Source organism: Spirosoma knui, assembly GCF_054780635.1.
In genome coordinates this window covers 288,358-339,748 of record NZ_BAAGVY010000007.1, presented here as the reverse complement: position 1 = coordinate 339,748, position 51,391 = coordinate 288,358, and the positions used below count along the sequence as shown (strand labels likewise).

At 46.0% G+C, this 51,391-nt stretch carries 45 protein-coding genes and 1 tRNA gene (1 of these 46 cut by a window edge); 14 read left to right on the top strand and 32 right to left on the bottom strand.

Annotated elements, in window-relative coordinates:
* Window positions 1-71 precede the first annotated feature (71 nt).
* The 10 genes from ACYVIY_RS16695 to ACYVIY_RS16650 all read right to left on the bottom strand — a co-directional run bounded on the left by ACYVIY_RS16695 (window position 72) and on the right by ACYVIY_RS16650 (window position 12,662).
* Window positions 72-1,193, bottom strand: a complete 1,122-nt coding sequence (locus ACYVIY_RS16695) for a hypothetical protein (protein ID WP_460977514.1) — start codon at window positions 1,191-1,193, stop codon at window positions 72-74.
* A complete protein-coding gene (locus ACYVIY_RS16690) occupies window positions 1,190-2,368 on the bottom strand; it encodes a site-specific integrase (RefSeq protein ID WP_460977513.1) in 1,179 nt (392 codons plus the stop codon). Before ACYVIY_RS16690 ends, ACYVIY_RS16695 begins: the two co-directional genes overlap by 4 nt.
* A gap of 785 nt (window positions 2,369-3,153) precedes the next feature.
* Window positions 3,154-4,797 (bottom strand): sensor histidine kinase, encoded by a 1,644-nt coding sequence (locus ACYVIY_RS16685; protein WP_460977512.1) that lies wholly within the window; start codon window positions 4,795-4,797, stop codon window positions 3,154-3,156.
* An 89-nt stretch (window positions 4,798-4,886) separates the two neighbouring features.
* Entirely contained in the window at window positions 4,887-5,330 is a 444-nt protein-coding gene (locus tag ACYVIY_RS16680) for a BLUF domain-containing protein (protein ID WP_460977511.1), read from the bottom strand.
* Between the two features lie 698 nt (window positions 5,331-6,028).
* Window positions 6,029-6,568: a T9SS type A sorting domain-containing protein gene (locus ACYVIY_RS16675; protein WP_460977510.1), complete on the bottom strand. Its 540-nt coding sequence runs from the start codon at window positions 6,566-6,568 to the stop codon at window positions 6,029-6,031.
* Window position 6,569: 1 nt separating this feature from the next.
* Window positions 6,570-8,765, bottom strand: a complete 2,196-nt coding sequence (locus ACYVIY_RS16670; RefSeq protein ID WP_460977509.1) for a beta strand repeat-containing protein — start codon at window positions 8,763-8,765, stop codon at window positions 6,570-6,572.
* Window positions 8,766-9,155: 390 nt separating this feature from the next.
* Window positions 9,156-9,974: a metallophosphoesterase family protein gene (locus ACYVIY_RS16665; RefSeq protein WP_460977508.1), complete on the bottom strand. Its 819-nt coding sequence runs from the start codon at window positions 9,972-9,974 to the stop codon at window positions 9,156-9,158.
* Between the two features lie 8 nt (window positions 9,975-9,982).
* Window positions 9,983-10,381, bottom strand: a complete 399-nt coding sequence (locus ACYVIY_RS16660) for a fibronectin type III domain-containing protein (RefSeq protein ID WP_460977507.1) — start codon at window positions 10,379-10,381, stop codon at window positions 9,983-9,985.
* Window positions 10,382-10,563: 182 nt separating this feature from the next.
* Window positions 10,564-11,970: a sensor histidine kinase gene (locus ACYVIY_RS16655; RefSeq protein WP_460977506.1), complete on the bottom strand. Its 1,407-nt coding sequence runs from the start codon at window positions 11,968-11,970 to the stop codon at window positions 10,564-10,566.
* Window positions 11,967-12,662: a response regulator transcription factor gene (locus ACYVIY_RS16650; protein ID WP_460977505.1), complete on the bottom strand. Its 696-nt coding sequence runs from the start codon at window positions 12,660-12,662 to the stop codon at window positions 11,967-11,969. Before ACYVIY_RS16650 ends, ACYVIY_RS16655 begins: the two co-directional genes overlap by 4 nt.
* A 140-nt stretch (window positions 12,663-12,802) precedes the next feature.
* Here ACYVIY_RS16650 and ACYVIY_RS16645 point away from each other — a divergent pair, with 140 nt between their 5' ends.
* Complete coding sequence (locus ACYVIY_RS16645) at window positions 12,803-13,273, top strand: adenine nucleotide alpha hydrolase family protein (protein WP_460977504.1); 471 nt, start codon at window positions 12,803-12,805, stop codon at window positions 13,271-13,273.
* Window positions 13,274-13,284: 11 nt separating this feature from the next.
* Window positions 13,285-14,697 (top strand): SulP family inorganic anion transporter, encoded by a 1,413-nt coding sequence (locus ACYVIY_RS16640; RefSeq protein ID WP_460977503.1) that lies wholly within the window; start codon window positions 13,285-13,287, stop codon window positions 14,695-14,697.
* A 190-nt stretch (window positions 14,698-14,887) separates the two neighbouring features.
* Here ACYVIY_RS16640 and ACYVIY_RS16635 read toward each other — a convergent pair whose 3' ends face one another.
* The 4 genes from ACYVIY_RS16635 to ACYVIY_RS16620 all read right to left on the bottom strand — a co-directional run bounded on the left by ACYVIY_RS16635 (window position 14,888) and on the right by ACYVIY_RS16620 (window position 18,719).
* Complete coding sequence (locus ACYVIY_RS16635) at window positions 14,888-16,195, bottom strand: Gfo/Idh/MocA family protein (protein WP_460977502.1); 1,308 nt, start codon at window positions 16,193-16,195, stop codon at window positions 14,888-14,890.
* Between the two features lie 62 nt (window positions 16,196-16,257).
* Window positions 16,258-17,034, bottom strand: coding sequence for a hypothetical protein (locus ACYVIY_RS16630; protein WP_460977501.1), 777 nt, complete (start codon window positions 17,032-17,034; stop codon window positions 16,258-16,260).
* Window positions 17,035-17,036: 2 nt separating this feature from the next.
* A complete protein-coding gene (locus ACYVIY_RS16625) occupies window positions 17,037-17,468 on the bottom strand; it encodes an ABA4-like family protein (protein ID WP_460977500.1) in 432 nt (143 codons plus the stop codon).
* A gap of 48 nt (window positions 17,469-17,516) precedes the next feature.
* Complete coding sequence (locus ACYVIY_RS16620) at window positions 17,517-18,719, bottom strand: dipeptidase (RefSeq protein WP_460977499.1); 1,203 nt, start codon at window positions 18,717-18,719, stop codon at window positions 17,517-17,519.
* A 218-nt stretch (window positions 18,720-18,937) separates the two neighbouring features.
* Here ACYVIY_RS16620 and ubiE point away from each other — a divergent pair, with 218 nt between their 5' ends.
* From ubiE to ACYVIY_RS16605, 3 genes are all read left to right on the top strand, one after another.
* On the top strand, window positions 18,938-19,669 hold the full coding sequence (gene ubiE, locus ACYVIY_RS16615; protein WP_460977498.1) for a bifunctional demethylmenaquinone methyltransferase/2-methoxy-6-polyprenyl-1,4-benzoquinol methylase UbiE: 732 nt from the start codon (window positions 18,938-18,940) through the stop codon (window positions 19,667-19,669).
* The gene (porT, locus tag ACYVIY_RS16610; protein ID WP_460977497.1) at window positions 19,609-20,391 is read left to right on the top strand and encodes a type IX secretion/gliding motility protein PorT/SprT; all 783 of its coding nucleotides are present in this window, start codon (window positions 19,609-19,611) and stop codon (window positions 20,389-20,391) included. Before ubiE ends, porT begins: the two co-directional genes overlap by 61 nt.
* A 134-nt stretch (window positions 20,392-20,525) precedes the next feature.
* Window positions 20,526-20,603 (top strand) — tRNA-Val (locus ACYVIY_RS16605).
* Between the two features lie 122 nt (window positions 20,604-20,725).
* On the opposite strand, the gene ACYVIY_RS16600 is transcribed toward ACYVIY_RS16605, so the two are convergent.
* From ACYVIY_RS16600 to ACYVIY_RS16585, 4 genes are all read right to left on the bottom strand, one after another.
* Window positions 20,726-21,562: a hypothetical protein gene (locus ACYVIY_RS16600; RefSeq protein WP_460977496.1), complete on the bottom strand. Its 837-nt coding sequence runs from the start codon at window positions 21,560-21,562 to the stop codon at window positions 20,726-20,728.
* 322 nt (window positions 21,563-21,884) lie between these two features.
* The gene (locus ACYVIY_RS16595) at window positions 21,885-22,202 is read right to left on the bottom strand and encodes a hypothetical protein (protein WP_460977495.1); all 318 of its coding nucleotides are present in this window, start codon (window positions 22,200-22,202) and stop codon (window positions 21,885-21,887) included.
* Complete coding sequence (locus tag ACYVIY_RS16590; protein WP_460977494.1) at window positions 22,168-22,632, bottom strand: hypothetical protein; 465 nt, start codon at window positions 22,630-22,632, stop codon at window positions 22,168-22,170. Before ACYVIY_RS16590 ends, ACYVIY_RS16595 begins: the two co-directional genes overlap by 35 nt.
* Before the next feature lie 337 nt (window positions 22,633-22,969).
* A complete protein-coding gene (locus ACYVIY_RS16585; RefSeq protein WP_460977493.1) occupies window positions 22,970-23,254 on the bottom strand; it encodes a hypothetical protein in 285 nt (94 codons plus the stop codon).
* Window positions 23,255-23,370: 116 nt separating this feature from the next.
* On the opposite strand from ACYVIY_RS16585, the gene ACYVIY_RS16580 reads away from it, so the two are divergent.
* The 3 genes from ACYVIY_RS16580 to ACYVIY_RS16570 all read left to right on the top strand — a co-directional run bounded on the left by ACYVIY_RS16580 (window position 23,371) and on the right by ACYVIY_RS16570 (window position 29,706).
* Window positions 23,371-27,189: a class I SAM-dependent DNA methyltransferase gene (locus ACYVIY_RS16580; protein ID WP_460977492.1), complete on the top strand. Its 3,819-nt coding sequence runs from the start codon at window positions 23,371-23,373 to the stop codon at window positions 27,187-27,189.
* 43 nt (window positions 27,190-27,232) lie between these two features.
* Window positions 27,233-28,168, top strand: coding sequence for a hypothetical protein (locus ACYVIY_RS16575; RefSeq protein ID WP_460977491.1), 936 nt, complete (start codon window positions 27,233-27,235; stop codon window positions 28,166-28,168).
* 182 nt (window positions 28,169-28,350) lie between these two features.
* On the top strand, window positions 28,351-29,706 hold the full coding sequence (locus ACYVIY_RS16570; protein WP_460977490.1) for a DUF2971 domain-containing protein: 1,356 nt from the start codon (window positions 28,351-28,353) through the stop codon (window positions 29,704-29,706).
* Between the two features lie 19 nt (window positions 29,707-29,725).
* On the opposite strand, the gene ACYVIY_RS16565 is transcribed toward ACYVIY_RS16570, so the two are convergent.
* The 5 genes from ACYVIY_RS16565 to ACYVIY_RS16545 form a co-directional block, all read right to left on the bottom strand.
* Entirely contained in the window at window positions 29,726-30,925 is a 1,200-nt protein-coding gene (locus ACYVIY_RS16565; protein ID WP_460977489.1) for a DUF6371 domain-containing protein, read from the bottom strand.
* A gap of 111 nt (window positions 30,926-31,036) precedes the next feature.
* On the bottom strand, window positions 31,037-32,527 hold the full coding sequence (locus ACYVIY_RS16560; protein WP_460977488.1) for a DNA primase family protein: 1,491 nt from the start codon (window positions 32,525-32,527) through the stop codon (window positions 31,037-31,039).
* Window positions 32,520-32,807: a helix-turn-helix domain-containing protein gene (locus ACYVIY_RS16555; RefSeq protein WP_460977487.1), complete on the bottom strand. Its 288-nt coding sequence runs from the start codon at window positions 32,805-32,807 to the stop codon at window positions 32,520-32,522. Before ACYVIY_RS16555 ends, ACYVIY_RS16560 begins: the two co-directional genes overlap by 8 nt.
* Before the next feature lie 68 nt (window positions 32,808-32,875).
* Window positions 32,876-34,030 (bottom strand): hypothetical protein, encoded by a 1,155-nt coding sequence (locus tag ACYVIY_RS16550; RefSeq protein ID WP_460977486.1) that lies wholly within the window; start codon window positions 34,028-34,030, stop codon window positions 32,876-32,878.
* A 68-nt stretch (window positions 34,031-34,098) separates the two neighbouring features.
* The gene (locus tag ACYVIY_RS16545; protein WP_460977485.1) at window positions 34,099-35,490 is read right to left on the bottom strand and encodes a site-specific integrase; all 1,392 of its coding nucleotides are present in this window, start codon (window positions 35,488-35,490) and stop codon (window positions 34,099-34,101) included.
* Between the two features lie 358 nt (window positions 35,491-35,848).
* Here ACYVIY_RS16545 and ACYVIY_RS16540 point away from each other — a divergent pair, with 358 nt between their 5' ends.
* Both ACYVIY_RS16540 and ACYVIY_RS16535 read left to right on the top strand, forming a co-directional pair.
* A complete protein-coding gene (locus tag ACYVIY_RS16540) occupies window positions 35,849-36,337 on the top strand; it encodes a hypothetical protein (RefSeq protein ID WP_460977484.1) in 489 nt (162 codons plus the stop codon).
* A gap of 167 nt (window positions 36,338-36,504) precedes the next feature.
* Window positions 36,505-36,954, top strand: coding sequence for a response regulator (locus tag ACYVIY_RS16535; RefSeq protein ID WP_460977483.1), 450 nt, complete (start codon window positions 36,505-36,507; stop codon window positions 36,952-36,954).
* On the opposite strand, the gene ACYVIY_RS16530 is transcribed toward ACYVIY_RS16535, so the two are convergent.
* Window positions 36,923-37,324, bottom strand: a complete 402-nt coding sequence (locus tag ACYVIY_RS16530; protein ID WP_460977482.1) for a hypothetical protein — start codon at window positions 37,322-37,324, stop codon at window positions 36,923-36,925. The genes ACYVIY_RS16535 and ACYVIY_RS16530 overlap by 32 nt on opposite strands.
* Window positions 37,325-37,783: 459 nt before the next feature.
* Between ACYVIY_RS16530 and ACYVIY_RS16525 the strand changes: the two genes are divergently transcribed.
* Together ACYVIY_RS16525 and ACYVIY_RS16520 are read left to right on the top strand one after the other, a co-directional pair.
* On the top strand, window positions 37,784-38,188 hold the full coding sequence (locus ACYVIY_RS16525) for a response regulator (protein WP_460977481.1): 405 nt from the start codon (window positions 37,784-37,786) through the stop codon (window positions 38,186-38,188).
* A gap of 151 nt (window positions 38,189-38,339) precedes the next feature.
* Window positions 38,340-38,771 carry a response regulator gene (locus ACYVIY_RS16520; protein ID WP_460977480.1) on the top strand — a complete coding sequence of 144 codons (432 nt, stop codon included), beginning with the start codon at window positions 38,340-38,342 and terminating at the stop codon, window positions 38,769-38,771.
* Between the two features lie 232 nt (window positions 38,772-39,003).
* Here the strand turns inward: ACYVIY_RS16520 and ACYVIY_RS16515 are convergent, their stop codons facing one another.
* The 7 genes from ACYVIY_RS16515 to ACYVIY_RS16485 form a co-directional block, all read right to left on the bottom strand.
* The gene (locus tag ACYVIY_RS16515; RefSeq protein ID WP_460977479.1) at window positions 39,004-39,855 is read right to left on the bottom strand and encodes a Nif3-like dinuclear metal center hexameric protein; all 852 of its coding nucleotides are present in this window, start codon (window positions 39,853-39,855) and stop codon (window positions 39,004-39,006) included.
* 224 nt (window positions 39,856-40,079) lie between these two features.
* The gene (locus tag ACYVIY_RS16510) at window positions 40,080-42,422 is read right to left on the bottom strand and encodes a mechanosensitive ion channel family protein (RefSeq protein ID WP_460977478.1); all 2,343 of its coding nucleotides are present in this window, start codon (window positions 42,420-42,422) and stop codon (window positions 40,080-40,082) included.
* Between the two features lie 262 nt (window positions 42,423-42,684).
* On the bottom strand, window positions 42,685-43,182 hold the full coding sequence (locus ACYVIY_RS16505; protein ID WP_460977477.1) for a hypothetical protein: 498 nt from the start codon (window positions 43,180-43,182) through the stop codon (window positions 42,685-42,687).
* Between the two features lie 159 nt (window positions 43,183-43,341).
* Window positions 43,342-44,742, bottom strand: a complete 1,401-nt coding sequence (locus tag ACYVIY_RS16500) for an FGGY-family carbohydrate kinase (protein WP_460977475.1) — start codon at window positions 44,740-44,742, stop codon at window positions 43,342-43,344.
* On the bottom strand, window positions 44,739-46,013 hold the full coding sequence (locus tag ACYVIY_RS16495) for a sugar isomerase (RefSeq protein WP_460977474.1): 1,275 nt from the start codon (window positions 46,011-46,013) through the stop codon (window positions 44,739-44,741). The genes ACYVIY_RS16500 and ACYVIY_RS16495 overlap by 4 nt, the downstream gene beginning before the upstream one ends.
* A gap of 11 nt (window positions 46,014-46,024) precedes the next feature.
* Window positions 46,025-46,339, bottom strand: coding sequence for an L-rhamnose mutarotase (gene rhaM, locus ACYVIY_RS16490; protein ID WP_460977473.1), 315 nt, complete (start codon window positions 46,337-46,339; stop codon window positions 46,025-46,027).
* Between the two features lie 2 nt (window positions 46,340-46,341).
* A complete protein-coding gene (locus tag ACYVIY_RS16485; protein WP_460977472.1) occupies window positions 46,342-48,474 on the bottom strand; it encodes a bifunctional aldolase/short-chain dehydrogenase in 2,133 nt (710 codons plus the stop codon).
* Between the two features lie 136 nt (window positions 48,475-48,610).
* On the opposite strand from ACYVIY_RS16485, the gene ACYVIY_RS16480 reads away from it, so the two are divergent.
* Window positions 48,611-49,669: a GntR family transcriptional regulator gene (locus tag ACYVIY_RS16480; protein ID WP_460977471.1), complete on the top strand. Its 1,059-nt coding sequence runs from the start codon at window positions 48,611-48,613 to the stop codon at window positions 49,667-49,669.
* A gap of 50 nt (window positions 49,670-49,719) precedes the next feature.
* On the opposite strand, the gene ACYVIY_RS16475 is transcribed toward ACYVIY_RS16480, so the two are convergent.
* Window positions 49,720-50,727, bottom strand: coding sequence for a YpdA family putative bacillithiol disulfide reductase (locus ACYVIY_RS16475; RefSeq protein WP_460977516.1), 1,008 nt, complete (start codon window positions 50,725-50,727; stop codon window positions 49,720-49,722).
* Window positions 50,728-51,211: 484 nt separating this feature from the next.
* Between ACYVIY_RS16475 and ACYVIY_RS16470 the strand changes: the two genes are divergently transcribed.
* Window positions 51,212-51,391: the 5' portion of a M12 family metallopeptidase gene (locus tag ACYVIY_RS16470; protein WP_460977470.1), read on the top strand. The gene runs 675 nt beyond the window's last position; only the first 180 of its 855 coding nucleotides appear in the window; its start codon is at window positions 51,212-51,214; its stop codon lies off the right edge, out of view.

Here is a 51,391-nt window from a genome sequence, read left to right as displayed (position 1 = left end):
CAGGTCTGTGGGGTACATCTTTGGTCGGATTAACCCATAAGATAGGCTGATTCTGTCTTTTCAGACCCTTGCTAGACCATTTTTAAACAGGTTCTTACTTGCTTTGAAACAGAATAAGGTCCGACCGATTTATGATAATCAGCTAACCAATTTTGCAATCTCGTTAAAATACTTTTATAAAATAGATAGGATTCTTTCTCATTTAACCCTCTTACTATGTTATCCAGATTTGCATAAGTGTCCTTTGACGCGTACCCACGAATCATAACTTTGAAGAACTCTTCTACAAAATCATCATGCTTAGAAAAAGTATTCGTTCCCATTACGCTTCCCGATTGATTATATCTTTTCTTAAGTATTTCTAAGTATCGTAGATAGCAAACAGCGTGAAATATTACAACTTTATTTAAGCCGCTCATAACACCTTCTGTATAGCCAATCATATCAAAATCTCTACCTTCTACGAGTTCTCTAAATTGTTCGATTTTTCTTTTATAGGTGTATGAGCTACGGCTAATTTTTTCTAATTCTTCGTCGGACTTATCATATTGACTTATAACTTTCCTGATCTCTTTGTCAAGTAATATATCCGGGTATAAAGCATTTTTCAAGCGAAAATCAATATCGTTTCTCAAAAAATCATAACTATCCTTGTGCAAACTTTGCGAGCCACTAACAAATAGATATTCTTCGTTAAAAGAGTTAAGTACATAGTCAGTCCAACTTTTTCGCTCTTCTTGGTTTGCGGGTGCTACTGACACAGCATAACTTTCAGCGGAATCTTCAAACGGAAAAATTTTGTCGAAGATGCGTCCATAAAAGTGTTTTTGAAAGTACAATACCTTTTCAACATAATCGTCTATTTCTGATACACTTTCTTTGAATTTTTCAAATTTATTTAAGATATATTCTTTGAGAATTTTTTCCTTATTGGCATCATAGATTTTTTTATCATTCCTACATAAAGCACAATTACAATATATAGAAAATAATTTTTCATCATTCATTGTCTTTACTGAGAGATCACGTTTCTCAAACAGATTGAAATAGCTATCAAAAATTTGAATCTGAGCTTCAAATCCTTCTTTACTTAAGACTTCATGTTTGAATTTTTCTAGATTGAAAGTATCAGAATGTTCGGGTAGTAAGTCTCTGATCAAACGGTTTTGATCATCGTAATGAAAATTCTTCATATGGCCTCGGCTGCATGTTCTCTTTGATTATTCCAATGCATTTTGAGCAACTTGGCGTGTTGCTTGGAATCTACTTTGATGTAGCTGAGAAAGGCTTTTTCTGTTCTATGTCCGGTAATAGCCCGTATTGTGATTGTTGGAACGCCTTGCAAATACAAGTTAGTAGCAAAGCTTCTGCGTTGGGCGTGGGTACTGACCAACTGCCATTTTTGAAAGCATTCAGAAACCCGTTCCGTACCACGTTTGCGGTTTATAATTACGGGACTATCCAGCCGGGCAAGTTTAGCAATATCTTTCAGATACTCGTTAGCTTTCTGATTGCTCAGTACGCGGGGTAATTGACCGTCGTACTTTTTCAGGATGGTTTCTACCATCGGATGAAGCGGTATATACACATCGTCGTACATTTTCTGAGTACGTATCTTGATGTACTTACTACCCTCTTCCTCAATGAAGTGGCCTGATCTTAGTTCGGCCATATCGGAATACCGTAAGCCAACCCAACAGCCAATAACGAACATATCCCGTACTCTGTCCAACTTAGGCTGACTAACCAAGTAGGTATTGTAAATCTGATCTATTTCTGATTCAGTTAAATAGATGTTATCCGCTTCATCATTGAGCGTCTTAAAGCCTTTTTTCTTGAAAGCAAAATTTTGGTGCAAGTCTTTCTCAGCGGCATCATTTAACACGGCCTTCAACGTCCTGATATATTTCCCTACAGTATTATTGAAAAACCCGCAGTCATTCATCAGGTAATTCGTAAAGTCATAGTAGAAGTCAAGATTGATACTTGCAAAATCAACTTTCCTTTTACGGGCTTTTGCGTAAGCCTTTAAATGGTTAAGCGTTGTCCGCTTGACCTTCAAACTGGACTCCTTTTGCAGATTCGTGTATTCCTGAATATAGGTTTCAAAGAACTCAAACAAGGTAGGGTTCTTCTTTTCACCCTTTGGAAACAGGGTTTGTAGAAACCCGTCTCGTACCTGATCGACGGTTGGCCGTTTGAAACCCTCAGCCAATAGATTACTATAAGCCGTTTTAGCCGCTTCTTCAATCTCCGTTAATCGGTCATTAAATTCATTGTAGCCTGGAAACTGCTTAGTTGCCCTTGCCCGTTGATTATTGGGGTTCCAGTAGAGCGGATGAATCTTTTTTTCGGTCGGATAAACCAACCGTTTATTATTGAAACGAACAAGTAAATGAACTTTCGTTTCTTCGTCCGCGTCGGGGTCACGCAGGACAAACGAAGTCGTTGCCATACCACTAAAGGGGTTTGTTTGAGGTATAGCAAATATATCAAAAACTTAATTTTGTTGACGGGTTTGTTGACGGGTTTCTTTAGTTTAGTTTGTTTTTTCTTTGTTTCTCTTATCCTTAGTAAAGCTGTAACATCCTATTTTTCAGCACATTTAAACTAAATCAGTAAAGACTAAACAAATAAGGTGTTGGTCCTGGCTGGCCCACCCTCTTAATTAGCCACTTAACAGAAATGTTGGGTGGCTTTTTTTATGTACTTGCAATACATTTTCAGCACTACCAGGTTAATGTACAAATGCCCTTCTTTCCAGTTTGTTGTTCTTGAATATGTGGAAGGCTTTCCTAATGGTGAGACAAGAACATCTTTACATTCTTCTCAAAACGACTGTATTCAACTAATCAGTCTAATGAGAAGCCACACCCATTGAAGTTGAACGCAGCTTTTGTATGCGGTTTACGGTGCCGGTCAAATCCCCAGGTAAAAACAAAGGGTATGCCTTAAATCATTCACCAACACGCTCATGGCCGCTAAGCAGGCAACCTGGAGATCGCAACGAAACGACTTCGCAGTTACAACGTATCAACGGGTAAATAGTGCCTTTCTGGGTTGACTACCTTCATTCCAATGTCCATTTAACCCCAGCAACAGAAACGTACTATTAGCCAGCCGGTGAGTTGATACCTGTTTCGTCGATTATCCTTAAACAGGCAGATAGACACTAAACGTGGCTCCCTGACCAGGTTGACTGCTGCCCGTTATCGCACCTCCATGATTGGTCACCACCCGCTGGCAGATGGCCAACCCAATGCCCGTACCCGCAAACTCGCTTTGCTTATGCAAGCGTTGAAAAATCTGGAAAATGCGATCGATATATTTGTCATCAAACCCGATTCCGTTGTCGGTTATATCGATACGGTGATACATGGACGTATGACGAGCGGGTTTGATGGTAGATGGGAGCTGCGAATAGCTAAGGTTCGTATTCCGTATGCGTATGTGTGGAATGATAAGTGTTCCATCGGGACCAACGCGACTAAATTTTAACGCGTTAGTCAGCAGATTCTGGAAGAGTTGGCCCAATTGAACAGCATCGCCCCTCACCACTGGTAAGGGGACTTTATCAATAACAGCCTGGGTTTCCCCAATCACCAGTTCCAGGTCGATCAATGTCTGCGATATGATCTCATCTAACGCCACATCTATCGCCACCTGCTGACGAGTAGCGATGCGGGAGTAGGTTAACAAATCCCGAATAAGCTTGGACATACGGCCTGCCGCCGATTGCATTCGCTCCAAGTAGTCAGCCCCATCGCCTAATTGGGCTGCATAGTGACTCTTTAACAGGTCGCCAAACTGCTGAATCTTGCGCAGCGGCTCTTGCAAGTCATGCGAAGCCACGTAAGCAAACTCCTGTAGATTGTCGTTGGAACGTTTCAGATCTTCGTTTGCTTGGGTTAACTCCTGCGTACGTTGTTCTACTCGGAGCTCCAACTCCTCAGATAATAGTCGGTAGCGCTGCTCACTTTCTTGCAAGGAAAGGACTTGAGCCGTCACATCCGTAGCCGTGTTAAGAACACCGTAGATCGTACCGTCCTGAGCATATACCGGATTATAGGCGAAGTTGAACCACGATTCCTGCCACTGACCATCCACCGCTACGCGGGCGGGCGTCTGAGTCCGTTGATAGGATTCACCGGTCTCATAGATCCGTTGTAATAGATTGATTATCGACTCTTCCGCTACGTTGGGCATAACCTGTTGCAAAGGTTGGCCAATCACCGACTCGTCGACCCCCCAAATCTGCAACATAGGCTTATTTGCGGTTTCGATGATGCTATCTGGCCCCACAAAAAGGACAGTAGCCGTTGGCGAGTTGAGCACCAGACTACGAAAACGCGCCTTGCTGATTTCAAGTTGTTGCCTCGTCTCCACCTGCGCTGTTACGTCACGCACTACGCCTGACAAACGATAACTCGCGCCCATAATATCGACGTAGGCACGACCTTGGGCATGAAGCCATCGTACTGAATTACCCTCAGTACCCGCTGTTCGAAACAACGCATCGTAATAGCCGGCAGATGACAGGTCGAGTGCCGTTTGTATGGATTGGTCTACCTGTAGCCGATCCTTTTCATTCACTAGTGCTAAAAACTGCTCATAGCTGACAACAGTGTGTCCGTAGGAATCGTAAAGCTGCTGACAGCGCTCGTCCCACCATACCTGCTGCTGGCCAACGTCCAAGTTCCAAGTGCCTACCTGAGCCGCCTGAATGGCATAACGCAAGCGTTCCTGTTCAGCCTGACGACCGGACCAGAAAGGAAATGAAGTAGATTGTTCTGTCATGAAGTGACTTGGCTCGAGTGCCTAGGCAGTAAACAGACTTGGCGATGCATTTAGTCACTGTCTGACGTTAATGGACCAATGTACGTAATTTAGAGTAGATCTGGATTTACTTTTTGACGGCTATTGAGGTCGAAAAAACCTTTGAGCATGCGTACGACCACGGGCTGATCGGCGTCCCAGGCGGCTTTGTGTTGAGGGTCAATAGGGATGATGTCACTGACCTCCTCGTACTGCTGAGTAGTCAACGTTTCGTAGCCCATGTACCAATCGTTGAATAGTCTCTGGGTAATGGGTTGGTTGATCACGGTACGAACGTCCGTATGGCGTGGATCAGCCTGAATGCTCTCGTACAGACCTTCAACGGCCTGTTGCTGCCCTTCAAGCACTTGTACGATATGCCCGTTTATGTAGAGCAGCACGCCTGTAATACCCAACCGAGCATTTTTCTCCCGACTAAAGCTAACAATCTCAACAACGACTTGCTCGGTAGTTGTCGGGGCAGCCGAACTAAAGTAGGTGATGCAGTAATCCATTTTATCGTTAAAGATTGACCAAAAATTCTCAAGCAAAAATAGGGCGAATTGTGAACTAATTCTGACTGTATGGTCAAAATACTATATTAACAGTGTTTCTCGCTTCGGCTGGAGCGAAGCTGGTTTATGGGTTTGAAAAAATAGGGCACCAAGCCATAGCTTTGCCAAAATTCAAGAGTGAATATTCCGGAGGCAACTGACCCACTTATGACGGAACATGCCAACTCGGGCATTTCGGGGCAAACTCACCCACCCTTTTTTCGGCTAGGAATCGCGTCAGCGTTGTAGTTTTTGAAGTTAATTGACCGCATCGGCGGTACGCCCCGGCTATGGCTAGTAACCAAGTTGCCAGGCCAAATTCTGCTCAAACAGTAGCGTAAATTCATCCGAGACATTGTCCGATCGCTCGCAGCACCATTCGGGGCGGTCTACACCTTTTTCCCCAAACGGATCTGGCTGACCCACAAAATTTAGTATAACGTAGGGCAAATCAGCGCACTGTATGGCTTTTATTGAGTATGTTGACGGGTTATTATGTAGTCTTCAGGGAACACTCCTCGAATAACGTTGGCTTTCTGGAGAATGACAGGAATACTCGACTGTAAAATCATGACCTTTCCAAGCGAAGTATTCCGTGGCTGATTAACTTCCAGTCGTATACCCTCAACGCTGGCCCTCTGCCAGCCCATTAATCACCTCTATTTGAGGATGATACGTTTCGACAGGCGTTCTCCACCTACATCCAGGGTGCATACGTAGGTTCCTGTAGGCAAGTTTCCCGCTCGCCATTCCACCTGATGCTGTCCCGTTTCCTGCTGTTGGTCGACTAGGTTGCTGACTAACCGCCCCTCGGCATCGCTGATAAACAAACGGGTACGCCCTGTTTTAATTAATTGATACGTAATCCGCGTTACGTCGTCAAACGGATTGGGATGGGTGGTTATGCGCATCGACTCAGTCTCCGTTTCCAGCCAAGCCAATCGAGAAACCGCTTCCGGGTACGCGGTGAAAACGGAACCAGGTTTAGCGTCAAACCCAGCCAGAAGAATAACCGTTTTTCCCGCTTTATACACAACAGGTTTAGCTGACGATACGGTGTTACGCGCAACCAGTGTCGTAGTCGCCTGCTCAAGCGATCGGGGTTGGTACTCTTGCGTCAGAACCCGGTCAGCGGCCACCGGCTGAGCCATACATCGTAGGCCCTGAAGTAAGACAGCTAGAAGTAGTAGCTTCTTCATGTTAGTTGCGTTTGTTTGTCATTAACGTCTCGACCTGTTGTTTCAGCACTTGATTTTCTTTCTTCATTTCGATCAGATACAGGGTTAACTCCTCGATCTTCGCCAGCAGTTTAGCATCGGTCTGGTGCAGATCGTTGCCTTTCTCTACCATTTCTTTAGCCGATGGTACGTCTGGCAGATGTTGGTTCGCTTTAATATATTGCTCAACCTCCTCTAGTGGACGTAACGAATAGGTAGGTGCAAACACTTTATCCGACCAATCATCCGTGTTCTTGACGGCGACCTTAACTCGTTCGGTCAGAATACCTTTGCTCACAAACAGATTGTACTCCGAAGGCGTAGTCGTTACCCCCTGACCGATAATGACCGCTTCGCCCTGTGTACTTTCCAGATAAGGGCCTTTACGTTGCCAGAGCGATTCGGTGGCAGCAGAACGACCAGCTCCATTGATACTGCCTAGTACTACGTCGCCCTGAGCATTCACCGTTAAGAATTTGGTTTGATTAAGAGCTGATGCCGTCGAGCCAGCAGTAAGGTTGGTTAGCCGTAATCCTGAGGTACCAGACGTACCTGAAACGACTTCCAGCTTGGCAGCCGGAGCCGACGTACCAATGCCTACGTTCGCATCGCGGCCAAGAATTACCGAATTAGAGGCTGTAGCCTGCGCATTATAGCCCAGAACCGTAACGTTCTGCAGGGCGGAGCCTGTTGGAACACCAGCGCTGTGACCTACGAAGGTGTTATTACTGCCGTCGACGTTTTCCATCCCGGCGTACGATCCAATGCTTACATTATTGGCCCCACGCTGATTTTTACTGCCGGCAGCCGAACCAATGTACACATTGAAGTTGCCTTCCGTATTGGCAAAACCAGCCCCGTTTCCAATGAAATTATTGTTGGCTCCTACAGTATTACCTTCACCCGATGAGCTACCGATAAACGTGTTATAATTGCCTACGGTATTACCGAATCCAGCCCGTTGTCCCAGAAATAGGTTCGCGGTGCCATTATTGTTGTTAAACCCGGCTGTCTGTCCGATAAATACGTTAGCCCCACCGGTCTGGTTATTACGACCCGCCTGATACCCCAGAAACGTATTCTGACTCCCCGTACTGTTGCCATAGCCGGCCTGATGGCCCACAAAGAGGTTGAAGCTGCCCGTCGTATTGAAATGGCCGGCATCAAGGCCGTTTAAGACGTTAAAACTGCCGGTTGTGTTGCTGTAACCAGCGTAGGCTCCCGTAAAGACGTTGAAGCCACCCGTTGTGTTTGAAAAGCCGGTTTTGCTGCCCAGAAAAACGTTGTTCGAAACGGCATTATTGAAACCGGCCGAATCGCCTAGCGCTACGTTGTTGCTACCGGTTTCATTACTGTATCCAGCGTGAACCCCTACATAGGCGTTACTATGCCCCGATTTATTAAACAAACCGGCTCTTTCTCCCAAAAAGGCGTTATAGCTGCCGGTCGTTGTATTAAAGCCCGTCAACCAGCCAACAAACGCATTGTTAACACCGGTCTCGTTTCGACCGCCCGTCTGTGAACCGACAAAAACGTTGTTATAACCCGATCGATTGTTAAAACCAGCCTGATTCCCCACAAATGTATTTTCTCCGCCCGTCAGGTTGTTGTATCCTGTTGAACTTCCCAGAAACGTATTCGAGCCGCCTTCGGTAGTGGAGAAGCCGGACTCGTGGCCAATGAATACATTGAATTGGGCTGTTGTGGCCCCGTACCCCGCGTTGAAGCCGTAGTACGAATTGAAGGCCCCTGATGAGTTTAACGTACCGGCATTGGCACCGGTAAATGTGTTTTTGATGCCGTTGACATTCAAAGCACCGGCACCATTTCCAATAAACGTATTCTCACTTCCTTCAGTGGTACTTGTACCCGCTGAGTTGCCCACAAACGTATTGTAATTCGCACTCGTATTTGAGCGACCAGCCTTGTAACCCATAAATGTATTCAGACTGCCTCCTGTATTACTTCGGCCGGTTTCAAAGCCTACGAATACATTACCCCCTCCAGTTAGGGCCAGGCTAGCCGCCTGAATACCGACCACCGTATTCTCAGAACCCGGTCCCGGAGAACTGGGGCCAGTTACTACATAATTGTTCTGTGCCCAGATGAGATTTGTCGAGCTTAGCAAGAATAGGCCAGCCAGTAGCCGCCGACCGGATAGTACCGTATACGTGTTCATAGATCAGAATGGAAGGATTGAAAGTTTACTACAATGGATGAGAACTCCACCAGAAATTGAGAAGCAATCCGACGAATAGGGATTGCCAAAATGTTGCTGATCAGCCTAATCGGACAGGGTCAGCAGCCGCTCGCTACGTATTACACAAACATACAATGCTACCAACGCCATTTATTAGTTATGTCTCAAATTTGATAGAAAAAGTCCTAAATTCGATAATACTTATCAGTGTTCTTGATACCTTAATAGCTAATAAATAAGATTGACAGAGATCACTTACCGAAACCAGTGGGTACAGTACGTCATACCATCACGGGTGTTGTACCCGAATCAGCTTAGGAATGTCTTAAGGGCTTGGTGCCGAGTTGTCGATTAGCGCACCAGCCAGAATTATGTACGGGCCTTTTTAAGAAGCGTATACTTACCCACGACCTCACCATCGTCACGAATCATTTTAAGCGTAAGCTCCTTAGTCGTGGCATGGACTTTTATCAGGGTGCGGTTTCCTTCCAGCGGTCCTCCACCAATCACGATCGGGTAATTATGGGTAGCATCCGGGTCATACGTACCATAGCGATGCGTATGACCCGAAATCTGAAGATCAATGTTGGCTTTGTTCAACAGCGGTCCAAACACCTGCTGGCAGTGCATTGGGCCGTGCCAATCGCCGGAGTGATACGGCGAGATGTGAATCAGGACGATGCGGAACGGCGCTTTTTTGAAGGCGGCACTCTCTATTTCTTTCTCCAGCCACTTCCGCTGCGTGTCGCGGTAGCGGTCAAAGGCTGATAATCCACCGTACTCAACGTTGTCGTCGGCTTTGTCTTCTCCCGAATCGAGGATGACGAACCGGACGGGCCCGCGGGAGAAGGCGTAGTAATAATTGCCTTCCGGATACGCGTAGTAGTTGGGAATATGCCGGGAAAAACTACCCCGGCACTCGTGGTTGCCCTGGGTTAGGATAAACGGTTTTTCAGAGGCAAAAATATCGACCGCTGGTTTGAGCAGGTGATCAACCATCTGGCTTTCCTGCGTAACCCAGTCAAAGCAGTCCCCGTTGAACACGACGAAGTCATAGTCGGGCTTGTTGCCCGTGTACCCATGTCGGTAAAGCAGTTGAGGAATAATCTGGGGTCGGTCATGAATGTCATTAAACACCACCAGTTTCACCTCCTGCTCATTCTCCGCGGGTGATTTGAAGGCATACATGGGACTGGTTATGGTTCGCCAAACTCAACCTTTGCGCCTTTGTATCCCAGAATTTCGGCGGAAACGATTTTGTATTTATAATCCGTGCCCGGCTTAAGGTCGGTCAACGTGATTTTATTAACTCGGTTATTCGCTTCGATCAGACCGTGGTTGTAGCCCACCTCCCGTTTACTTGTGTACGTACCCGCTCCGTATTCTACCCAGCTAAAACTGTTTTTGTGGGTGATCCACATGATCGTTACCTCATAGCTGCTCATGTTTTGCAAATAGGGTCCGACCACAAAATGATTCTTCTCCTCAATCGAACCCGCGGTTGCGTCATCGGCCAGCGCTGAGGAGCCGGGCAGCAGACTGAGGGCACCAATCTGCGACATTTTTTCAAGAAACGAGCGTCTATCTGAAAGCATACGGGTAAGAGGGCTAGCCGTAACGAGCGTTAACCGGCTGTGCGGTTTAGTCCTGAAAGGCGGCTCATGAACCGCCTGCGAACGGTTGAGCTACCAGTGCTAAAAGTTGACTGATTAACGAATCTAACTACGTCCGTAGCGCTTTCGAATCAGATTGCGGCCGTTAACAGTCGCAATCCCCATTAAGCAGGATTAGGGTTAGGTTTTGCGTACGTAACAGCAGGCCCTATCGAAGGAAATTGAACGCGTACGGTAGTCCCTACATTCAGTCTCGACGATACATGCAGCAGTCCGTTATGCAGCTTAATAATATTTCTGGCCAGGGGTAGCCCGATGCCGTAGCCCTCGTACAACTTCGTGTTAGACGCCCGGAAAAAGGGGTCGTAAATGAACTGTATTTCCTCTTCGGGAATTCCCACGCCCTTGTCCTGAATGATCAGAACCACTTCCTGAGCCGTAACGCCGATGTGAACCGTTACGGGTTTGTTGTTCGAGTATTTACAGGCGTTATTCAGCAAGTTAGTCAGCGCCAGCTGCAGGAGTTGCCGGTTCCCGTTTATTTTAAGCTTCCTGGGATCTTCGGGCAGGTATTGAAAGTCAACCTGAACGTGATTATGCGGATTGAGTTTGTCGAGCAGAGCCTTCACCTCCCAGATCAGTTCATCGATCCGGATTATGTCAAAATTTAGCTTTTTGCCGTTGAATCCGATCTGGGCCAGTGATAATAGCGAACGGGTGATTTCATTCAGCCGCTCGGCCTGCGTCAGAATGTTACGCAGAGCCAGTTGGTACTCGGCGGGTTGGCGTTCTTTTTTCAACGTAACGTCGGCTTCGCCAATAATGGAGGTGAGCGGTGTGGCCAATTCGTGCGAGGCATTCCCAATAAAGTTTTTCTGAATTTCAATCGACGTCTCAATCCGATTAAGCAAGTCATTGAACGTAGTGGTCAGCTCCCCAATCTCGTGGCGGTACTCTTTTTCTTCTAATCGCAGATTGATGTTTTCCGTGCTGATATGCCGAACCCGGTTGGTAATTTGCTTGATGGGTTCGAATACGTGTTTTGAAAAATAAAACGACATGTAAACCGTAACGATGGACGCAAGCAGAATACCCAGTCCCAGTACATTTCTCAGGAACCGCAGGTGGTGGTTCATGTAATAGTTGTTGGCCGACACGACAACAATATGGTTTCGCCCCGATGCGCTAACCTTCACCCCGGCAAAAAACTTGGTACCTTCCTGGGCCGTTGCCCGACCCTTCGTCAGAATCCGCTCGACCAGAGAAACCGGTAACTGATACGTTTCAGCCAGCGTACCGGCCGCAACGCCATCAACAGCCGAGAGTATGTATTCTTTTTCCCCATCCAGCCGTTCGAGGTGCTTTTCGCGGATGGTGCGGTAGCTCTGCGCGTTTCGCTTATCAAGCGTTAAGTTGTAGCGGGCAGAAATCGTAGCCCTTGTCTCCAGGCGCTTGTAAAAATCACCGTACGCATAGTTGTTCTGAAAAAAGTATACACTGAGACCAAACAAGGTCAGGATCGCTAACCCATAGGCAACCAGCAGGAAGGCAAGTCGGGTGCGGGTGTTCATGGCTCTTTCAACACATAACCCATTCCAACTACGGTATGGATGAGCTTAATTGACGCACCCGTGTCCAGCTTTTTGCGGAGGTAGTTGATATACACATCCACCACATTAGTGCCCAGATCGAAACTCAGGTCCCAGGCCGCTTCCAGCAAATCAATGCGCGAAAGTACCCGTCCCTTATTTCTGATCAGGGCAAGCAGCAGCCGGTACTCGGTTGCCGTCAGTTGAATGGGTTCGTTGTTTCGGGTTACGGTTTTAGCCGTGTCATTCACTTTCAGGTCGGCCAGAACGTACTGGGTGATATGCGGACTGGCTTCGGGTTCGCGCGTCCGGCTGGCCCGGCGAAGCAACGCGTTTACCCGCGCACTTAGCTCGATAAACTTAAACGGCTTAACCAGGTAATCATCCGCCCCGCTGTTTAAGCCAACCGCTACGTTCTCAGAGGTGCTCAGGGCCGTCAGGAACATGATCGGTATTTCAATCTGGCTGTTGCGAAGTTCCTGGCAAACAACTAACCCATTCATATCGGGCAGCATAATATCCAGAATAATTAGATCGAACGACGATTCAAGGGCCATCCGGATTCCGGTGGCTCCGTCGAAGGCGACAGATACCGCGTAGTTGTCTTCGGTCAGTCCCCGACGGATAAATTCAACGACGCTTACTTCATCTTCGACCAGCAGGATACGCTTCATTAAGTGGTTTTGCTGTGGGTTAATCAATAAACGCCCCAACTCCGGTAATTCTTATCGTATTCTAATCTTGCTCTTAATGACCTCTAATGCACGGCCGGGACTTTCGTGTCGATAATAATTCAACGCTAATAGTTAGGCAAATGACAATCTTAGTTCCGATCGATTTCCGGGTTGCTTCTCTAAATACACTCCGTTGGGCACTTGAACAGGTAGATGCGCCATCGGTCAACGTAGTGCTGCTGTATTGCGAACGGCTGGACGATTCCATTACTGAACTGCTGTTCTATTCGCCCAAACGGATCGTCAAAGACTTGATGACGCCGGATTTTGAAGATGCCATTAACATTCTGATCAATCATTTCGAGAACAAGATTGGCGAGCTAAAAATAGAGCTCTTTCACGGAAAGGTACAAAGTACGTTCGATACGCTGCTCGACACACTCAAAATAGATAAGATCTACCTGGCCCAGTTTTACCAGTTGCAGCTCCCGAAACAAGCTTTCGATCCGCTGCCGTATATCCGGAAAACCCATATTCCTTACCGGGAGATCGCCTGGATTCCGCAGGAGGTTTTGGTTCATCAGGATAGCCTTGAACACCTTTTCCTATAACCCTTTCGCGTATGCACCAACCCTTCCTACCAACCACGCCCGCGGGCCGGTTGAAGCTCTTCTTCACCTTTCTGGACTCCCGCTGGGAAGACCTGACCAAAGACAATTGGGCCAGGGTCGTGTATCGGGATTTTAGCGCCGGCCTGATTGTGGCCATGACCGCCATTCCAATGGCGATGGGCTTTGCGATGGCGATGGGCATGCGGCCCGAAAACGGTATTATTGCCGGAGCGTTGGCCTGCATCGTCGGTCGAACGTTCGGCGGCTCGAAGTATCAGGTCTACGGCCCTACAGCCGCCTTTATCCCCGTCATTGCAGCTTTATTTGCAAAATACGGTCCGGCCAACGGAGGGGATTTCGCGACGGCGCACAGCTTCCTGGTGCTCGTCTCTATACTAGCCGGTATCAGCCTGATTCTTATGGGCATTTACGGATTCGGGCGATACGCCCGACTGGTACCCAATTCTATTATTGTGGGCTTTACCATTGGCATTGCCGTTTCCATCGCACTCACCAACCTGGAGGATATTCTGGGCATTGAATCGTTCGCCAGCCTGATGGGGCAGGACGAGGACATAAAAGGCGGATTATTGAATAATATGCGCGTGGCTTCCCATAACCTGTATAAAGTTAACGGGTGGTCTATTCTGCTGGGTTTGTTGACGTTCGTGGTAGCCAGGGGGGTGCTACGTATCTCAATTTTTATTCCCGGTCCTTTGATTGCGATGGTGCTGGCTACCGTGGTATCAGCCACGCTGATGACCGACAAAGGGATTGTGCTGGTGCGGGACATCTATGGCTCCATTCCCAACAACTTTTTCATCCTGACGCCCCCGGTCATGCCCAATTTCAGTATGTCGGTGCTCTTTGATATTCTGTACTTTGTTGGGGCGATTGTGTTTGTATCGGGTGTGGAAAGTATCCTGTGCTCGTCTATGGCAGACCGGCTCGCCAACAACCGGGGAACCCCGTTCAACCCCGACAAAGAGTTTTTCGGGCAGGGCCTGGTGCAGATCATCACTCCCCTGGTACAGGGATTTCCCTGCACGGGCGCCCTCGCCCGAACGGCTACCAGCATCAAAGCGGGAGCCGTAACGCCCCTGGCGGGTTATTTCAAGGCGGTGCTGAAACTCGCGCTGGCTTACTTCCTGGCGCGGTACCTGGAGTTGATCCCGATGGCCTGTATTGGTGGAATTCTGGTCTGGGTAGCCAGTAATATGATCAAACCGGCTGAGATTCTCGAAGTAAGCCGCAGCGGAAAATTTCATCTGTCCATGATGCTGTACACGGCGGTCATGGTTCCGCTGACGGACTTCCTGACCGGCGTATTGTCCGCTCTGATTATCTACTTCGTCGTTCAGAGATTTGGGACAAGCCAACGGATCAAGAAGACGGCGGTAGCCCAGGAAACCACGGTGGAGTAAAATTAACCTTGACCGGTAGCGCAAATGACGACCAGCCACCCCAATCGTGAACTGGCTTTCATAGCCGGGCTTACCCGATACGTAACGAAACTGTTCAAGGCTTCATTTCCGTATGTTATCATTCCGGAGCGCTCCGGAATGATAACGTAGAATATACGACAGGTAATTAACGAACGTAACAAAGGCAAAACTAGACCGGATACTGCCATTCGCCCCGGTACGCACGGCCTAGAAGCTTATTAGCCTCTGGATCGTTAGGAATCTGCTGACCATCCCAGGCGACGCTACGTCCGAGTTTCATCGACAACATACCCAGCAGCGCCATATTGGTCGACCGGTGCCCAATTTCAATATCACTGACCGGCGTTTTGTTGGTTTTGATACTGTCCAAAAAGTTGGCCCACAACTGCGCGATATTCTGGTCGTCGGGTTTGTTAAGCTGAGCATCCTGATGAATAACCGGTTTCTTTGGATCGGACGGATAAAAGGTCCAGCCATCGAGCCAGCCCATGTGGAACGTACCCTCGGTTCCGTAGAAGTACACACCTACAGCCTGCTGCGGGTGCGTTTTCTCGGCGGTATTCCCCGCAAACGCCCGCTGCTCCCACAAGGCCGTAAACCCTTCGAACTCATAGGTAGCAACCTGATGGTCGGGCGCGTCAGTGCTGTCCTGCTTGATGGCCCGGCCACCCGTTGAGTAGACTTTGCGCGGGTGTTTTTCTTCCGTCCACCACAGAATCTGATCCAGCCAATGAATGCCCCAGTCGCCGAGCGTACCGTTGGCGTAGTCCAGGTAGTTGCGCCAGCCTCGGGGATGCATCGTCCGGTTATAGGCACGTAGTGGAGCAGGGCCGCACCACATATCCCAGTCCATTTCTTTGGGCGCTTCGGTATCGGGCGTAGGCTGACCGGCCCCGCCCCCATAATACACGAACGCCCGCGCCATACCGATTTTCCCCGCCTTTCCTGATTTCAGGAATTCCATACCCGATACGTTATGGGGCGATACACGCCGGTGCGTACCGACCTGACAGATTCGGCCCATATCGCGGGCGGTTTTTACCATCGCCTTACCCTCATTGATGGTGTGGCCGATGGGTTTTTCAACGTATACATGCGCACCGGCTTTCATGGCGGCAATGGCAATGAGCGGATGCCAATGGTCGGGAGTAGCGACGATAACGATTTCAGGCTTTTCGGCCGTCAGCATCTCGCGATAATCCCGGTAGAGCTTCGGTTTATCGGATGTTAATTTGCCGAGTTCATCGCTGAGGGTTTTAAGCTGGCGGGTATCGACATCGCAAATACCGACAACCTTCGACTCGCCTGCCTGCACGGCGCAACGTAGAATGTTGGTGCCCCACCAGCCCGAGCCAACCAGAGCAGTACGGTACTTCTGAGCGGGTTTACGTGTGATAAAGGCCCGAACCTGCGCAGGATCGGTAATGAGCGTAGCACTGGCTAACGCAGACGTTTTCAAAAATTCGGAACGGTTCATGGGTAATACGATCGTGAGTCGCTAACAAAAGAGCCGAGCCACTTTTCTTTACCCTATGCGCGCTAAGCCCCAAAACTTAACAGCAACGGCCTGCCCGAAAGCGCCTGAACTAACAGACCGGTCACAACCGCTGCGTACAAGCAGGCCGCAATTAGCACCTGACGGGGGCGACGCGCCAGGTAATAGCCGTAGAGCGGTAACAGTTGCAGCGCATGCATGCCGAAGAAATGTGCTACGCGTAAATCGCCGTTTCTGACGCTCCAGTTCGTAACGGGCAGACCCGCTCCGCCGTCCGGCGCACCAACCGTATGCGCCAGTCGGGACGCCATCATGCCTCCCTCAAACGCAAACACGACAAAAAGGAGAATACCCAGACGGATTCCCCACAGGTACGAAGCCGGAACCGCACTCGTTTTCAACGTAAAGAAGAGAACGCCAATATACCCCGTCCACAGCGTGAACGTAGTAATGGCGATGCCCATCGCGGAAAACAATATAGCATCACGTATTGAGCTGATATTAAAGTGCGATAACTTACCCAGAGCGGCCTGGCCAACAATAACCACCATCTCAAACGTAAGCACCAAACCCACCATCCAGGCGTAGATAGTGGCCGTTCTGGGCCGGTTAAGCAAGGGCAGATAAAGGGCCATTGTCCAGCAGAACAGCCAGATCGAGACAAAGAATTTGGTGGGCTTAATGAAAGCGTTGATGCCCATTACCTGTTGGGTTGTCAGCAACACCAGTATGCCACAAATAGCCGCACCAATCAGGCAGATTACCCCAAACCAGTATAAAACGGTATTTCCGGTACGTAACGTTTTAAGCAATGATTTCATAGCTAAGCCGATAATTGACGTGTCCGAACCAAACGGATAATCCAGTAGAGCAACAAGCCAACCGGCCCTATCATGAAGCAGGCCAGTAACGGAATAATAATCAGCCAGTGAGGAATCTGTTTCTCCTGCGCGTCGCGCACCACCACCGATCCAGCCACTAAATCAAACGCCAGATAATGCACCCAACCCGCCAGCATGACGCCATCGCCACCGGTAGCAAATAAATTCTTTACACCCGGCAGCGACCCAAACGCCGAGAAGTCAACCGGGCCGCCACCGAACAGATATATGATATAGATAATCGCCAACACCACTGGAATTAGGTACGATCGCACCAACCACTGCGTTACGTGCCAACGCGGGGCTATAATCATCAGCAACCATTGGGGTAATACCAACGTACTGGCAAACTGAAAAACGGCTTCGGGTGTCATAGGTGTTGGGATAGGAGTATTTGAAATTAGTTGATTGAAATTAATTGATTAAGGTGTCACTTTGGCCTGCCCTAGCACCCGGAGTAGATTTCCGCCCCAGATTTTGGCAATATCGGTTTCGGAGTACTTCCGGCGCATTAATTCAGCGGTCAGGTTTTCAATCTGGCTGACGTCCTCCAGACCGTTAACGCTTCCTCCCCCATCGAAATCACTACCTATGCCTACGTGGTCGATACCGGCGATTTTAACGATATGGTCGATATGATCGACGATGTCGGACAGGCTGGCTCGCTCCGAGGCATACACTTTTGCCACCGAATCGCTCTGAGCGGCTATACGAACTTCCATTTCGGGAGTAGCGACCTTACCTACTCTCGACATGCGAATTTTAGTCTTTGCCGCCCGGTGCTCGTCCGATGGTTTTTTCAGGTAATCGCTCACAAAATTCACCTGTACAACGCCCCCCTTGGCCGCTATAGCCCGGATCATATCGTCGGTCATATTACGTGGGAAATCGCATAAGGCCCGGCAATTCGAGTGCGATGCAATGACGGGCGCTTTCGACAGGGCCAGGGCGTCGTAGAACGTACTGTCTGCTACGTGTGATACGTCGATTAATATTCCCAACCGATTCATTTCGGGCACCACTTTCTTACCAAACTCGCTGAGTCCGCCATACAGTGGCCCATCGGGGTCGGTCGATGAGTCGCCAATCAGGTTATTGGCGAAGTGCGTCAGCGTAATATAACGGCAACCCAGATCGTAATACGTTTTGAGCATATTCAGATCATCGCCCACCGGGTACCCATTTTCCATTCCGATAAACACAGCCCGCTTCCCTGCTTTTTGAATCCGATAGGCATCAGCGGGGGTTAGGGCTAGTTCGGACTGATCGGGATGTTTTTTTAAGGCATCGTGAATCAGCTTAAACTGGTTTAGCGCATTCCGTTTTGCTTCGGCATGACCTTCGGGTGTTCGCGGCCCCTGCGACGTATACACTGCGAAAAACATGGCATCCATTCCGCCCTCTTTCATCCGGGGAAAGTCGATCTGAGATCCGTCGCGTTTGGTATTGTGCGCCACGCCCACATCGAAGCCCGGCGTTTGCATCATAATCGGCGCATCGGCATGTGTATCCAGCGTTAATATATGCTGGTGAAGCTGGTGTACTTTCTTGGGGTCAGGGTCTTCCGGCAGCGGAGAAAGAAACGTAAAAAAGAATGGCAGGAACGGAAAAAATGCGTAACTCATGAGAAACAGAATAAGTTTAACCAGCTATTTACTGTGTCAAACTACGTAAAGCCGGGGCAAAACGCAATGATTCAGCGTTATACCCAGCTTTTGCTGCGAAACTTTCCCACTAGCCAGCCGGTTTGTCACAAATAAAGAGTGCAGGAACGAATGAGTGAAAAAGTGATTACCGTATTTACTTCCCCTCATTCGCTCTTCCCCTCATTCGCTCATTGAACATGGCCGTTGTACCTTACAAAGATAAAGACACCTCCAAGCGCGAACAGGTTGCCGAAATGTTCGACAACATATCGCCGAAGTATGACCTGCTTAATCACGTACTGAGTGGCGGCATCGACATTCTTTGGCGTAAACGGGCCATTCGCGAACTGCGGCCCTATGCCCCCAAAACGATTCTGGATATTGCTACCGGAACGGGCGATTTTGCCTTAGAAGCCCTCGCGCTCAAGCCTCAGAAGATAGTCGGCGTCGATATTTCGGAGGGGATGCTGGTGGTCGGCCGGGAGAAAATGAAGAAGCGCGGGGTTGATAACATCATCGAGATGCGATCAGGCGATTCAGAACGTTTACCATTTACAGACAATGAATTTGATGCTGTCATCGTTTCGTTTGGTGTGCGCAACTTCGAGAACCTGCTCAACGGCTTAACGGATATGTACCGCGTGATTCGCCCCGGTGGCGTCTGCGTAGTGCTTGAATTCTCGAATCCGCGTCAGTTCCCTTTTAAACAAGTATACGGTTTTTACTCCCGGACTATCCTGCCGCTCATTGGGCGCCTGGTAAGCAAAGACGCGTCGGCTTATACGTATCTGCCCGAATCTGTTCAGGCATTTCCCGATGGTCCCGACTTCCTGCGCATCTACGAAACGGCCGGATTCACCAATACTAAATGGATACCCCTCACCTTCGGCGTCGCTTCAATTTACATAGGTCAGAAAGCAGGTTCCTAGTTGGTAATCGGCTGTTTAATTTACCAGTCATTCGGCTTATCCTGGCTTTGCTGGTTGGTCTGCTCATGAGTATGCCAACCCAGGCGCAGACCTATAAGTACGTTCGTAAGCACCTGGAACGCTACGATGACAAAGCTATACACTACGGCTTTTTCTTTGCCGCGCCCGTTACGCGGTTTAGTGTTGGCTACAGTCCGTCCTTCCTGCAGGCCGACTCCGCGTATCGAATTTATTCACCCAACAAACCCAGCTTTCGGGTTGGCTTCGTCGTCAACGCCTTCCTCGACGACCGGTTCGATCTTCGGCTGACGCCTTCCGTCTCGCTATTTAGTCGTGAGGTGATGTATGACTATCCGGGTGGAACATCTAAAAAAGAAGTACGCGAATCGACCTGGCTGGATTTTCCGCTGCTAGTTAAATACAAATCAGAACGACGTAACAACACGCGCATGTACCTGCTGGCTGGTGGTGCCTTCAGTATTGAAACAAACGTCCGCCGGAAGGAACAACAGGGCACCAGTCGGCTCAGTACGGGCACGATGGACTTTGCGGTTGAGTACGGGGTTGGCTTCGAGCAGTTCTTCGAGTTTTTCAAGTTTGCACCCGAACTCCGCTTTTCGCATGGCCTCGTGAACCTCTACCGGCCTACCAATAATGCAGCGGGTATTGGCATCAACAAGCTCACTACGCATACGGTGACTCTGTACTTGAATTTCGAGTAGGCTACGTCACTTTGATTATCAGTCGCTTGCAAAAAACTTTATTTTTTTTGTCTCAATACTTGCAAAACGGCGAATCAGGGGCTTATATTTGCACTCCCAAACGACAACAACGAAGCCGAACGGGAAACTAAAAAGGGAGTTTAGCTCAGCTGGTTCAGAGCATCTGCCTTACAAGCAGAGGGTCGGCGGTTCGAACCCGTCAACTCCCACCACTGAAAATCAGCCAGTTAGCAAAAATGTTAACTGGCTTTTTCTATTTAGGTACAACGCTAGGTACAACATTATACTCGATGAGTGTTAGAAGTTAATGTATGATACCGATTATGAAATTCTATTAGAATATACCCAAATTAGTATTAATACCAAAACCTATCCATGGCTTATTTTGATATATCCATTCGTCAGAATACTTTCCTAGACTATTATCAAAGCCTAACGAGATAATTAATCCTAAATTGTTTCGGGCAAAAGTGGCGCTTAGACCATATGATAGGGCCACATTAGTCTGGTCAGCTACATAATTACTAGGGTTGCGGAAAGTAGCCTTTTTAATATCTGCAGAAGATAACCCCCCAAAAACGCCTAGAGTAACAGAGTAATTATTTATTACTCTAGATGTTACACGCGAAACTCCAAACGTTTTACCTAAGCTACCGACAAAGCTCAGGTTCGCTGAGGTTGTTACTGGCACATCTCCCACTTTTAATCTCATTCTAAAGGGAATTGTACCAACTCCAAAAGATACTGCAGAAAAGGGGATAGTTACTACATATGTGGGAGCCCCTACTGTGGGTCTTAAAAGATCAATCTCGTACCGTCCCTTCCCCAATGGTGAACTAGAGTTTATGCAGCTATCCACACCCTTAAATTGGTCACTAGATGCTTCTATCTGCCAAAAGTCTACAACTGGTACACCGTTACTGAGAGATATTACGCAGTTTAACTTTTTAGAGCAAATAGTTTTTAATTGCCTTTCACCATTTGGCGCAACATAAACCAGTCTTATTTTCCCTGCCTCTAATTGCTCAATAGAACGTCTCGATAAAATAGCAGCATCTGGAAAACGTATTACCCTATCCTTATATAGAGTATGATGAAACCGAGCTCTATTTTGAGCTTTCACAGTTATACATACAATTGTCAATAGCAACACTAAGAAAATTTTTCTCATATGTTTGAATCAATGTTAGGCAAAGCTATTTTCTACCCCAACAGTAGACAACGGGAAATTTCCCGTATTCAATTAGAGGATAGATAACCGGGACAAAAAGGAAGACTTGACCTCTTAATATATAATTTTTGTAGCTGCATTGAAGAAGTAGGCTCTCCTATTAGCCTTTGCACGAGAAGCGGTAAAAGGATCTTAGCTGTAATTCAAAAGATCGGATATACCCCACCGTTGATAATCAATCGCTTATCCCCCTCAGTAGTTTTGACGATGCACGTACAAGCTTAGAATAGCGGTTGTGTTTAAGCATAGCTGCAAGGATTCGTTATACCCCTGGGAGTGGGGTTTGTGAATAGCTGGCAGTCGGCTTGTCTTTATTAGGCAGGATAAATAGCGTGTGAATACGGTAGCACTTAGCGTATTGATGAGCCTCTTCCAAGCTCATTTGATGCTGACAACCACGATCCGTGAAATGAACCGTGTCTTCATCCTGAATGCCTTTTAGCGGATCATCCAAATCATCAATGATAACTAATGAGCGAGGGGCATTATCAACAAACTGTTGCAGGTGCATACGGGCTGTTTGTTGGTTGGGCCCTTGTAAAACTTTAGTCAACAAGGCAATCTTTTGAGCTCGTTTCATTGAAGTGCTTTGGCTTGAAAAAGTAATCGAATGAGGATAGGTCTTGATCAAAAGAGATTAAGATAAAGGGGGATGGATCTAAAGCACCAACGCTTTTAGCAAACAGGGCTCTTAACTCGGCTACCGTTACGCCCTTAAAATATCGGCTTGAGTAGTTGCGGTTCCTTACCTGAACATAACTCAGAACTAAGTTATCATAGCGGCTGCCCTCAGCGTCAATTGAACCAATCGCACTATACGAGTGATAGGATAGCCTTGGATCAACTCGCTCAAAGCGGGCTAAGCATTCTCTCAAAGTTAGGTAATCGCCCCTGATCCCTTCAATGATGCTTTCACTAGACATGACAATCAAGTCTAAAAACTCAGGTGGGCATTCAGCTAGATCAACGAAGCCATACACCTCAATAAAAGGCATAGCGGCTTTTTGCATATCCCGCTGTAATTGGCGTAGGGGGCTGGTCTGACCGTCTAGCAGGTTATGTATTATCTTCAGCTTTTCGGCTCGTGTCACGGCTTAAAACGTGGCTGGTTTAAGTTGAGAAACTACCTGAAGTGTTCGACCAAATAAGCTTTCTACCTCTGCTAGATGAACTAATCCATTAGAGCAAGATTCCTGATAACGCCGTAGGGTGTCAAGCTCGTCAGCGGTGAACTGGTCAAGGTCTAAGATCAGCTTAGGTAGAAAAGCGCGGGCGGCTCGGTTGTCGCCTTCTAAAAGCCGCTTCAAAGCGTGTAGTTTGCGAACTCGGTTGTTATTGATCATCCTATCAATCCAGCTTAGCCAAGGCCTTATTCAATAGCTCGTCTATCTGCTCATCATTTAGCATCGACAGGTCTATTTTCTGTTCCCGCTGTTTGGGCACTACATATTCCAAGAACTTAAGATAGACGGTTACCCGCTCTTTTGGCTCTAAAGTCTCTAGGTCCGCTTGTATCGTATCAAACTGATTTTCGATCAACGTAGCAATTCTAGACTTAATGTCAGTAGTGGCTTTGTTAGGGCTTCCGGCTTTGCGGCCTCCGGTCTTTTCGCGTCCCTTCTCGAATGGCATTGCTGATCTATTTTATTCTAGTTTAGAATACTACCGTTTACCGGATTTAGGCGCTTAGAACTTGTCCAACGTATAAAACTTACGTTATTTAGCCCCCTTTAAATATACAAAAAAGAATGCTCCTTACGGCTCGTAACCCGTTAGAATCTCTAGAAAAATCTTACCGTTTACAAAATGTTGGGCGTGAGCAAGTTGAGCTATTTAAAGCTGAATACACCCGACTTTTCGAACGCATTGATGAGAAAGAAAGTGAGGAGAATGCCAAAGGGCATTTGATGGACTTTCTAAAGACTGTCTACTACTCACCGGCTTATCTAGTTGCCACTAAGGGTAAGACAGATTTTGTTATTCATACCGGTAAAGAAGGGGCTTCACCCGCTGGTGTGTTGTTCGAGGTTAAGCGGCCAACCAATAAGACCGAAATGGTCACGCGCCAAAACCTCAACACGAAAGCGATGCAGGAATTAATCCTGTACTACTTCCGAGAGCGCATTCAAAGCAGAAACACTGACATACGGCATTGCATCATTACCAACCTCTACGAGTGGTTTATCTTCGATGCTGCTCAGTTCGAGCGGCTGTTCTATAAGAATACCCATTTAGTTAGGGAGTATGAAGCCTGGGCATCCGGTCGGAAGGTAAGCACCAATAACGAGCTATTTTATAATGAGATTGCCAAACCCTTTTTGGCTGGTTTAGACGAGGAGATACCGTTTACTTACTTCGATTTACGGGAATACAGAACCATTGTATCGAATGCCTCTAAGACGGACGACAAGCGCCTGTTAGCCCTTTACAAGCTGCTTTCACCAACGCACCTACTTAAGCTGCCAACGGCAACTGATAGCAACCGGCTAAACCCAAAGTTCTATTCTGAACTCTTGCACCTGATCGGTCTGGAGGAGGTTAAAGAGGGCGGTAAAAAAGTCATTCGTCGTAAACAGGCTGGCAAACGAGATGAAGGCTCCTTACTGGAGAATACCATCATTGAGTTAGATACAGCCGGAAAGCTCTATCATTTAACGGATCGGGCTCAATATGGGGCAACCAATGATGAGCAGTTGTTTAGCGTAGCTCTTGAGCTTTGCATTACGTGGATTAACCGGATCTTGTTCTTAAAGCTGCTCGAATCGCAGTTAGTTAAGTACCATAATGGGGATCAGGAATACGCGTTTTTGAACCGGAACAAGATCAGCGATTTTGACGAGTTGTATAAGTTGTTCTTTCGGGTACTGGCTAAGAAACCAACTGAGCGGCAAGAGTCAATTCAAAAGAAGTTTGGCCGTGTTCCATACCTCAACAGCTCCTTATTTGAGATAACAGACTTAGAAGACGCAACAATCAATATCAACGGCTTAGATGACAGCCTGAACTTACCGCTGCTCCGTAACAGCGTCTTAAAAGAGAATCCGGCTTATCGAAACACCGATGAACTAGGCACCATGGCTTATCTGTTTGCCTTCCTGGATGCTTATGATTTTGCGTCAGAGAGCCGGGAAGGTATACTGGAGAAAAACCGAACGCTGATCAATGCATCTGTCTTAGGCTTAATCTTTGAAAAGATCAATGGCTATAAAGACGGTTCATTCTATACGCCTGGATTTATCACAGAGTATATGTGCCGGGAGACCATCCGAAAAGCAGTTGTTCAAAAATTCAACGAGGCTAAAGGGTGGGCTTGTAAAGACTTTGCCGAACTAGAAGACAAGGACTTTGATCGGACTGAAGCTAACACCCTGATTAATGAGGTACGCATTTGTGATCCGGCTGTCGGCTCAGGGCACTTTCTGGTATCGGCACTTAATGAGCTAATAGCGATCAAGTCAGATTTAGGAGTGTTGCAGGATGAGACGGGCAAACGCTTAAAAGGTTACTCGGTCAGCATCCTCAACGATGAGTTGATTGTACAGGATGAGGACGAAACGCCTTTTACCTACGTACTGCAAGCAACCGGAAAGCCAACGCCCGAACGACAACGGGTGCAAAAGACGCTCTTTCACGAAAAGCAGACCATTATTGAAAACTGCCTGTTTGGGGTAGACATAAATCCCAACTCGGTTAAGATTTGCCGGTTGCGGCTTTGGATTGAGCTACTAAAGAACGCCTATTATACCGATGAGTCCGGTTTTACAGAGCTTGAAACCCTGCCTAACATTGACATCAACATAAAGCAAGGGAACAGCCTGTTAAGTAAGTTTAGCCTCACCGAAGATTTAACAGACGTATTCCAAAAGCAAAAGTTTAGCTTATCGGCATACAAGAAAGCGGTAGCCGATTATAAGAACGCGCCAAACAAAGAGGCCAAAACCGAACTGTTACGCTTCATTAATGAGATTAAGAGCCAATTTAGAGAGACCGTTTATAAGCGTGACCCTCGTAGAAAAAAGCTTTTAGACTTACGAGGAAAACGAGCTCTACTCGAAGTCAATACAGACATTTTTGGAAATCCTATCAAAGACCCAAAGCTGGTTGAGACCGAAAAGAAGCGCTTTGATAAGGCTATTGAGCAAGCTGAAACAGAGATTGCCGAAGTCGAAAACAACGCCCTATACAGAGGTTCTTTCGAATGGCGGTTCGAGTTCCCTGAAGTGCTGAATGAAAAGGGAGATTATATTGGCTTCGATGTTGTAATTGGCAATCCACCTTACATCAGACAAGAGGATTTAGGCGAATCAAAAACGTTACTCAAAAAAAACTTTCCCAAAACCTACGCAGGCACTGCTGATCTTTATGTTATGTTCATTGAGCATGGGATACGGATCTTACGGCCTATGGGTCAGTTTACTTATATCACCCCGAACAAGTGGTTGAAGGCAGGGTACGCAGAAAACATGCGTAAATGGCTTAAGACACTAGCCGTTGAGCACATTGCTGATTTTGGAGATCTACCAGTTTTTGATGAGGCTACTACTTATCCAAGTATCATAAGAATCCAAAATGATCTTACTAGAGGAAGCTTCAAATCAGTACTGATCAATTCGCTGAATTATACTAATGGTCTAGCGGCATTCATAGAGGCTACTACTTTTGAAATTGTGGTAGACAGCCTACAAGATGAAGGGTGGCAGCTAACTAATCTAGAGGTAAAGCAACTCACAGCAAAGATTCAAGCAGCGGGTAAGCCGCTAGGTGAGTACGTAAATGGAAAAATTTATTACGGAATTAAGACAGGGTTGAATGAAGCCTTCATTATTGATGATGTTACAAAAAATAAATTAATTGCTGAAGACGCACGAAGTGCTGATGTTATTAAGCCATATTTAGGAGGACGAGATATAAAACGTTATGAAGTTCCAAAAACCAATAAGTATCTTATTTACATTCCTTGGCACTTTCCGCTGCATAATGACAGTGCAATCAAAGGCTCTTCTTTAGAAGCGGAAGCACTCTTTAAAGAGAATTATCCTTCAGTATTCAATCATTTATATCAATTTAAGACGAAATTACAAGCAAGGAATCAAGCTGAAGTAGGAATCAGATATGAATGGTATGCTTTACAAAGGTGGGCATCTGATTACTATCAAGAGTTTGAAGTAAATAAAATTATCTTTCCAGATATTGGCATAAGAGTACAAGCCGCTTATGATGACAAATCTTCATACTGTGTAAACACTGCATACTTTATTCCGAAAGATGATAAATACTTGTTAGCCTTACTTAACTCAAAAGTTGTTCTTTATTTCTATAAGATTCTTTCTACAGCTATTCGGGGCGGCTATTTAAGGTTTTTCAAACAGTATGTAGAACAGATTCCGGTGCCTACTCCAACAGATTCTGCGAGAATTGATATTGAACTTATAGTTGATCAGATTCTATACGCCAGAGCTATTGATCCAATCGCTGACACATCAGCATTAGAAGCAGAAATTGACCGGCTAGTATATGCACTATATGGTTTGACAAATGATGAGGGTGCAATGATCGACTCAATGTGATAAAAAAGTCAATTAATTTAAATATTATATTTTTATAGCTTATATGAGAGACAAAATTTGGGTAACTACTGTGCCAGACTTTTTCGTAAAGTACATGAGTACAGAAAAATTATATTTAGTTGAGCAAGATGATAATAACAAAGCGTATATAATTAGAGAAGCAACCGCTTCAGAGTATGAAAGTATACTAGCCGCCAATAAAGTGATGTTTGAATATCATTATTTTAATAGGCGTTCCGTAGAAATAGATATGAATTTAAATGATTTTCTAGATACATGTCAGAAATATTCTACAATATCTGCTAGTTCACAAGATCCCGAGTATGAAAACTCAAAGATGATGGACGATTTTTTTGTAAACATAAATAGAACGTTTACTAGCTATGTAAGCTCATGTCGAATATTTATCGATCATCTAGAGTTCAAATTAAAAAGAAAGTATGGAAGTACTTCTAAAGAATATTTAGACTTTGACAAAGCGAAAAAGTATTGCTATAATAGTTACTTTTCATACAAGCTCTTTTACCATTTAAGAAATTATGCACTTCACGAACACTTCCCGATTAACAATATTTACAAAGGAATAGAATATGGCGATTCTAGAAGTCAACAAAAGTTAATAATCAATTACGAGATTTACTTTGATACTAACGCATTACTCTCAAGTGACGATATAAGCAAAAAATTAAAATTAGACCTTAAAAGAAGAAATAACTTATTCCCAGTATTGCCTGTTGTTAATGAGTTCAAAAAGGCCCTAGATTATCTATTAAAAACACTTTTACTAATAGAAAAAACTTCTTATGTTGAAAATGCAAATATTCTTATGAGGTTTTTGAATACCGCACAATATGGAGGAAAAGTTGAAATTGGAAAGTTTACTAAAAACAGAGATAATACCATAAGTTACTCCCCTACTACTCCAAACGTTACAATAATCGAGAATTTGAGGAATAACCTAAGAAGACTAAATGTTTAAACTTGCTTTACAATTCAAGTGTTACTGAAGGCCATTTTTTATACTACATAATAGCGATATTTATTAAAAAAATAATTAACTTATATGGCATATTTTAATTTTTATATAAAAGACAATACAACGACTTTAGTTTAAAACCTAAAAAATTGTTCTAACAACTTAAAAAGATAAACATTTGGACAATGAAAACTCCAGAGTCATATCTAGAAAAGCAGTTTGCCGAGAAATTTTCAAGTTATAATGTTAGGCTAAAAACCTCTATAGCAGAACATAAACTAAGAATCCTAAGGCCGGATTCTTTTCCAATTGGCTTTGATTTCATATTACGTGCTGGATACAGAACTATCGCTATAATTGAAATAAAATCTAAAAATTTTTTTGAAAATTTCAACTTTGCCAGATTAATAAAATACGCTAACGAAAACGATATTCGCTATGCAATACTATCTGATGGAATCAACAAATTTAAGATCTTAGACAGGAACAAAGAAAATAATTTTATAGATACAGATTTTGATGGATTTATTCAAATAATTAGTCAAAGAAAAATTTACGATTTTATAGAGATCAATCAATCTATTGCCTCAATAATAACAGCAGTAATTAATGAAAGCGAATTTACATATTTAAAAGAATGCATCTCGAATAATGCTATTAATATTGCTACACTTGTAAATTACGAAGAAATTGACGAAGTGTTTTATTTATCTGACCCTCAGAATATAGACAGCTTAGAAAACAAAATATTTAGATTACTACTCAAAGATGATAAAGTACCTTCAAAGGTATTCCGTTATACTACATTACCGACGCTTTATGCGATGTTAAAGAACAACACTTTTAGAATGAATTGTTTAGTGGGAATGAATGACACAACAGAGGTGAATTATGCAGAGAATTACATATTAGGTACAAGTAGAAGTTATTCCCAAGCAGATGAAAAAACAATTGAAGCATATAACAATCGATTCATATCATCCTGCTCTCTTAAACAGGATGACTTAACTCAATGGAGATTGTACGCAGACGATTCAAAGGGGGTATGCTTAGAATTTAATTCATCTATAGAAGCATTAAAAAAGAACGAATTTATATTAAAAAGAATTAGCTATAGCAAAAAAGATCAATCTCATCCTGAACTTGATTTAATTAAAGAAATAACAAATAGAATAAAAACTGATCTTAATATTAATTTTGAGTTTAAGACCCTATCGATTTGGAGACACTTCTTTAAACCGTATGAATATGAAGTTGAGAAAGAAGTAAGGCTACTTTATATTGCTGAGTATAACTCCAAAATAAAGAAAGGGTGGAATCTAACATCGAGCCATCAAATATTAAATCCTTTTGTTGAGTTCGATTTAAAAGACAATTCGTTACCGATTGAATTAATCGGAGTTGTATTTGGCCCGAAATGTTCAGAGAAGGATATAAACAAGAAACAATTCGAACAATTTGTGCGAGAGCTAATTTCGGGAGGTTATACAAATTTAAAAGATTTGAAATTCACGATTAGTAAAATAAGTAATTACAGGTAATGTGATCACATTGAGCTATTTATATGTTCCAAGTAAGCGGATATCCTAACCACTGTTCGAGCAAAAAATCAGCCATATCATAGCCACCTACTTTTTCTTCAATTGTTGCATTATCTTCTAAATAGCTAGAAACTGTGATTTTATAGCCTTTGGCTAGTAGATCATTAGCTATATGGTTCCATTTGTTGAAAGCAGTTCCATCTTTTGAAAGGTCAGGGTATAATTCAATATTTCTCGCACGTAAAGGTGCTAAACGCTGAGCGTTTAGATATGATAATGCCCCAACAGCAAGCCACATATAGTCTTTGAAGTATGCACTACATATGACAGCCGTTTTCGGAGCCTCAACAATAGCAACAGGTTGATCTATTGGCGCCGTTAAGAGTTGAGGTAACCCAAACAAACAGGGTGAGCGCTCAGCATGTTCCTCATAGGCTTGTAGCCATTCAGGAACGGGTTTCTCTTGCTGTGTATACTTACGTAATAAGGCCGAATGTACCCAACTCGTTTTACTACGTTGATTACCCTCCCGGTCCTTGTACTTTACCGTATGAAAGTTATCATCGAATAGCTTAATCTGCCCTCCTCGTTTGCGCCCTAGTTCATCAATGTACCAAAATACACAAGCTCCAGGCCAAAGCGTTGATGTTCCGATTTGAAAACGTTCTAACAGCTCATCGGCAACGCCCATACCTAAATGACAACGCAAAAGATAGGCAAACAGATTACGTTCATAATGCCCTAACGATTGCTCAAAAATTTCATCCGGTATGGTATATACTGTTCCTTCATTTATGGGCATCTTGGCTTTGGCAACAGCCCTTGTTGGCTTATCGAATATATAAGCCGCTACATATTCGGCTTGCTCAAGTGTGGCCTGTTCCATTTGCACAAGCCCGATTATGATTCCTTGTTTCGTTATGCCTTTATTCTTCTGCTTTGCGGCAATCTTAAACCAAGCCTTAGGAATCGAACCAACACTATAACGAGCTTTCACTTCGTCATGGTAAGATAAACCAGACGGTCCTTTTTGGTATGGATTCAGATGGTACCCACAGTTGCTTTCTCTGTCGCAACGCCCGTAGATGTCTGGTAATGGTTCGCCCGTTCTCGTATCAATATAGGGGCTTAGTGTCTTACGGTGCTTAGGTCCACACAGAGGGCAATCTATCTTAACTGCCTTCTTGGGCAATTGGTATCGAAAGTCTTTGTTTGACATACAAAAAATAAATCTTTTGTTAGGTCGTCACAATTGTCACTTTCGTCACGGCTTGAGCTAAGACTTACTCATTATGACAAAAGTGACGAAAGTGACAGTAAAATAAGACTTTTAAAAACTTGCGTTGTCTTTGCAGACATATAGGACTTGCCCGATATTTCGCTTTTCGGCTACAACCCCATTAGCCTCTAGCCGTTTCTTAAAATTAGTCCGCTTTACTGGAATACATCCACTATCAACACAGTAAGCCCGATACAACCTGTAAAGGTCTTGTAATGTGGTGTATTGAGTCGGATCAGGTTTATATCCCTCCTCCTCAAGAAAAAGGGTAGCCGTGTCCGATTGGCGTTTGTAAGCCTCCACTTGCTTTACGACTGCTTCACAATAGGTAAACTTCTCCTGTTCTAATAAGCGACGTAAGCCAGCTAACACCCAATTGAATACACCTGAAAGCTCCGAATTAATAATCTTGGCCGCTAGTTGCTTATCCTGCTCAACTTCAGGAATAGTTACCCCAAACGGGACAATCAGGAACCGTCTGAAATAAGCATTCGAATGTTCTACGTCGGTGGGTAGCTCGTTGCAATTAAAGATCAGCTTTGCGTAATCTTTTAAAATGAATGGCTGACCATAGGGTAACCTTGCTTCTATAGGTTCACCCGATACAAGTTGCTTAAAGATGTTAGCCTCAAGCTTTCCACTTATCTCACTGGCGTAGTTGACAAGCTTATTTGCAATGTTTGCGCGGTGATAGCCCTTTTCCTCAGTTAATGATTGCAAAGAATAATGGCTAACATTATCTGAACCTAACAGCGCTGTTACAATCTCAAAAAATACCGACTTTCCATTAGCACCCGAACCGTAAAGGAGTAGTGTCTTTTCCATCTTGAGTTTGGAAGGGGACACAAAGACATAACCTATGTATTCGGCCAGGAGCTTTTGACAGTCGATATCAGGTTGTACCCGATTGATGAATTGATCAAAAAGCGGTGCTTTAGCTTCAGGATCATACGCGAACGGTAATTGATACGTGATAAAGTCTGCTCGATCAGGAGGCCGTAAAGTTTGGCTCTCGGTGCCAATAATGAAGGTGCCGTTGGTTAGATTAATCTTAACCGTATCCCGTTCAAAGACTGCTTTTGGCAGGTAAGAAGCTTCTGTAAATTGATCAAAAAGCTGATTCGCAAAACCCACATACCGAGCCATGAACTTATCAATACCCATTCGTTCAGCGGCTGCTTTTAAAAAAGCTTTTAGATCATCTCGGTCTATCAACCTCCAGAAAGCGCCGTTATATGAATAATAAAAATCATCTCTTCGGCATAACCCCCATTGATAGCGTTGTGCTAAGGCCATTATTTCCTCACATACAATAACCAGGTAATGACGCGTCTTTAAGGTAGCCTCTTCGTCGTCAGGCTCAAAACCCGCTCGTTCTCTAAAATCAAGCTTTTCAACTTGCTCAAGTAGGCTATTGATTACCTCTTCATGAGAGGGGCAAACAAAAGCTTGGTACTTAAGCTGTTTGGCTTTTTTAGCAAACTTAGTTTGCATATCAGCAACCGAGATTGCAGCGGTGGGGGAAGGTTGAGGATTACTCATAAAGCCCATCTACTTTACGGTTCCCCCGTTCAACCCACTCTAATAATTCGGTCCGGTTAAAATGAAGCCGATTTCCCCGCTTTTTGTGAGGTATAGCCCGTTGTGAAACGAGGGTGTATATACGTGGCTTACTGAGCCGTGTAATTTGCTCAGCTAATTCAATCCCCCCTATCTCATCTAAAGGCAATTGATTAGAGCTTCGTAAACTTTGAAGAGTCTCAAGCGCTAAGGCTTCTAAATTGTTAAGACGTGCATTGATGATTTCAAATGGATTACTCATTGCCATATCGTTTTGTTTGACGCTGGCAAGATTGCTCCATCATATAGCGCGTAACTGGTATATACCGGTCACACAATCTTACACTTGATAGTATTTAATTCATTCTCAGCTATTTTCCGTTGTTCTTTCTCCAGGTAAGGCAATACTGCTTCTATATCATTAATAAGTGGTTTTATCACTCTTCCGTCTACATTGATTCGATCATTACGATCCTTTAAACTTCTATAATGATTATAAAGCTTTTCCCCACTATTGTAACCATACCGTTTAGCTATATCATCAGCTCTGGAATCTCGCTTAATACACTTGTTCTGGTAGATATATAAAAGCGCGACTTGTCTGAGGGAAAGGCCCTCCGCTTTTCTAATTGGACTCTCTATTTGCTGATTAAATGACCTTAGTGCTAACTGCTTAGCTATTGTAAGCTCGTTATGTCTTCTAAAAGCATAATCAATGACATCTTGCTCAATCACATCTTTTGAAGATAAATTATATTTCAACTGTACCCGGCTCTTTTCTCCATCTACGAGTAAGCCAGTTGCTTTATCAAATGTCAATGTAAAAGTTAACTCAAGTTTAGATAACCGCTCAGTGAGGAACCATTGCACAAATCCATTTTGCTTAGGAACATATTCTTCAACCTTTGGAGTAAGCCACTCCTTTATTTCTTCATATACATCCTGAAAGCGAGAGCCAATTTTAATGGTATGTATTTTGAGCCATTCGAGGTAATGACTAAAGTATGCATCAAACTGACGAGCTTGGAGCAGATCCCAGGTTTTAAAGCATAGCTTCTTTCCATCAGGGCCAACAAGTGTAAGAGTATAGCTTTGTAGTCGTTCTGGATATAATGCACTTAGTTCTTTTCTCAGCCAGTTTATATTTGCCTCTGTAATCGGTGGGGATGTTGGCAAGAGCAAGGATATAAGCTGACAATCATCAACCTTGATAATCTCGAATCTTACCTTTTTTAGAACAATAGGTAGCTGTTCAATCGACCCTGACTTAAAAATCTCATAAAGTTGATAGCTCGTTAAGTCGTTAATGATTGAGCCATGAATATTATTTACAATTGCTTGTGCTTTGTCGGTTGAATCGGTGAAGTGTTCAACCACAGATAATAAGTTCTTTTGGAAGAGGCTACCCGAATCGCGTTCAAACTCTAGACTCAATTCATCAGGTATTTCGATTTCTTCGGCTTCAAGCAACTGAATATTACCCATAAACCTATGGTACAAAAGTGGTATAATAGCTCTTCTTAAATTTACCACTTTTTGATATACCTAAAAAATTAGAGTAAAGCATCATAAGCAGAATCAACGGTTTCAGAGGCAAAAGAATCTAGGTAAATAGCGGTAACTGCTTCTGTCTTATGTCCCATAGCTTGGCTAATTACAGCGGTTGGCTGTCCAGCTTGCCGTAATGCTGTAGCGAATGAGTGACGGGCCACATAGGTTGTTAATGGCGTATTGATGTTAGCCCGTTCTCCTATTGTCTTAAGGTCTTTATTCACTTGACCTAGAATCTTATGAAGCCGGTTGTTAATCTGTGTTTCAGTATGGTGCTGCTTGACGTTAAGGATTGGAAAGATGTAGCTGTCCGGCCCCTCATTGGTAAAAGGACGATAAGCCTCAATAATGTCTATAGCTGGCTTCAGTAACCTATTTGAAAATTTACCTCCTGTCTTTTGTCGGGTATAGTTTAAACGGCATTGCCCCTCAACATCAAGGCTAACATTTTTCCAATGAAGTTTAGCTAGATCAACAAAGTTGATTCCTCCACAATAAAAAGAAAAGAGAAAAACAGCCTTTGCCAATCTAAGTCGTTCAACCTCAGCTTCGTTTTTAATGTTGGCAAGCGCTTTTGCGTTTCGCTTGCCTTCAAAATCTTCAGCCGTGTAAATGCCTATTGGCATGAATGCTTCAAACCTACGTATATCGTTTCGGCTTACAGCTCGCTTCTGAGTTGTAGTATCGAATTTACCAATACTGAACTTATGCTTTTCAGCTACATTTCGAGCAAAGGGATATTGGTCAGGCTTAGCAGCACCTTCTGCAATTGCTTTATTAAGCACAGCCCGTAAAGTACGGTAACGATTACTTAAAGTAGTGTCACTATTGCCTCGCCCCCGAAGAAACGTTTCAAGCTGGTTACAAAAGCGTACCGAGACTTCTCCAAAACCTATATCCTGCTTCTGATATTGATGCAGTACAAAATCTGATAGCTGATTTCTCAAATCACGATAAATAACACTATTACCTTCTTTACGGGCAGCAAGCATAGTTGCAACGATTTCATCCATGTAGGCAAGTAGTGTTATGCTACGATTTTGTTTTCGGCTTTCGTTGGCTTTGCTGGCTACAGCACGCGAATCATGTACTTCATCTGCAATAGACAACGATTTTGCGGCACTACTATACTTTTCCTCCCACTCTGTTAGTTTAACTATCAACTCATCGCGGAAAGGTTCAGGATAGCTTTTGCGAATAGCTTCTTTATAGCTACTGTATTTATCATTCCAGTGCTTAGGCAAAAGGCTTAAACCAGTCGCAATAAAGGTCGTTTTCCGGTCTTTCGTAATACGTAGCCAGAACGGATGTGAACCATCTTTAAGCGTTTTAGCAGTACGGTAAATGATTTTTACAGTAGCCTTTCCTTCTTTGTATTGTGTTGTTCTTGGCATTGTTGTACCTGACCTTTTAGGTACAACGTCAGGTACAACAAATGTAACAATTAATGTTGTACCTATAACAACCAACAATAAACTCCCAGCAATTAAATAGCTTTTATTCAGTAGTTTATATAATAATAATTAATAATAATTGGGATTAATACACTGCCTTACAAGCAGAGGGTCGGCGGTTCGAACCCGTCAACTCCCACTACTGAAAATCAGCCAGTTAGCAGAAATGTTAACTGGCTTTTTGTTTTGGCTTAAACGGGTTATCTGTGACGGTGCGATATCTGTTAAAGGCCGATAGCATATATTTGTCTAATAAGACAAATGCTTCCTTCTATAACCGCTTCTTTTCTGCGCCAAAATGATCCTGTTTGCAACGTTTGTAGATTTGATGGGTGAAGTCCGGCCTTATTCTATAGCTAATACCAAATTAGAAATAGGATTTGAAGCCATAAATGACATTGTCAAAAAGGGACATCGGCTACTAGAAGCAAAAATTCTGTCCGATGACCGGAGCTGGACTCAACTTCCAATAGAAGCTTTTGATGGTGAAGACTGTCAGCGAGCGATTTGCGAAATGATGCTGGAATGTCAGTTGATTCTTGGACAACAGTTTACACCCGGTTTACAAATCGGTGCGGCTGGCATCGATCTACTAAACTTCCATCGAATTTGCGTATTCCGGCTCGAATTGGCTATCCCTTTCTTCAAACGTGAACTCAGCCAAATTCAACACAGCAGTCTTTCCGAAGTAACCAAAATATCAAGAGCAAACCAACTGACTGCTACCCTGAACCAATGCCAGCTTGCTCTGGCCTCTCGGAGAAGCCATGTTCAGGACTTGTTTTAGCCAACATTTTACTGTCCTTGTTTTGTTCTGAGCTAATCTTGCCCAAACTTTACTCGATGTGAGTGGTTTCAATACTGCTTGACACTTTCAATGAGGCTCAATGTTATGGATTAGCATAGAAATTTCTACCTGCTTCATTGTTTTCACTGAGCTCGAGAACTTTATCTATGCCAAACGAATACCCTCCCCGTCCAGTACCAGCAGAAGAACGATTAGTCTATTTAGTTGATGACGACGAAGATGACGCGTTCTTATTGGAAAAAGCGCTTCTTGCCGTTTTACCCAATTGTCAATTACGTTACTTTAGTAACGGCCTGGTGATGCTTGAACTCATGACGGAGGCTGGCAACATTCCCCATCTAATTTTCCTGGATATGTATATGCCACAACAGGATGGCATAGAAATCCTGATGAATTTGAAGATAAATAAGGAGTGGGCGCACATTCCGGTTATTATTTTGACGGGTATAGAAGATGCGGATAAGGCTCGATTAGCTTATCAATTGGGAGCAGCGACCGTCATTCAAAAACCTTCTGGTTATGAACAATACCTGGAGCTTGTCATGGTGATTCGTCAGTATTGGTTTATGACGGCCTATCTTCCGGGGCAGGCATAGCTCCAAGCTGATTTTCAACCTGGTCAAGCGCGCGTTGATAATCCAATAAATCTTCTTCTGACTTGAATAGCTTAGGTTCTTTAATGGGCAAACTTATCGACAAGGGCATCCGAACCAGATCGCTGTAATCTCCTACCGGCTTCAGTTCATAAACGGCTGTTTTTACTTCCAGTTCATACGTATCGACGGGCTCAGCAATAACCGTCAGCTCTTCGAGTCGACCATCAAGGAATATGCGAATGATTTCTGCTTCAAAATAAGGATATGGTTCCCCTTCCTCTTCCGACCGTCGGCCGCTATGAGGTTGGTTAACAAAAACAGTATCGCCTACTTTGAAAGGCAGTTCAATGGTCTTGAAGGAAATCAGCATGTCGAAAAGAATAAGAGTTATTGGTAGATATAAGCAATGCGCCTTTCGAGCACTAAGCTAACAAATGAATCTGGTCAAACCGTTATGGGTCAAGCTATAACGAAGTAGTTGAGACCAGAAGATTATCTGGAAGGTAACATGTCTTCTATAGGCTAATCGTTGCCCGACCCTTGACCGTCAAATTCAGTTGGCTGGACTGAACCGTATTTTTTTGATAGAAAACGTAACGTCTTTTCGCTCAATAGCTTGATTTTATTTATTCGGCTCTTTGTATCAAAACTTTGCTGACGGTATTAGGGATGTGTATAGAGGATTTAAGTCTCTACTGGTCTACTTGCTGGCAGACAGACGATCTGTAATCGACTACTTCTAATCTACAAAGTCAACTTTTATTATCTTTAGGCAAGCTTCTCGAACGTTCACCATTCACCGACTGTTAAGCTGTCGATAACTTACCTTATGAGCCACCCGAGTAAGCATTGGGTCATCTTAGTCGATGATGACGAAGACGACAGGTTTTTAGTAAAACAAGCCTTTCAAGCTCAAAGCCCCAAAACTATTCTGCAATGTTTGTCAAGCGGAGAGGAGTTGTTTCAGCTTCTTGAACAGTCCGTTGATATGCCTGCCTTATTATTGCTCGACTTAAATATGCCGATAATGAATGGCTTTGATGTACTTCGGCGGCTTCGGGCCCACTCAGATTATGAGCGCATACCTGTCATTATGTTAACCACCTCTGACGTTGATACGGATCGTCAACACGCGTTGGAGCTCGGAGCAAACAGCTTTGTTACGAAACCGCCTACACTACAGGAATTGGCTAGGATTGTCACTTTGTTGAAACAGAACTGGCTGGTAAGTTAGAATACTGAAAACACTGTTTTGATATGATTGATTACGATAACCAACTAGGTCGGCCGAAATAGATACACAGCATAATTTGCGGAAAAACTAATCCTTTTCATCCTGTTTACAGTTGTAATTTAATAAACAATCTTAACAGAAGAGCAAACTTGTGGAAGACCCTAGAGGCCCGATCATCTTTATTGATGACGATCAAGACGATCAACTTATGTTCAAACCTTTACTAGAACGACTAGCACCGAACAATCAAGTCATTTTCTTTAACAATGGCCAGCAGGCTATTGATTACCTAAGAACTAGTAAAGAGCCCGCTTTCATAATCATCTCCGAGGTTAGTATGCAAGTCATGAACGGCTTAGAACTACGTAGAGAGATTGAGGCTGATCCTGAACTTAAGCGCAAAGCGGTTCCCTTTATCTTTTTTACCCATCCAGTTTATAAGCAGATGGTTGAAGAAGCATATGAGCTAACAATACAAGGATTTTTCGAGAAGCAATCCAGTATAGAACAGATGAAGAATCAGTTAGAAGCTATTGTTAACTACTGGAAAAGCAGCTTACATCCGAACCGGTTTTCTGAGTAAGTTCATTCGTTTAGTTCGGCTGCAATTGATGTACTTGTTAAAGAAGCCAGAACTGAATCGTTACGCTTACACGAAGAACAATATGCCGATCGCGGACTATTTCTTCGAATATGGATACACCCTTCCATAGAAACGGAATTTGCCATACATCCGAAATGTCAGTTAACTGATCGACATAACTACACAAAGAGCAAGGGACTGTGTGGTAAAGTCCCCTGCTCTTAGAGTAACGCTACTTACCTGGCTGGTCGGGACGCCAGTAAGGCTCGGGTGCTGCAACGAACTCGACAGGCACTTCCGGAATAAAGCCTTTCAGCCACTCGGTGCAGTGCTTCATACCAGCTTGCTCAGATAGCAAATGTCCCATGATGATCAGGGCTTTTTTCTGACCCGAGGTGATGGCGTCCTGCACATACTCGACTAACTCCCATTCGTGGGTCTCTCCTACGACCAATACGTCCGCCTGCGCCAGAAACGGAACACCCGGCATCAGGCTGACGTTACCCCAACTGGCCATCACCCGTTTGACCGGTAGCTGTGGGTCGCCAATAACCCTCATGGTCTTTATGTTCAGTTTGGAGGCCATGCCCTGCGCAAATCGGGCCAGCGTTGTCTCCGGAAACGTAAACAGACGTGGGTTTTCGGAGTCTTTATTCTTCTCCCAGCCTAGCTCGTGAATCATGCCGGTAGCAATGCCGTCGGGTTTGTGAGCGTGCCAGTGATCATGAAAGTGAAAGACGGCCATGCCCTGCTGCTGCATGAAATCCCGCTTGCGCTGGTAAAGAGCATCGTCCTGAATAGGCTCGATCCGGTCCTGGTGCGAATAGAACGTTGGCTCGTGGGTAATCACCATGTTCAACCCCTTCGCGGCCGCCCGCTGGAGCGCGTCCAGGGTAGCCATCATCGTACAGGCAACTCCTTTAATGGGTACGTCAGCGTTACCAACAATCAGCTTATCGACGGTTTGCTCACGCCAGGGTACGCCCACATTCGCTTTGATACGGTCTATGATCTGCCCGGCCGTAAGCGACGCTGGCGTAAAAGCGGGTAAAGCAGCAACTACCGGAAGGCCAAGCGAAGCCATCAAAAATGAACGTCGTGATACGTTATAAGCACTCATAAAATAGCGTATGTCAACACGGTTAAGAGTTATCTATATTCAGAGAAAACACTGTTGAGCTTGTTCGTCTTCGAAACGCACATGGGTAACTCAGCGGCTCAGATTGCAAGAAAGAAAACCAAGAGTGGGCTCTATAAACATACGTTATTATTTATTGATTTGCTGGCAAACACTATAAAACGCCTTACTTAAACCAGTTTGATTTCAGCAGCTTTAAACCTTATTATCAATTGCTGCAACAACTTACTTTTCAGTACAGCCTCCGTATAAATGCTTTTTATCCAAACCTGCACTTTTAACTCAACTGTATCCCCGCTTATACCCGTAACAATTACTTCCGGCGGCATAGACGTTAACGTATCATCCAGGCGATCTACTTCGCTCTGAATGATTTCACGGACCGCTTCCAGATCTGCATCACTCGTCACTTTTAAGGTAAATTCCGACTTTAGATACGTAGCGTTAGACGACCAGTTCACCAGCCGATTGGATAACAGATCGCCGTTCGGGATGATGACCTCTGAACCTTGCCCCGTAAGCATCTTGCTGGAACGGATGCCAATCGTCAGTATTCTGCCTTTTTTATCGGCCAGTTCGATATAGTCACCGATTCGAAACGGTTTTTCGAAGATCAAGATGATTCCTGAAACAAAGTTGCTGACAATAGTTTGCATCCCCAGGCCAATACCCACACTGAGTGCCCCCAGCACGACCGTAAACTTGTCGATCGAGATTCCCGAGGCCACTACGGCCAGCAACACTCCGCCTACGATAATTACCAGCCGGATCAGGGCCAGTACGGAGCTGATCTGATCGACCTGGTCACCGGCTTCCGGAAGTTGACTTTCCCCAAAAAATAAACCGATATTTTTCTGGAGCAGACTCGCCAGATAAATGATAATGGCAAACGACAGGACATTGCTTAAACTGAACGTAACGCTACCAAACGTTCGCGGTCGGTTAAGAATGTCGGCGATAAAACCAAAGATACTGTCGGCGATGCCCAGATTGATAAAAAAGACCAGTAACCACAGACCAACGGCCAGCAAAACGAGTCCTTTCTTAACGGAACGACGAATATGGTCGACGTTTACACGGGAGAAAAGCCCCTGCGAACAGGCACTTAGCTTGATCTGTAATTCAAGTGCTTCCAGAACGATCTCGATAAATATGCCCAGACCCGTTATCTGAATTAAAGCGATCACGGCCGTGGTACTAAACGTTTTGGCCAGGCTAATCCGACCAAACAGGTTCAAGACAATAGCCAATCCGTGCAATACCAGATACAGCTTGGTAACGGGCCGGATAATGCGCGTACTAATGGTTTTGTGATGCAGGTGTCGGGCATATACCATGCCTAAATACAAAAAGGCTATGTTCAGAGCGATCAGCCAGAGCCGCAGAAACGCGGAATCGTTCACCAGCGTATTGGTGACAATAAGCAGAATGTACAATGCTCCATTCAGCAACCATAATCGTAAATCCGGCCTGGCGATCTGGTTCCAGATGTGAACGGTTAATACCAATAAGAGCAGAAATTGCGTAAGCTCTATGTACAGAGACGGCGACCCAGGCTCGAAGAGAGGCACTAAATTCAGCAAAAAAATCAGCGAGGCAACAATCGGAAGAGGACGAAGGTTGTCGACGGTCAGCGTGCCTAGTTTCTGGCTTAAATCCGGTTCTCGGGTCCTTTTCAGGTTTCTAAAAACCCAAACAAAGAAGCCAACAGTAAGCAGGATTAATAAAAACCGGTCGTCCCAGCTCGACGCAAAAAAATACTTCAGAATCTTCTGCTGCCCCTGATAACTTGACTGGGCGCCTGCCTGCGTATTGTTCAGATTGGGCCAGAACGGCGCATCCCACAAATACGGCGACTCGCGTTGAAACGCATTCTCGGCCGATTTCTGGAGCTGCTCATTCAGAACTGATTGTAGGTTACTGATACGTAACGAAGTGCCCGACACATCGGCCAGCAGGCGGCTAACTGTATCGAGCTGAATACTTGTCCGCGTACCCGCCTGCTGCAACTGAAGTTTCAGACTGACCAATTGGTCACGGTAAAGCTTCTTTTGCGTTGTGTCGTTGCTGGCTACGGTCAACAGCGAATCACCGCTTAACGCCAGCACCTGATCGAGTCGGCTCTGTAAGTCGTTGTTTACTTTCGAAAGAGCCGTTCGCCAGGTCGTCAACTTTACGAGCGCATCGTTCAGAATGGCATTATAGTTGGCCAGGTTTTTCGTACTAATGGTTTGCCGATGATTCTGCACGTCCGACAAAACCGGCGCTACGTTCGCTTTTACGTCGGCCAATCCGGCACGAATGCGGTTTACGCCATTACCCCTCTTCTCAGCGGTTTTGATTTCGGTAATGACCGACTGCGCTTTTTGGATTTTAAAGAGTAACGTATCGGGAATACTTTGTCGACCCGACGGTGTCTGCACCTGAGCGGTATCCTGGGCATATACTGGCCCGGCAGCCACGAACACGAATAAGCTTACGAGTATTTGAACAAACCAACGTTGACTAACCATACTACACAAACCGAACTTGGTACTATGAGTAAAAACGGCTGAGCCCGGTTCATCAACCAGAATCTTTTTAAACGGAATCGGCCGCCGAAGTTTATTAGCTACTGATTTGGGTCGCTGTACCAAGAAGACGTACGTTTCCCGATTACCAGCAATACGTCGCTTTTTTTCATGGAATTCCAATACGTAGTCATCTGCTCAATGGGATAGCTTTTAAAAACAAAAAGGCCCGGTGAAAGGCCTAATCTGTGGTATTTGTTTAAGGTTATTGGCTGACCGAACGTAATCTACTCTCGAAATCTATCGTGTTTTTGCCGGTCCGCTTAGCCCGACTCCTTTGCGAAATTTGTTCCCAGTTCGTACGATCATCTTCGGCCAGTTTGCGAAGTCCATTCAATAGCCGCTCCAGCTCCGGATATTGCCATAAGCGGTAATCCTTCTTACGTGACGCGATCTGGGCGGTGGTTAGTTTCGTCAGCAGTCGAACTTGCTGAAACTGGCCTGGGCTTAGCTCGTCCAGATAGGTTGAAATGGTGTTCAGATGGTCGGCGAACCGATTCGGAAAACCGAGTACGTCTGCTAACTGCCCTAATTCGTGCGGCTTCCAGAGCGCCGGATTCTGCTGACGCCCGCGAAGCATACTGATGGTTAAATTTGTAGTTTCTGCTATATGCGGACAGGATAACGATGAATTAGCTAAGGTACGTAGCACAACCAACCGGGCGTTTGTATAAGACTGAAGTGATTGTAGTAGTAATTCCATAAGCAGGTAGGTACGAAGAATTGTTACTGATTCTTCGTACCTACGAGTAGGTAACGGAATTAGATTTACGTTTATCTATAATTATATACAGGAAGTTGTCCTATAGATTTTTTTATTTTTTTTCTATTAAGCCTCAAATTCAGCTAACGTCCTGTTTGTCTACGTACTAGCGTCAACTGCCTGTACTGCATAGGGGATCAGGTTGATGCAGGACGCATTGAAGGGTGTTTGATTCCAATGGTCATGAATCACCAGGGCGGCTCCCAGCGCCGATGCCTGCGCTACGCGGGAGGCCTGAACTCTACGATCTGGATAAGCCTCAGCCAATAAGTTCATGAACACGTCGTTTCGGGAAAATCCTCCGTCCACAAAGAGCGCTTTTACGGGTGTTTGTCCGATTGCCAGCGATAGCGACGCTACCTGCTGGGCGACCAGATCGAGCATGAATTGATGATATGCTTCTTCATACGTAGCGTATTCGTTCAGGTTACGCTCAACAAACGGGCTTTCGCGGAGTCGGGTCAGATGTGTCTGCGCGGGTGCGAGTTGCTGGAAACGAGTCCGTAACGCCTGCACCAGTGCAGCGTCGAAGCGAACCTGCCGGTAGTAATTTATATCGGTTTGAAAGTAGTCAGCCAGGTGCTCAATCTGCCGCTCGTGTTCATTGCCACCGAACAAACGCGACGATTTAACTTGTCGCCCCTCGTAACTCAGGTAGCACAGGCAATCCTGACCGAGTTCATCGGGCGTGAGGGGGTCGTCGTTAAAGGGGTTCATGCTGACCGACCACGTACCGGTCGATAACAGAACAAACGGCGATAAGTCAGCAGATGCGGCAAAAGCTTTCAGGTAAGGAACCAGAGCCGCCGACGAATCATGAATGCCGATACCGGCCTGCACATCATCGCCAATTACGAAAGTAGTATCGGGCTGTAAGGGCGTTTGTCGAATGCTGTACAGTTCTTCGCTGAGCGTCCAGGGATGGTAATCCTGGCGCGTAAAATCCCATAAAGCCGTATGGCAACCGACACTGGTTATCTCCGAAACCGGCTGACCCGTTAGTACGTAGCTTACGTATTGAGGCAGGTGCAGCGAATGACGAATCGACGCCAACAGGTCTGGTTTGCTGTATTTCAGCCAGTACAGTTGCAGGCCGGAATTTAGCAGGCCCAGATCAGGCGAAGCCGTCTGGACGCAAAATTCACTGACGGGGCCATATTGTCCGAAGAACTGAGCATGCAACTCGCGAGGCAGGTCGCGCAGGTAGTTGTATAAAGGCGTAACCGGCTGACCGTCATCACCCAAGTGCACCAGGCTGGCCCCATACCCCGATACGTTCACTGCCCGAATGGCGGAGCCGTACTGAGTGGTCAGTTGCTGATACGAATCAAGTACCCAGCGGGTTAGACGGGGCAGGTCATCGCAGCGATAGCCGTCGTCATCCGTAATTTCGTCAAACGGCGTTTGGTCTTCGTGCAATACCCGGTAGTGCTGATCGAAGACCAGTACTTTCTTGTTGGTCTTGCCAACGTCGAAAACGACACATAGAGGTCCGGTCATAGCCCTGTCGCAACGGTTTTAGCCCCGCGTTCATCAATGAGTTTACGCCGAACGGCTGTCTGCCGGAACAGGGATAAGGGGTCGAGCGCCCCACCGGCCCGCAGCCGCGCTTCAGCCACTAAGGGCCGTACATCGGTCCGGAAGGCATCCTGTAGTATTTCCTGCGCCTGTACAACGTCGTTCTGTGACCGGGCTTCTTCAAGGGCAGCCCGATCGACCAGTAACGCCTGGGCGTAGGCAATCTGAATGGCTTCTACGCTTTGCAGCAGATCTTCGAGCGGATCTTTTACGTTATGACTCGCGTCGATCATCCAGCCTAGATCGCTCGCGTGGTTCATCTGCCGGGCGTCCATCCCATCGACCAGTTCATTGAAAATCAGGAAAAGCTGGTAGGGTTTGATACTGCCCGCCGTCAGATCGTCGTCGCCATACTTGGAATCGTTGAAGTGGAATCCGCCGAGCTTTTCCTCCATCAGCAGCAGGGCCACAATCTGTTCGATGTTGGCATTCGGCAGGTGATGGCCCAGATCAACCAATGTATAAGCCTGTGGACCGAGTTTGCTGGCGTAGAGGTAACTACTGCCCCAGTCGCCAACGGTCATGGAATAGAAGTTAGGCTCAAACGCTTTGTATTCCACAAACATCTTCCAATCCAATGGTAAAGCCCTATATATCTCCTCTAAACTGCTGAGCGTGCGCTGGAACGCCTGGCGGAAGTTCAACTGACCGGGGAAACACGACCCGTCAGATAACCAGACCGTAATGGCCTTTGATCCCAGAGCCTCACCGTGCCGAATAACCTCGATGTTGTGCTCAATCGCTTGCCGACGTACGGCCGGATCGACGTGTTGCAGCGAGCCGAATTTATATGTAAGCTCCTGATCAGGCTGATCCTGGAACGTATTGGAATTAACGGCATCAAAAGCGAGTCCGTAGCTGGCCGCCCGTTGTCGGATAGCCGCAGCATCCGTCGGAATATCCCACGGAATATGGAGCGAGATGGCTCCGCTGGCCTGATTCAGCGTGTGTAGTAAGCCGACGTCATCAATTTTTTCTTCCAGACTACGCGGTTCGCCCCCGCCCGGAAACCGACCGAAGCGCGTACCGCCGGTGCCGAGCGCCCAACTGGGAATGGCAATTTGAAAGGCAATCAGTTTATCGATGATTGCTTCAGCATTGGCTACGTCGCCAGTCCAGGGCGCTAACCGGTTGCGGTGACGCTCCAGCCGCTGCTGATTATGCTGATCGAGGAGGAAAGGGTCAAGAATCATAACTCAATAGGTTAGGGCAGATAAAACACTTCCCGCAAGGGTTTGCTCACCGGCGAGTTGTCGGGGTTGGTAGCCATAATGTCCTGCATATAGGCCCACCAGCGCTGCATCACAGGCTCCTGAGGTAACCCGTCCAAAGCCGCCAAGTCAACAGCCTCCATTACGCCAAAGAGCGTATGGGTCGATTCGTCCAGAAAGATCGAATAGGAACTGATGCCCGTTCGTTTCAGCAGGTCCTGAAGTTCGGGCCATAGTTCGTCGTGCCGCCGTTGGTATTCAGCGGCCTGCCCTTCGAACAACTGCATGGCGAATGCTCGTCTGGCCATCTTTACCGCACGAAAGCCATGGCTACGCCACCATCTACGTTCAGTACGTTGCCCGTCGACTTGTTCAGCAGACCGCCAACGAGTGCAAAGCAGGCATTCGCGATGTCGTCGGGTAGAATCACTTCGCCGAGCAGGGTACGTTTCGCGTAGTAGCCAGGCAATTCTTCAACCGATACGCCGTATGCTTTTGCCCGCCCTTCAGCCCAGGCACCCGCCCAGATCTTGGAATCGGCGATAACCGCATCGGGATTAACGACATTAACCCGAATATGATCTTTTCCCAGTTCAGCGGCATTTAAGCGGCTTAGGTGGAGTTGAGCCGCTTTAGCTGAGCCGTATCCCGCGTTGTTCGGGCCCGATACTAACGCGTTTTTGCTGACAATGTTGATCACATCCCCCCCGAAGCCCTGTTTGCGCATTACGTCTACGCCAGCCTGAGTGACCATGAACTGCCCTTTCACAAGGATGTCGTAAAGCAGATCCCAGTCTTTTTCGGTATGCTCTTCCAGCGGTTTCGAGATGCTGATACCCGCGCAGTTCACCACTAAATCGACTCCGCCAAAGGCCAGACAAGCCGCCTTATAAGCCGCCCGGATGCTATCGCCTTCGGTAACATCAACCAGCACGTCAGTATGCGTGTCTTTACCGTACTGATTGCAAAATTCATCGTTCGCTCCGGCGAGTCGGCTCTCATCGTTATCGGTAACAATGATGCAGGCTCCCTCATCGGCAAACCGTTTGGCAATCGCTTTACCAATTCCTCCGGCACTACCCGTTATGAGCGCAACCCGACCCGAAAGCGGTTTTGGCTTCGGCATACGCTGGAGCTTGGCTTCTTCCAGCAACCAGTATTCAATATCGAACGCTTCCTGGCGGGGCAGTGAGGTATATTCCGAAATAGCCTCCGCCCCTTTCATTACGTTGATGGCGTTGATGTAAAACTCGGCCGCTACGCGGGCGGTCTGTTTGTCTTTCGCGAAGGTGAACATGCCCACACCGGGGTATAGCAACACCACCGGATTGCGATCGCGGATGGCCGGGCTATTGGGGTGTTTGCACGTATCATAGTACTCCTGGTACATGGCCCGGTAGCTTTCAAAAGCCGGGGTCAGCTTTTCCTTCAACGCGCCGGCATCCGACAAATCTTCGTCGGAGGCAAGCTCTAGCACCAGCGGACTAATTTTGGTACGCAGGAAGTGATCGGGGCAGCTGGTTCCCATCGGGGCTAGTCGGCTCAGGTCACTGGAATTGATAAACTCCAGTACGCGCTCATCGTCGGTAAAGTGGCCGATCATCTGGGTCTGCGACGAACACAGGCCCCGCAATACGGGTGCCAGCAGAGCTGCCTGACTGCGCCGGGCCGCCGGTTCCAACGATTGCAGCACTGAACCGCCGAACGGCGTCTTCCCATCTTTACCGTAGTTACTTTCGAGATATTCAGCGCATTTCTCGATCACCTCTAACGTATTGATGTAGCTGTCATAAGCCGTATCACCCCAGGTAAACAAGCCGTGCGAACCCAGCATGATCCCCCGGATACCCGGATTCTCGCGGACGCACTGCTCTAATTTCAAGCCCAGATCGAAACCAGGCCGCTGCCAGTCTACCCAGCCAATCTGCCCGTTGAAAAGCTCCTGCGTAATGGCCTGACCATCTTTGGCTGCCGCAATGGCAATAGCGGCATCGGGATGCAGGTGGTCGATGTGTTTATACGGCAAAAAGGCGTGGAGGGGCGTATCGATGGAGGGGGCCTTCGACGACAGATCGTAAATGCAATAGTTGAACAACCCAACCATTTCGTCTTCAAACGCTAATCCCCGATAAATTTTCTTGAGATTATTCAGACGATCCATGTACAAAGCGGCCAAACCACTACGTTTCATGGTACCCAGGTCGCCACCTGAGCCCTTAACCCACATTACTTCAGTTGGCTGGCCCGTCAGCGGGTCAGGAGACGTAACTTTGCAGGACGTATTGCCGCCCCCGTAGTTCGTTAATCGAAGATCGGCTCCTAACAGATTAGAACGATAGACCAGCAGAGCGACTTCATCCCCGGCGAGCTCGGCCGCTTTGGCTTCGTCCCACAAGTAGCTGACATGCTTGAAGGTAGTTGGGTTTGGCGCTGAAAGTTGCATTTGTTTAATGTTATTTTGACGGAAAACAAGTTTTATAACAAAAGTAAATACTGATAGCCGGTAACCTTCCTATGGTAACCCATAGCCAAGGCTGTTACTCTATATTCATTGTCCTATTCATTACCTTAGGCTGCCAATGAACGCATATACCCCGCTCGACGCTGACAATACTACGGTACGACTAAGCCAGATTCGAATAAATAGTCGCTCGGAAACTCCGAAATACTGGCAGATTTATAACTCAATCATTGATGGCATTGAGAACCAAAACATTTCGCCCGGCCATAAGCTGCCTTCTATTTATGAGGTAAGTGGCGAGTTCGACATCTCGCACGGAACGGTCGAAAAAGCGTATCGGTTGCTCAAGTCGAACGGGATTATCGAATCGGTAAACGGTAAAGGCTTCTACGTTTGCCATACCCCCATTGGTCATAAGCTTAAGGTCTTTTTACTGTTCAATAAGCTCAGCACGCACAAGAAAATCATCTACGATGCGCTGATTGAGAGTCTCGGACCAGACGTATCCATCGATTTTCATGTGTATAACAATGACTTTCAACGCTTCAGCAGCCTGATTCATCAGGATAACGCTGGGCACACGCATTACGTCATCATTCCCCATTTTTTTGATCAGGAAGAGAAAGCCCGCGCGATTATCAACGCCTTACCCAAAAACAAGCTGGTAATCTTAGACAAGTTTGTCGAGGGAATTACGGGGACGTATGCCGCGGTGTATCAAAACTTTCAGGCCGACATCGAATTTGCCCTGACCGAAGCTTTGCCGCTGCTGCGTAAATACCATACGCTGAACATCCTTTTCCCGGCTCAAACCTATCATCCAAAAGCTATTCTGAATGGCTTCTACTCATTTTGTCACACGCACAACTTCAAAGCCCGGACCATCTACAACCCGGACGAGGAGCCGATTGAAGCCGGAAACGCGTACATTAATCTGATGGAAGATGACCTGGTAACGCTGGTGAAAAAAATCAAGCAAACATCGCTGAAGCTGGGTCAGGACGTGGGCATTCTGTCGTACAATGACACGCCCGTGAAGGAAGTTATTCTGGATGGCATCACCGTTATGTCGACCGATTTTGCCGAGATGGGTCGCACGGCCGCGCGCCTGATTCGGGACAACTGCCCGATTCACGTCGAAAATCCGTTTCGGCTCATCGTGCGACACTCGTTATAAGCGTAAAGCAAACCGGGCAACGATCAGTATCGTTGCCCGGTTTGTTTCTGTTAAATCCGCTGGATCAGGTCGGCAACTTTATGCACCGCCCGGCCCATAATGTGGTCGATGATCGATTGAGCGTGCTCGCGCCCATTTTCAATAAATACTTTTTCGGTGTAAATGCCGGCTAATACGGTTCCGCACACGTACAAGCCCGGGATGTTCGTCTCGAAGGTTTCTTTGTTGTAAACCGGCACCTGCGTGGTTGGATCGAGGTCAATGCCGCAGCGACGTAACAGGTCGGCATCAGGTATATAGCCGGTTAAGACAAAAACGAAATCGGCCGGAATCTGCGATTCTTCGCCTGTTTTCAGATTATTTACCGTTACGTTCTGTTCGTCGATCTGGGTGACGACTGAGTCAAATACGGTCTTAATTTTACCTTCTTTAACGCGGTTCTTCACGTCGGGCACCAGCCAGTATTTTACCGTACTTCTGAAGTCTTCGCCCCGGTGAACAACTGTAATCGTTACGTCGTGCCGGTACAGTTCCAAAGCCGCTTCCACGGCCGAGTTAGACGCGCCGATAATTACGACATTTGTAAAGGAATACTTAAACGGTTCGTCGTAGTAATGCGATACGTGCGGCAGGTCTTCGCCCGGAATACCGAGCCAGCGCGGTCGGGTGAAATAGCCGGTAGCCATAATCACCTTCCGCGCCCGATACCGGTCGCCGACTTTGGTCAGAACGGTAAACAGGCCATCCTCTTCTTTCTTAACTTCCCAAACCTCCTGAAATAACTTGAAATTGAGTTTGTAATAAGCGGCTGCTTTCCGGTAGTACTGCAGCGCTTCATCACGCCCCGCTTTCACGCCTGAGATCGGAAACGGTAAACCCCCGATCTCGATATTCTCGGCCGTGGAGAAGAACCGCATCCGGCGCGGATACTGGCGGATCGATTCGGTCAGACTTCCCATTTCCAGGATCAAATGGCTCAGCCCAGATTTGACCGCTTCAATACCGGCGGCTAAGCCACAAGGTCCCCCGCCTACTATAAGTACATCAACTACCTGCATACTGCCTAAATCATTCATAAGGGCTTATTTGCCTTGCCAAACCAAGTCATTCAAAAAGACATACCAGCTACGTTAAGAACGATGAGGCCGTCGCAAAAATTCACAGGCTGCTGCAATGACGTTCTGAATCTTGTCCCGCTGCCGTGAATTCATCAAGTCATTATTAAGTATATAAAATTCCTTTTTTATCGACTTATTACATAACATTTATAACCTATAAAACAAGTATATATAACACCACTTAGTAAATATTACCAAAGTATATATTTCGAGAACATCCAGACGAAATTTGTGTACGTATACACCCTCCGTATAGCGTAGGCCCTTATTTAGCGCTATTTGGCGGCCCACTATACTACTCGATTAATTCAGTAAACAGCTCACCCTGGACTGCCTATGGCCTAAACAACTTACTACCTGCTGCGTTTTCCCGCATGATTAGTTTACTCAACTCACATTCACCTAATTAACAACCAACTCAACTATGAAAATTACAGGTTTTACCGCCCTTGTCTGTCTCTCTACGGTTGGCTTACTAAGCTGCTCCCCCGACCAGTCTGAATCCGGAACGGCTGCCATAGGCCCGGTCATTCAGGGTAGTCGTGCCGAAGAAGCGTTTCCCGATCAGCACGGTTCGCTGCAAACGGCCTATTTGAACAAGCAA

What these genes read in the sequence shown, in the direction of transcription:
- ACYVIY_RS16670 (WP_460977509.1), bottom strand. Translation starts at nt 8,765, where the DNA reads ATGAACACGTATACGGTACTATCCGGTCGGCGGCTACTGGCTGGCCTA.
- ACYVIY_RS16650 (WP_460977505.1), bottom strand. Translation starts at nt 12,662, where the DNA reads ATGAAGCGTATCCTGCTGGTCGAAGATGAAGTAAGCGTCGTTGAATTT.
- ACYVIY_RS16535 (WP_460977483.1), top strand. Translation starts at nt 36,505, where the DNA reads ATGCCAAACGAATACCCTCCCCGTCCAGTACCAGCAGAAGAACGATTA.
- ACYVIY_RS16685 (WP_460977512.1), bottom strand. Translation starts at nt 4,797, where the DNA reads ATGACAGAACAATCTACTTCATTTCCTTTCTGGTCCGGTCGTCAGGCT.
- ACYVIY_RS16530 (WP_460977482.1), bottom strand. Translation starts at nt 37,324, where the DNA reads ATGCTGATTTCCTTCAAGACCATTGAACTGCCTTTCAAAGTAGGCGAT.
- ubiE (WP_460977498.1), top strand. Translation starts at nt 18,938, where the DNA reads ATGGCCGTTGTACCTTACAAAGATAAAGACACCTCCAAGCGCGAACAG.
- ACYVIY_RS16505 (WP_460977477.1), bottom strand. Translation starts at nt 43,182, where the DNA reads ATGGAATTACTACTACAATCACTTCAGTCTTATACAAACGCCCGGTTG.
- ACYVIY_RS16645 (WP_460977504.1), top strand. Translation starts at nt 12,803, where the DNA reads ATGACAATCTTAGTTCCGATCGATTTCCGGGTTGCTTCTCTAAATACA.
- ACYVIY_RS16550 (WP_460977486.1), bottom strand. Translation starts at nt 34,030, where the DNA reads ATGGGTAATATTCAGTTGCTTGAAGCCGAAGAAATCGAAATACCTGAT.
- ACYVIY_RS16560 (WP_460977488.1), bottom strand. Translation starts at nt 32,527, where the DNA reads ATGAGTAATCCTCAACCTTCCCCCACCGCTGCAATCTCGGTTGCTGAT.
- ACYVIY_RS16695 (WP_460977514.1), bottom strand. Translation starts at nt 1,193, where the DNA reads ATGAAGAATTTTCATTACGATGATCAAAACCGTTTGATCAGAGACTTA.
- ACYVIY_RS16635 (WP_460977502.1), bottom strand. Translation starts at nt 16,195, where the DNA reads ATGAACCGTTCCGAATTTTTGAAAACGTCTGCGTTAGCCAGTGCTACG.
- ACYVIY_RS16570 (WP_460977490.1), top strand. Translation starts at nt 28,351, where the DNA reads ATGAAAACTCCAGAGTCATATCTAGAAAAGCAGTTTGCCGAGAAATTT.
- ACYVIY_RS16680 (WP_460977511.1), bottom strand. Translation starts at nt 5,330, where the DNA reads ATGGATTACTGCATCACCTACTTTAGTTCGGCTGCCCCGACAACTACC.
- ACYVIY_RS16600 (WP_460977496.1), bottom strand. Translation starts at nt 21,562, where the DNA reads ATGAGAAAAATTTTCTTAGTGTTGCTATTGACAATTGTATGTATAACT.
- ACYVIY_RS16545 (WP_460977485.1), bottom strand. Translation starts at nt 35,490, where the DNA reads ATGCCAAGAACAACACAATACAAAGAAGGAAAGGCTACTGTAAAAATC.
- rhaM (WP_460977473.1), bottom strand. Translation starts at nt 46,339, where the DNA reads ATGGCCAGACGAGCATTCGCCATGCAGTTGTTCGAAGGGCAGGCCGCT.
- ACYVIY_RS16540 (WP_460977484.1), top strand. Translation starts at nt 35,849, where the DNA reads ATGATCCTGTTTGCAACGTTTGTAGATTTGATGGGTGAAGTCCGGCCT.
- porT (WP_460977497.1), top strand. Translation starts at nt 19,609, where the DNA reads ATGGATACCCCTCACCTTCGGCGTCGCTTCAATTTACATAGGTCAGAA.
- ACYVIY_RS16475 (WP_460977516.1), bottom strand. Translation starts at nt 50,727, where the DNA reads ATGCAGGTAGTTGATGTACTTATAGTAGGCGGGGGACCTTGTGGCTTA.
- ACYVIY_RS16510 (WP_460977478.1), bottom strand. Translation starts at nt 42,422, where the DNA reads ATGGTTAGTCAACGTTGGTTTGTTCAAATACTCGTAAGCTTATTCGTG.
- ACYVIY_RS16590 (WP_460977494.1), bottom strand. Translation starts at nt 22,632, where the DNA reads ATGCAAAAAGCCGCTATGCCTTTTATTGAGGTGTATGGCTTCGTTGAT.
- ACYVIY_RS16500 (WP_460977475.1), bottom strand. Translation starts at nt 44,742, where the DNA reads ATGACCGGACCTCTATGTGTCGTTTTCGACGTTGGCAAGACCAACAAG.
- ACYVIY_RS16480 (WP_460977471.1), top strand. Translation starts at nt 48,611, where the DNA reads ATGAACGCATATACCCCGCTCGACGCTGACAATACTACGGTACGACTA.
- ACYVIY_RS16660 (WP_460977507.1), bottom strand. Translation starts at nt 10,381, where the DNA reads ATGCTTTCAGATAGACGCTCGTTTCTTGAAAAAATGTCGCAGATTGGT.
- ACYVIY_RS16640 (WP_460977503.1), top strand. Translation starts at nt 13,285, where the DNA reads ATGCACCAACCCTTCCTACCAACCACGCCCGCGGGCCGGTTGAAGCTC.
- ACYVIY_RS16485 (WP_460977472.1), bottom strand. Translation starts at nt 48,474, where the DNA reads ATGCAACTTTCAGCGCCAAACCCAACTACCTTCAAGCATGTCAGCTAC.
- ACYVIY_RS16565 (WP_460977489.1), bottom strand. Translation starts at nt 30,925, where the DNA reads ATGTCAAACAAAGACTTTCGATACCAATTGCCCAAGAAGGCAGTTAAG.
- ACYVIY_RS16595 (WP_460977495.1), bottom strand. Translation starts at nt 22,202, where the DNA reads ATGAAACGAGCTCAAAAGATTGCCTTGTTGACTAAAGTTTTACAAGGG.
- ACYVIY_RS16575 (WP_460977491.1), top strand. Translation starts at nt 27,233, where the DNA reads ATGAGAGACAAAATTTGGGTAACTACTGTGCCAGACTTTTTCGTAAAG.
- ACYVIY_RS16675 (WP_460977510.1), bottom strand. Translation starts at nt 6,568, where the DNA reads ATGAAGAAGCTACTACTTCTAGCTGTCTTACTTCAGGGCCTACGATGT.
- ACYVIY_RS16580 (WP_460977492.1), top strand. Translation starts at nt 23,371, where the DNA reads ATGCTCCTTACGGCTCGTAACCCGTTAGAATCTCTAGAAAAATCTTAC.
- ACYVIY_RS16655 (WP_460977506.1), bottom strand. Translation starts at nt 11,970, where the DNA reads ATGAACACCCGCACCCGACTTGCCTTCCTGCTGGTTGCCTATGGGTTA.
- ACYVIY_RS16495 (WP_460977474.1), bottom strand. Translation starts at nt 46,013, where the DNA reads ATGATTCTTGACCCTTTCCTCCTCGATCAGCATAATCAGCAGCGGCTG.
- ACYVIY_RS16515 (WP_460977479.1), bottom strand. Translation starts at nt 39,855, where the DNA reads ATGGCTTCGCTTGGCCTTCCGGTAGTTGCTGCTTTACCCGCTTTTACG.
- ACYVIY_RS16555 (WP_460977487.1), bottom strand. Translation starts at nt 32,807, where the DNA reads ATGAGTAATCCATTTGAAATCATCAATGCACGTCTTAACAATTTAGAA.
- ACYVIY_RS16585 (WP_460977493.1), bottom strand. Translation starts at nt 23,254, where the DNA reads ATGCCATTCGAGAAGGGACGCGAAAAGACCGGAGGCCGCAAAGCCGGA.
- ACYVIY_RS16630 (WP_460977501.1), bottom strand. Translation starts at nt 17,034, where the DNA reads ATGAAATCATTGCTTAAAACGTTACGTACCGGAAATACCGTTTTATAC.
- ACYVIY_RS16665 (WP_460977508.1), bottom strand. Translation starts at nt 9,974, where the DNA reads ATGTATGCCTTCAAATCACCCGCGGAGAATGAGCAGGAGGTGAAACTG.
- ACYVIY_RS16620 (WP_460977499.1), bottom strand. Translation starts at nt 18,719, where the DNA reads ATGAGTTACGCATTTTTTCCGTTCCTGCCATTCTTTTTTACGTTTCTT.
- ACYVIY_RS16525 (WP_460977481.1), top strand. Translation starts at nt 37,784, where the DNA reads ATGAGCCACCCGAGTAAGCATTGGGTCATCTTAGTCGATGATGACGAA.
- ACYVIY_RS16625 (WP_460977500.1), bottom strand. Translation starts at nt 17,468, where the DNA reads ATGACACCCGAAGCCGTTTTTCAGTTTGCCAGTACGTTGGTATTACCC.